This is a genomic window from Maridesulfovibrio ferrireducens, assembly GCF_016342405.1.
GTDB lineage: Bacteria > Desulfobacterota > Desulfovibrionia > Desulfovibrionales > Desulfovibrionaceae > Maridesulfovibrio > Maridesulfovibrio ferrireducens_A.
Genome location: NZ_JAEINN010000015.1, coordinates 57,672 through 115,342, shown reverse-complemented (window position 1 = coordinate 115,342; position 57,671 = coordinate 57,672). Strand labels below are relative to the sequence as shown.

50 protein-coding genes (1 of these 50 only partly in view) are annotated in these 57,671 nt (G+C 44.1%); 20 read left to right on the top strand and 30 right to left on the bottom strand.

Annotation, left to right across the window (positions count from 1 at the left end; translation table 11 throughout):
- The first annotated feature begins 249 nt into the window (after positions 1–249).
- Together JEY82_RS15665 and JEY82_RS15660 are read left to right on the top strand one after the other, a co-directional pair.
- On the top strand, positions 250–684 hold the full coding sequence (locus JEY82_RS15665) for a rhodanese-like domain-containing protein (RefSeq protein WP_304087318.1): 435 nt from the start codon (positions 250–252) through the stop codon (positions 682–684).
- A 104-nt stretch (positions 685–788) separates the two neighbouring features.
- The gene (locus JEY82_RS15660) at positions 789–1,244 is read left to right on the top strand and encodes a DUF1499 domain-containing protein (RefSeq protein ID WP_304087316.1); all 456 of its coding nucleotides are present in this window, start codon (positions 789–791) and stop codon (positions 1,242–1,244) included.
- 246 nt (positions 1,245–1,490) lie between these two features.
- On the opposite strand, the gene folE2 is transcribed toward JEY82_RS15660, so the two are convergent.
- The 3 genes from folE2 to JEY82_RS15645 all read right to left on the bottom strand — a co-directional run bounded on the left by folE2 (position 1,491) and on the right by JEY82_RS15645 (position 3,469).
- Entirely contained in the window at positions 1,491–2,258 is a 768-nt protein-coding gene (folE2, locus tag JEY82_RS15655) for a GTP cyclohydrolase FolE2 (protein ID WP_092161934.1), read from the bottom strand.
- 108 nt (positions 2,259–2,366) lie between these two features.
- Entirely contained in the window at positions 2,367–2,786 is a 420-nt protein-coding gene (gene nikR / locus JEY82_RS15650) for a nickel-responsive transcriptional regulator NikR (RefSeq protein WP_092161932.1), read from the bottom strand.
- Between the two features lie 11 nt (positions 2,787–2,797).
- Positions 2,798–3,469 carry a methyltransferase gene (locus JEY82_RS15645; protein ID WP_304087312.1) on the bottom strand — a complete coding sequence of 224 codons (672 nt, stop codon included), beginning with the start codon at positions 3,467–3,469 and terminating at the stop codon, positions 2,798–2,800.
- Between the two features lie 305 nt (positions 3,470–3,774).
- Here JEY82_RS15645 and gcvH point away from each other — a divergent pair, with 305 nt between their 5' ends.
- The 5 genes from gcvH to JEY82_RS15620 all read left to right on the top strand — a co-directional run bounded on the left by gcvH (position 3,775) and on the right by JEY82_RS15620 (position 9,261).
- Positions 3,775–4,155: a glycine cleavage system protein GcvH gene (gcvH, locus tag JEY82_RS15640; protein WP_092161928.1), complete on the top strand. Its 381-nt coding sequence runs from the start codon at positions 3,775–3,777 to the stop codon at positions 4,153–4,155.
- A gap of 92 nt (positions 4,156–4,247) precedes the next feature.
- Positions 4,248–5,579: an aminomethyl-transferring glycine dehydrogenase subunit GcvPA gene (gene gcvPA / locus JEY82_RS15635; protein ID WP_304087309.1), complete on the top strand. Its 1,332-nt coding sequence runs from the start codon at positions 4,248–4,250 to the stop codon at positions 5,577–5,579.
- Entirely contained in the window at positions 5,579–7,024 is a 1,446-nt protein-coding gene (gcvPB, locus tag JEY82_RS15630) for an aminomethyl-transferring glycine dehydrogenase subunit GcvPB (RefSeq protein ID WP_304087307.1), read from the top strand. Before gcvPA ends, gcvPB begins: the two co-directional genes overlap by 1 nt.
- Positions 7,011–8,402 (top strand): NAD(P)/FAD-dependent oxidoreductase, encoded by a 1,392-nt coding sequence (locus tag JEY82_RS15625; protein WP_304087306.1) that lies wholly within the window; start codon positions 7,011–7,013, stop codon positions 8,400–8,402. The genes gcvPB and JEY82_RS15625 overlap by 14 nt, the downstream gene beginning before the upstream one ends.
- Positions 8,403–8,496: 94 nt before the next feature.
- Positions 8,497–9,261, top strand: coding sequence for an ABC transporter substrate-binding protein (locus JEY82_RS15620; RefSeq protein ID WP_304087304.1), 765 nt, complete (start codon positions 8,497–8,499; stop codon positions 9,259–9,261).
- A gap of 21 nt (positions 9,262–9,282) precedes the next feature.
- On the opposite strand, the gene JEY82_RS15615 is transcribed toward JEY82_RS15620, so the two are convergent.
- Positions 9,283–10,437: an SGNH/GDSL hydrolase family protein gene (locus JEY82_RS15615; protein WP_304087302.1), complete on the bottom strand. Its 1,155-nt coding sequence runs from the start codon at positions 10,435–10,437 to the stop codon at positions 9,283–9,285.
- A gap of 120 nt (positions 10,438–10,557) precedes the next feature.
- Here JEY82_RS15615 and JEY82_RS15610 point away from each other — a divergent pair, with 120 nt between their 5' ends.
- The gene (locus JEY82_RS15610) at positions 10,558–11,181 is read left to right on the top strand and encodes an MBL fold metallo-hydrolase (RefSeq protein WP_304087300.1); all 624 of its coding nucleotides are present in this window, start codon (positions 10,558–10,560) and stop codon (positions 11,179–11,181) included.
- Between the two features lie 42 nt (positions 11,182–11,223).
- Here JEY82_RS15610 and JEY82_RS15605 read toward each other — a convergent pair whose 3' ends face one another.
- Both JEY82_RS15605 and JEY82_RS15600 read right to left on the bottom strand, forming a co-directional pair.
- Entirely contained in the window at positions 11,224–12,291 is a 1,068-nt protein-coding gene (locus JEY82_RS15605; RefSeq protein WP_304087298.1) for a phosphotransacetylase family protein, read from the bottom strand.
- A 26-nt stretch (positions 12,292–12,317) separates the two neighbouring features.
- Entirely contained in the window at positions 12,318–14,426 is a 2,109-nt protein-coding gene (locus JEY82_RS15600) for an acetate--CoA ligase family protein (protein WP_304087296.1), read from the bottom strand.
- A 33-nt stretch (positions 14,427–14,459) separates the two neighbouring features.
- Between JEY82_RS15600 and rnc the strand changes: the two genes are divergently transcribed.
- Positions 14,460–15,164: a ribonuclease III gene (rnc, locus tag JEY82_RS15595; RefSeq protein ID WP_304087294.1), complete on the top strand. Its 705-nt coding sequence runs from the start codon at positions 14,460–14,462 to the stop codon at positions 15,162–15,164.
- A gap of 129 nt (positions 15,165–15,293) precedes the next feature.
- Here the strand turns inward: rnc and JEY82_RS15590 are convergent, their stop codons facing one another.
- The 8 genes from JEY82_RS15590 to JEY82_RS15555 all read right to left on the bottom strand — a co-directional run bounded on the left by JEY82_RS15590 (position 15,294) and on the right by JEY82_RS15555 (position 28,492).
- On the bottom strand, positions 15,294–16,166 hold the full coding sequence (locus JEY82_RS15590; protein WP_304087292.1) for a flagellin: 873 nt from the start codon (positions 16,164–16,166) through the stop codon (positions 15,294–15,296).
- A 481-nt stretch (positions 16,167–16,647) separates the two neighbouring features.
- The gene (locus JEY82_RS15585; RefSeq protein ID WP_304087290.1) at positions 16,648–18,291 is read right to left on the bottom strand and encodes a flagellar hook protein FlgE; all 1,644 of its coding nucleotides are present in this window, start codon (positions 18,289–18,291) and stop codon (positions 16,648–16,650) included.
- 39 nt (positions 18,292–18,330) lie between these two features.
- Positions 18,331–19,047, bottom strand: a complete 717-nt coding sequence (locus JEY82_RS15580; protein ID WP_304087289.1) for a flagellar hook assembly protein FlgD — start codon at positions 19,045–19,047, stop codon at positions 18,331–18,333.
- Between the two features lie 22 nt (positions 19,048–19,069).
- A complete protein-coding gene (locus tag JEY82_RS15575; RefSeq protein ID WP_304087287.1) occupies positions 19,070–20,908 on the bottom strand; it encodes a flagellar hook-length control protein FliK in 1,839 nt (612 codons plus the stop codon).
- Between the two features lie 135 nt (positions 20,909–21,043).
- Entirely contained in the window at positions 21,044–22,417 is a 1,374-nt protein-coding gene (locus JEY82_RS15570; RefSeq protein WP_304087285.1) for a glycosyltransferase family 9 protein, read from the bottom strand.
- Positions 22,418–22,602: 185 nt separating this feature from the next.
- Positions 22,603–25,800, bottom strand: coding sequence for an efflux RND transporter permease subunit (locus JEY82_RS15565; RefSeq protein WP_304087283.1), 3,198 nt, complete (start codon positions 25,798–25,800; stop codon positions 22,603–22,605).
- Positions 25,793–27,013 (bottom strand): efflux RND transporter periplasmic adaptor subunit, encoded by a 1,221-nt coding sequence (locus tag JEY82_RS15560; protein ID WP_304087281.1) that lies wholly within the window; start codon positions 27,011–27,013, stop codon positions 25,793–25,795. Before JEY82_RS15560 ends, JEY82_RS15565 begins: the two co-directional genes overlap by 8 nt.
- Before the next feature lie 12 nt (positions 27,014–27,025).
- Positions 27,026–28,492, bottom strand: a complete 1,467-nt coding sequence (locus tag JEY82_RS15555) for an efflux transporter outer membrane subunit (RefSeq protein WP_304087279.1) — start codon at positions 28,490–28,492, stop codon at positions 27,026–27,028.
- A 148-nt stretch (positions 28,493–28,640) separates the two neighbouring features.
- Between JEY82_RS15555 and JEY82_RS15550 the strand changes: the two genes are divergently transcribed.
- From JEY82_RS15550 to JEY82_RS15535, 4 genes are all read left to right on the top strand, one after another.
- Positions 28,641–29,348, top strand: a complete 708-nt coding sequence (locus JEY82_RS15550) for a response regulator (RefSeq protein WP_304087278.1) — start codon at positions 28,641–28,643, stop codon at positions 29,346–29,348.
- A complete protein-coding gene (locus JEY82_RS15545) occupies positions 29,345–30,742 on the top strand; it encodes a HAMP domain-containing sensor histidine kinase (protein ID WP_304087276.1) in 1,398 nt (465 codons plus the stop codon). Before JEY82_RS15550 ends, JEY82_RS15545 begins: the two co-directional genes overlap by 4 nt.
- A 143-nt stretch (positions 30,743–30,885) precedes the next feature.
- Entirely contained in the window at positions 30,886–32,175 is a 1,290-nt protein-coding gene (locus JEY82_RS15540) for an ATP/GTP-binding protein (RefSeq protein ID WP_369681171.1), read from the top strand.
- Positions 32,175–32,852, top strand: a complete 678-nt coding sequence (locus tag JEY82_RS15535) for an RloB domain-containing protein (protein ID WP_304087274.1) — start codon at positions 32,175–32,177, stop codon at positions 32,850–32,852. The genes JEY82_RS15540 and JEY82_RS15535 overlap by 1 nt, the downstream gene beginning before the upstream one ends.
- 98 nt (positions 32,853–32,950) lie before the next feature.
- On the opposite strand, the gene trpA is transcribed toward JEY82_RS15535, so the two are convergent.
- From trpA to JEY82_RS15475, 12 genes are all read right to left on the bottom strand, one after another.
- Entirely contained in the window at positions 32,951–33,721 is a 771-nt protein-coding gene (gene trpA / locus JEY82_RS15530) for a tryptophan synthase subunit alpha (RefSeq protein ID WP_304087272.1), read from the bottom strand.
- Between the two features lie 13 nt (positions 33,722–33,734).
- Positions 33,735–34,913, bottom strand: coding sequence for a tryptophan synthase subunit beta (trpB, locus tag JEY82_RS15525; protein WP_304087270.1), 1,179 nt, complete (start codon positions 34,911–34,913; stop codon positions 33,735–33,737).
- Positions 34,910–35,548, bottom strand: coding sequence for a phosphoribosylanthranilate isomerase (locus JEY82_RS15520; RefSeq protein ID WP_304087267.1), 639 nt, complete (start codon positions 35,546–35,548; stop codon positions 34,910–34,912). Before JEY82_RS15520 ends, trpB begins: the two co-directional genes overlap by 4 nt.
- Positions 35,545–36,336 (bottom strand): indole-3-glycerol-phosphate synthase, encoded by a 792-nt coding sequence (locus JEY82_RS15515; RefSeq protein ID WP_304087265.1) that lies wholly within the window; start codon positions 36,334–36,336, stop codon positions 35,545–35,547. Before JEY82_RS15515 ends, JEY82_RS15520 begins: the two co-directional genes overlap by 4 nt.
- 3 nt (positions 36,337–36,339) lie before the next feature.
- The gene (gene trpD, locus JEY82_RS15510) at positions 36,340–37,329 is read right to left on the bottom strand and encodes an anthranilate phosphoribosyltransferase (RefSeq protein WP_304087263.1); all 990 of its coding nucleotides are present in this window, start codon (positions 37,327–37,329) and stop codon (positions 36,340–36,342) included.
- Positions 37,330–37,366: 37 nt separating this feature from the next.
- Positions 37,367–37,939 (bottom strand): aminodeoxychorismate/anthranilate synthase component II, encoded by a 573-nt coding sequence (locus JEY82_RS15505; protein ID WP_304087261.1) that lies wholly within the window; start codon positions 37,937–37,939, stop codon positions 37,367–37,369.
- A complete protein-coding gene (locus tag JEY82_RS15500) occupies positions 37,923–39,335 on the bottom strand; it encodes an anthranilate synthase component I family protein (RefSeq protein ID WP_304087259.1) in 1,413 nt (470 codons plus the stop codon). The genes JEY82_RS15505 and JEY82_RS15500 overlap by 17 nt, the downstream gene beginning before the upstream one ends.
- Before the next feature lie 113 nt (positions 39,336–39,448).
- Positions 39,449–40,225 (bottom strand): prephenate dehydrogenase, encoded by a 777-nt coding sequence (locus tag JEY82_RS15495; protein WP_304087257.1) that lies wholly within the window; start codon positions 40,223–40,225, stop codon positions 39,449–39,451.
- A 1-nt stretch (position 40,226) separates the two neighbouring features.
- Complete coding sequence (gene aroA / locus JEY82_RS15490) at positions 40,227–41,561, bottom strand: 3-phosphoshikimate 1-carboxyvinyltransferase (RefSeq protein ID WP_304087255.1); 1,335 nt, start codon at positions 41,559–41,561, stop codon at positions 40,227–40,229.
- 35 nt (positions 41,562–41,596) lie between these two features.
- Positions 41,597–42,700, bottom strand: a complete 1,104-nt coding sequence (pheA, locus tag JEY82_RS15485) for a prephenate dehydratase (protein WP_304087253.1) — start codon at positions 42,698–42,700, stop codon at positions 41,597–41,599.
- A 4-nt stretch (positions 42,701–42,704) separates the two neighbouring features.
- Entirely contained in the window at positions 42,705–43,688 is a 984-nt protein-coding gene (locus JEY82_RS15480) for a 3-dehydroquinate synthase II family protein (protein ID WP_304087251.1), read from the bottom strand.
- Between the two features lie 17 nt (positions 43,689–43,705).
- Positions 43,706–44,503: a 2-amino-3,7-dideoxy-D-threo-hept-6-ulosonate synthase gene (locus tag JEY82_RS15475; RefSeq protein WP_304087249.1), complete on the bottom strand. Its 798-nt coding sequence runs from the start codon at positions 44,501–44,503 to the stop codon at positions 43,706–43,708.
- A 539-nt stretch (positions 44,504–45,042) separates the two neighbouring features.
- Here JEY82_RS15475 and JEY82_RS15470 point away from each other — a divergent pair.
- The 7 genes from JEY82_RS15470 to JEY82_RS15440 all read left to right on the top strand — a co-directional run bounded on the left by JEY82_RS15470 (position 45,043) and on the right by JEY82_RS15440 (position 53,195).
- A complete protein-coding gene (locus tag JEY82_RS15470; RefSeq protein WP_304087247.1) occupies positions 45,043–46,413 on the top strand; it encodes an ammonium transporter in 1,371 nt (456 codons plus the stop codon).
- A 30-nt stretch (positions 46,414–46,443) separates the two neighbouring features.
- Positions 46,444–46,773 carry a P-II family nitrogen regulator gene (locus tag JEY82_RS15465; RefSeq protein ID WP_092161867.1) on the top strand — a complete coding sequence of 110 codons (330 nt, stop codon included), beginning with the start codon at positions 46,444–46,446 and terminating at the stop codon, positions 46,771–46,773.
- A gap of 101 nt (positions 46,774–46,874) precedes the next feature.
- On the top strand, positions 46,875–48,107 hold the full coding sequence (locus JEY82_RS15460) for an EAL domain-containing protein (protein WP_304087244.1): 1,233 nt from the start codon (positions 46,875–46,877) through the stop codon (positions 48,105–48,107).
- Between the two features lie 120 nt (positions 48,108–48,227).
- A complete protein-coding gene (locus JEY82_RS15455; protein WP_304087242.1) occupies positions 48,228–49,262 on the top strand; it encodes a DUF481 domain-containing protein in 1,035 nt (344 codons plus the stop codon).
- Between the two features lie 115 nt (positions 49,263–49,377).
- A complete protein-coding gene (gene rarD / locus JEY82_RS15450) occupies positions 49,378–50,274 on the top strand; it encodes an EamA family transporter RarD (RefSeq protein ID WP_304087240.1) in 897 nt (298 codons plus the stop codon).
- A 190-nt stretch (positions 50,275–50,464) separates the two neighbouring features.
- Positions 50,465–51,883 carry an aspartate ammonia-lyase gene (gene aspA / locus JEY82_RS15445; RefSeq protein WP_304087238.1) on the top strand — a complete coding sequence of 473 codons (1,419 nt, stop codon included), beginning with the start codon at positions 50,465–50,467 and terminating at the stop codon, positions 51,881–51,883.
- An 88-nt stretch (positions 51,884–51,971) separates the two neighbouring features.
- Positions 51,972–53,195, top strand: coding sequence for an aromatic amino acid transport family protein (locus JEY82_RS15440; RefSeq protein WP_304087236.1), 1,224 nt, complete (start codon positions 51,972–51,974; stop codon positions 53,193–53,195).
- A gap of 79 nt (positions 53,196–53,274) precedes the next feature.
- Here JEY82_RS15440 and JEY82_RS15435 read toward each other — a convergent pair whose 3' ends face one another.
- From JEY82_RS15435 to ahcY, 4 genes are all read right to left on the bottom strand, one after another.
- Entirely contained in the window at positions 53,275–54,243 is a 969-nt protein-coding gene (locus JEY82_RS15435; protein ID WP_304087234.1) for a hypothetical protein, read from the bottom strand.
- Positions 54,244–54,388: 145 nt separating this feature from the next.
- The gene (locus tag JEY82_RS15430; protein WP_085101829.1) at positions 54,389–54,652 is read right to left on the bottom strand and encodes an RNA-binding protein; all 264 of its coding nucleotides are present in this window, start codon (positions 54,650–54,652) and stop codon (positions 54,389–54,391) included.
- A gap of 242 nt (positions 54,653–54,894) precedes the next feature.
- Positions 54,895–56,214, bottom strand: coding sequence for a DEAD/DEAH box helicase (locus tag JEY82_RS15425; RefSeq protein ID WP_304087230.1), 1,320 nt, complete (start codon positions 56,212–56,214; stop codon positions 54,895–54,897).
- A 359-nt stretch (positions 56,215–56,573) separates the two neighbouring features.
- Positions 56,574–57,671 carry the 3' portion of an adenosylhomocysteinase gene (gene ahcY / locus JEY82_RS15420; protein WP_304087228.1) on the bottom strand. 321 nt of this gene lie beyond the right edge of the window, so 1,098 of the gene's 1,419 nt are visible here — the last part of the coding sequence; its start codon lies off the right edge, out of view; the stop codon is at positions 56,574–56,576.

The window sequence follows — 57,671 nt, the reverse complement described above, 5'->3', positions numbered from 1 at the left end:
GCCTGCACGGTTGGGACTGCGCTATAACTCTCTTTGCTTTCATTCAGCCAGCTTCTATTTCTATCTAAACAATTCGCATTTGAACTGCCTACACCCGATAAGATTCGAAACTTATTGCTGCCCGCGCTCTGTTATCAGAAAATCAGACACATAAAGCATAAACCAATCAATAATAAATATTAGACCTTTTCAGTCCAGATACTTATACATACGGCCTTAACTCTGTTCATAACCCCAAAGGAGAATATTATGTTCGCTCCCAAAAAAGTTTTAAGCGTATGTTCAGCAATTCTTATGATCCTGATTCTTGCAAGCTCTGCTTTTGCCATGAAAGACCAATATAACTACATGAATGGAGATTCATTGCAGAATGCTCTTGATCAGAGTGCCGCAATCGCAATCGTTGACATTCAGGTTGCAGACCAGTTCAAAGCTCACCACATCAAAGGGGCTATTCAAACTTGCGCCTATCCCGTTAAATCAAGTTCAGACAAAGCTAAACTTGATGCACCCATTCTAGACCTTAAAACAGGAACACAGCCTGTTGTAGTTATCTGTCCGCGCGGTCAAGGCGGAGCTGAGCGCACTGTTGATTACCTTAACGCAAACGGAATCCCTTCCTACCGCCTGTTTATCCTGACGGACGGTCAGGACGGCTGGAAACACGCGGTTGAATCCAAATAAATTATCGATAACATAAAACTGAAAAGGGTCGGCAGGTTTTCCTGCCGACCCTTTTTTTATAGCAAAACTTGCCTGCCTCACACAAAATAAACTACAGTTCTGACATGACATACAAATTAATTATACTTTGTGTCTTAGCTTTGCTGGCAATTGTTTTCATATCAGCCTGCTCCGCCAATAAACCTGAAAATCTCGGCATTAAAAACGGAGAATTTTCAGCATGCCCGTCCAGCCCCAATTGTGTTTCATCACAAGCATCAGATGAAAATCACAAAATAGCCCCACTGAAAGCACATGGCGAACTTGCTACAGTAATGGCAAATCTTCAGGAAAGCATTAAACAAATGGATGGAAGCAAAGTGATAAAGCTGGAAGGAGCTTATCTTCACGCTGAATTTACCAGCAATATTATGCGCTTCGTAGATGATCTGGAATGTTTTTACGATAAAGACAATAATAAAATAGAGGTCCGTTCAGCCTCACGTATCGGATACTCGGATTTATCCGCCAACAAAAAAAGAATTGAAAAGCTGCGAACCATCTTCGAAAAAAAACAATAGTCTCTCAACCATAACACAAACTGCCACCACGTAGGCGGCGCAAAAAAACCTCAAACTCGAAACGTATTCTTAATACGTGATAATTTGAGGTTTTTGCAGCAACGAAGTAATCGGAAGCTTTTCAGTCGTCTACAAAAGTTCGCCGCCATCGCTCGACCTGTATTTCAAGGAAGCAACAGCGGCTGATGTCGGAGACAGGTGGGGACCTTTCCCCTCTGCCTCCTGTACTTATAATATAATCACGATTTATTTTTTTTCAATACTTGCGAAGGCACAATGATTATGAATTGATTCAAAACTTTCTACATCAACCTTATACCATATTACTTTAGGCTGTTTTTCTAAACCCTTAGCAACATTCCTAACAACATCTTCTACAAACGTAGGATTTGCAAAAGAATCTTCAGTCACATATTTTTCGTCTTCTCTTTTAAGAAGTGAGTAAACTTGAGAGGAACCTGAAGCTTCCGCTATTTCTATAAGATCTTCTATCCAGACAAACCCTTTCGAACGCGTTTTAATATGTATGACCGCCCGCTGACTGTGCGCGCCCTCATCACTGATTGCTTTTGAACAGGGACAAACGGTCATTACTGGAACTTTCACACCGAGAGTAAACTCCAGATGCCCGCCGATCAATTCTCCTTCAACGGAACAGTCGTAACTCATGAACCCTTTACGTCCGCTGACAGGAGAAGTCTTTTTCAAACAATAGGGAAAACAAAGTTTTGCATGAGCACTCTTAGCTTCCAGCCTTTTTAAAATATCGTTGAGAAGATTAAAGAAGCTTTTATAGTCCAGTTCTTCGGACCAATCTTCAAGCGCTTCAATAAACCTACTCATATGCGTACCCTTAAAATGGGCCGGCAGATCTACCGAAAGAGTAACTTTAGCCATTGTATGCTGGCTTTTTGATGCACGATCCCGCACGACCAGAGGCAGGGTAAGGTCACGAACTCCGACTCTGTCGATTGACATGGCTACTTGAGAGGGACCGTTTTGAACGTCTTCCATTTTACTCCATCGGCATCACAGCGCTGATGCCTTATTTGATACGTCCGCAAAACTGTCGTACGGGTATCCATGCTGATAATTTTATAAAATATTTAAAGTACTTTAAATTTAAACGAGAGTTTCACCGGTGGTAGTCAGACCAAGCTTGCCGTGCTTGACTCCTTTGGTAGAAATAAGCCTGTGAGCAAGTTCTTTGATCTCCTTGCCGTCACCTTTCAGAACAAGAACTTCCAGACAGTTGTCATGATCTAAATGAACATGCAGCGTGGACAAAATCATGCCATGGCTGTCATGCTGCAACTCGGTGAGTCTCTGAGAAAGACCGCTTTGATGATGATCGTAAACCAGAGAAAGAGTTCCGGCCATTTCACCGTCAGTCTCATCCCATTCTTTTTCAACAAGCATATTACGAATAAGATCTCTGATTGCCTCAGAACGGGTCTGATAACTTTTTTCATCACAAAGCTTATCGAACTTTTCCAGCAAATCTGAATCTAGAGAAACCCCGAAACGTATAGTTTTACCCATTTTAGTCCTCCTTATATATTAGATATGCCGGGAACAACTTCCCGAATATTAACAGTCATTTCAGCATTACAGCAGGCTGCTTTTTCAGTCAGCGGTAAAGAAGTTTTCCAGCCAAGACTCTCAAGCCGCTCCCAGACGGGAGTTGAAACATCTCTCACCGGTTCAGCCATCCATATAGTTCCTTCAGGTTTTAACACCTGCCTGAACAATTTTTCCAGCGGCTCAAAAAATCTTTTCTCATAAAGAATGTCACCGCCCCAGATATAATCAAATGAATTCTCAGCTAAGGCCATCTCCCGCCAGTCCATCTGCAACCAAAGCGGCTGAGTCGTTCCGTTCAGAACGGCATTACCTTTTGCGAAAATAAGGGGAGGATATTCATAATCGAAAGCAACGACTTCTGCCCCGAGCGACACACCTATAATGGCGGTTAAACCAAGGCCGCATCCAAGATCAAGACACTTCTTACCTTTAATTAAAGAACGATTCCGATAAAGCCATTCACCGAGCAAAACACTTGCGGGCCAAAGCTCTGCCCAATACGGTAAACGTTCGTCATCACCGAAATCATCTTCACCGATAGAGTTCCATAAACTCTCAAGATCGGCAGTTCTTTCAATCTTCCAATCACGACCTGCGGTTCTGACTGAAATTATTTCTCTATCACCTGAAACCCAATCCATTAAGGGCTACTCCCAAAAAAATAACTTATTATTTCATGAACATTTCATAAACAACGAAAAGCGACTATATTCCTTTGCGTATGCTTTTCTTCGTCAAAAGACAAGCAAGAGTAACACGGTTATATTGGTTACCAATTAGACAAAATTTATACTTTTTCTTTGTCGGCTAATTTTATAAGGTAATTATCTTGAATTACTCTATCCGTAAGACTTTTATTTCTTAAGCAGGAATGCTATCAGAAGAAAGTCCTTATAAAGGACCACTCAAAATAACTTAAATCAAGAGCACTCATAGAGGAGGCTTTATGATCCCTCAGGAACTTCTTTACGCCAAATCTCACGAATGGCTCAAAGTCGAAGGCGAAAACGGAACCATCGGTATCACTCACTTTGCTCAGGAACAGCTTGGCGATCTCACTTTCATCGAGTTACCGCAGAAAGGAGATACATTTGAAGCTGGAGACGAATTCGGTTCTATCGAATCGGTTAAAGCTGCCAGCGAAGTATATGCACCAGTTGCATGTGAGGTAATCGCTGTAAATGAGAGTCTTGAAGACGCTCCTGAAAAAGTGAATGACGATCCTTATGGAGAAGGCTGGCTGATCAAAGTCAAAATCACCGGACCTACTGAAGATCTTATGGACGCATCAGCCTATCAGGAAGTAACAGAAGAAGATGCCCACTAATCCGGACACATCATACATTATATAATAAACTGAATCTTCCCCGCCAGCCGCTTTAGGCATGCGGGGAAGTAACTTTTTCATCGGAGGACTAAATGCCTTACGTACCCCATTCCCCGGAACAAATACGGGAAATGCTTGAAGTGATCGGCGTAAACTCCGTGGATGACTTGTTTGCTGAAATTCCGGCAGAACTAAGACCTAAAAGCTTTAACCTTCCTAAAGGCAACAGCGAAATGGCCGTTTTGCAAAAAATGGAACAACTGGCTGCAAGAAATACCACAGATCTCACAAGTTTTCTCGGCGCCGGATTTTACGACCACTTCATCCCTACCGCAGTTGATGCACTTGTTTCCCGCAGCGAATTTTACACAGCATATACTCCGTATCAGCCCGAAGCTTCTCAAGGAACTTTGCAGGCCATTTTTGAATACCAGACTGCAATGGCAAGACTTATGGATCTTGATTATGCCAATGCGTCTGTATATGACGGTGGTACAGCTTTATACGAAGCAACCCTCATGGCTGTACGCAAAACAAAACGCCGTAAAATCATCGTGAGTGAAGCACTCAACCCCATCTACAGGGTTATGCTCGACTCATATACAACCAATCTGAACCTTGAACTTGTCACAGTACCGCACAATCACGGCCGTACAAACATCAAGTCATTTACAGCCGCAATCGATAACGATACCGCCGCCGTAATCGTTCAGAATCCCAACTTTTTCGGATCAGTGAATGACTTCACCAACCTTTTTGCAACGGCCCACGAACATAAAGCTATTGCAATCATGTCGACCTATCCAGTATTGCAGGCTGTCTTAAAGACACCCGGCGAGATGGGCGCTGATATTGCTGTTGCGGAAGGACAGAGTGTAGGACAGCCTCTTTCATTCGGTGGACCTTACCTTGGAATCATGACCTGTACCAAAGAGCTTATTCGTCAGATGCCCGGACGCATAGCCGGACGTACTGAAGACAGTGAAGGCAGGACTGGTTATGTTCTGACGCTTCAAGCAAGAGAACAACACATCAGAAGACACAAAGCGACCTCGAACATCTGCTCTAATCAGGCATTATGCGCACTTCGTACTCTGATCCATCTCTGCCTGCTCGGTGAAGAAGGCTTGCATCGTACAGCGCTGCTTTCAATCGAGCGTGCTCATTACGCATCCGAAAGACTCACCGCCATTCCCGGAGTGGAACTTTTCACTAAAGGCCCGTTCGGTAACGAGTTTGCAATAACTCTTCCGGTTAACGCCTTTGAAGTTATCGACAAACTTACAAAACGCGGCATCATCCCCGGCTTCCCGCTGGGACGCTACTACGAAGGACTTGAAAACGAACTGCTCGTAGCATGCACTGAAAAAACCACAGAAGAACAAATCGGCATCTTTGCTGAAATACTGCGGGGGGAACTCTAATGGGAACCGTATTCAAAAAATCCGTACCCGGACGTGAAGGTGTGTGGCCTGAAAAACCCGCAACCAAGGTAGAATACTATATTCCGTCTGAACTGCTGCGCAAAGGCTCAGGCATGCCTTCCCTTTCCGAGCTTGATGTGGTTCGTCATTTCACTAAATTGTCCATGAAAAACTTCGGGGTAGACTCCAATTTCTATCCTCTTGGTTCATGCACAATGAAATACAATCCTAAATTCACAGAGCAGGTTGCCGCCCTACCCGGTTTCGCAAGACTGCATCCGGCAATCTCCCAGCTCAAAGGTGCCGGCCATCTTTGTCAGGGGGCGCTCGAAGTTATTTTCGAGACCGAAAGATTGCTGAGTGAACTCTGCGGTATGGCTGACTTCACCATGCATCCCATGGCGGGAGCACACGGCGAACTGACCGGTGTAATGCTCATAGCCGCTTATCATAGAGATAAAGGCAATAAGAAAACTAAAATTATATGTCCTGACTCAGCTCACGGAACCAATCCCGCATCAGCAACAATTGCCGGATACGAGGTTGTGTCTGTTGAATCACATGACGGAATCATCACCCCCGAAGCACTCGCTGAAGTTCTTGATGATGAAGTCGCAGCGGTTATGATGACTTGCCCTAACACCTTGGGTCTGTTCGAAAAACACCTGCCTGAAATTGTCAAAATGATTCATGATAAAGACGCTCTTCTTTACTATGACGGCGCAAACATGAATGCCGTTATGGGAAAAATGCGCGTAGGTGATGCCGGATTTGATGTTGTTCATCTAAATCTGCATAAAACCCTCGCCACACCTCACGGCGGAGGCGGTCCCGGTTCCGGGCCTGTCGGTGTATGCGAAAAACTGACTCCTTTCCTGCCTATTTCACGAGTGAAAAAACTTGAAGACGGTCAGTATTACCTCTCCTACGATGCTCCAAAGTCAATCGGATACGTAGCTCCTTTCTATGGCAACTTCGGTGTTTACCTAAAAGCTTACGCCTACATGCTCCGCCTAGGCCGCGAAGGTCTTATCAGAGCAACTGAAAATGCTGTTCTCAATGCAAACTACATGCGCAAAAGACTCGAAAAATACTTTGAGATTCCTTACAACCGCATCTGTATGCACGAATTCGTTCTTTCAGCAGTAAATCAAGCCAAAAACGGAGTACGCGCTCTGGATGTGGCAAAAGCTCTTCTCGACAAGGGACATCATGCCCCTACCATCTACTTCCCGCTTATTGTTAAGGAATGTATGATGATTGAGCCGACTGAAACTGAAAGTAAAGAAACTCTCGACCTATTCATTAATGATTTGATTGAAATCGCAAAGCTTTCAAACCAAAATCCTGATTTTATCAAGAACGCCCCTGTTACTCTTCCAGTCAGTAGACTGGATGAAACAAAAGCTGCGCGCGACATGGTGATCACTGATGACATTAAATAATTTACCAACCGGAATCCGCTCCTACGACCTCGTGGTCGTAGGAGCCGGCCCGGGCGGCTTTGACGCAGCAACAGAAGCTGCAACATTCGGAATCAAAGTTGCCTTGGTAGAAAAAGATCTTCTCGGCGGAACATGTGTGAATGTAGGCTGCATCCCCACAAAACTTTATCTTGGCGCAACCTCTCCGGTTGAAGACCTTGCTGCGCAGGTCAAAGCGAGAGTTGCGACAGGTGAAATAAAAATAAATTTTGAAGCTCTTTGCACAAAAAAAGACCGCTTTATCGGTGCAACCCGTAAAGCGATGGCGCAAAAGCTTAAAGCCCTGGGAATTGATTTCTACCCTGCTACCGCAAAAATCATTGAACAAGGTAAAATAGAAGTTTCCCACCCGAACGAAACCGCTATTTTAGAATATAAAAACCTTGTACTGGCGACAGGTTCGCATCCCACTGTTTTCCCAGGACTCGAGCCTGACAATGAGACGGTTTTAGACAACACAGGCTTTCTTGGACTCACTGAAATGCCTGAATCACTTCTCGTCATCGGAGCAGGTTTTATCGGTTTAGAAATGGCTCAAATTGCCCATAGAACCGGAACGAAAATTACAATCGTGGACGCTCTTGACAGAATAGCTGTGTATGAAGATCCCGAAGTCTCCAAAACGTTGCGCTCTGTTTTCAAGCGTCATAAATGGGACATCAGACTGGGCGTGAAAGTAAAATCCGTCACTGCTGAAAACGGCAAAGCTGTTTTGCGCACCGAAGACGGTGATGAAATAATCGCGGATAAAGCCCTGATTGCCATTGGACGACGTCCTAATTCAAAAGAGATCGGTCTCGAGAACTGCGGAGCTTCAACCGTAGGTCCAGGCTTTGTGAAAGTTGATGAAAACCTTGAAGCAGCACCGCATATTTATGCGATCGGAGACTTGAACGGTAAAACTCTTCTTGCTCACGCAGCCAGCCATCAAGCCGGATATGTTGTGCGCAGAATTACCGGAAAAGACAAAGGTCCGTACACTCATGCCCCCATCCCTTCAATTCTCTATGGATCACCCGAAACCATGCGTGTCGGACAGATGGTCACCGACCTTGAAGGAAAAGGTGAGATAAAAGTATCTTCGTTCCAACTGGTAGCCAATCCCATTGCGCAATCATATGCCGCAACTCAAGGCTTTGTGAAAGTGGTATGGCTGGATGATAAAGTTACAGGAATTACCGCTGTCGGACACCATGTGTCCGGCTTCACGACTGCTGCTGCTATGATTGTTCAAGAGGCATGGACTGAAGAAGATCTCCACAAAGTAATTTTTCCACATCCTTCACTTGATGAAGCTTTGCTAGGTGCTTTGAAAGCGGAGAAACAACCCCCTAAATAATTTCAAAGCAGCATTGCGGAAGACTGCTCCAAATGTTATTTTAAATCTCGTTGAAGACTAATCTTCAGCGGGATTTTCTTTTAAGGAGCATCCTTTGCCGAAAATAATATTCGCAATTATGACTCTCTTGTTGTGTTTCTCACCTCTTCCTGCAAATGCGAAAGACAAAATAACTTTCGCCACTCAGGATTTCCCACCTTTTTCATATTTAGAAAATGGTGAAGTCCAAGGCCCCGGTGCGGCAATCATTAAAAAAATATGTATGAAGTTGGAGACCGACTATGAAATAATACTGCGACCTTGGAGAAGGTCGCAGAGCATGGCTAAAAAAGGTGAAGTGCAAGCTATTTTTTTAATAGGAAAAAATAAACAAAGAGAATCATGGATAATATTTTCACCTCCGATTATTAATACAGAGTATGGTTTTTTTGAGTGCACAACCACACCTATCAATTATAAAAACATCTACAGCCTCAGAGGCAAACGCGTAGGGGTATACGGCCCTTCAAACACCTCAAATGAGCTCATAAAAATAAGTAAGCCACTCAGAGGAAGAATCAGTATTGATACAACTCCAGACGACATAGCGCCTTTCAAAAAACTTTCTAAATGCCGTGTTGATGCAGTCTATTCCAATAAAGAGGTAGGCTTTGCAATGATCGAAAAACTAAATCTTGATAACATCCAGTTCGCAGGAGCTAATAAAGATATAAATTACTACATTGGTTTTTCCAAAGAATTCGCTCCTCCTGAATTTGTAAAAAAATTCAACAAGGAACTGGAAAATATGAAAAAGACAGGAGAACTTCAACTGATATTAAATAAATTCGGGATGCAGGCTGCGCACGAAGCGCAGTAACCTTCAAGCAGCCCTAACCGTTTAAATCTCTCCCAAGGCGTATTTTTCTACTTCGTCCAACCGTTGCAAGTAGTCCTCTGTATAAAGCGGCCCGTTTGCGGTAAACGCAATCACATTTTTTCGATGTGCCTGACACCACTGCGAAAGATCAGGATTTCTCCAGATTCGGCCATATGTTTTAATCATATGCAATGTGTTGTGGCATACTGGTGTGTATTCAGCCGTCCTGACTAACAACGTAGTATAATCCTTCTCAAGATTAACAAAAAATTTACCTATTGCGCTAGCGCATAGATAATTTGCTCCTGATGCGAGCATTTTGAGCAGCTCTTCCTCAGAATATTTTTCAGGCTGCCACGGATGATTCCACTCATCCGGTTTCACTTCGTTTGCGGAATAACAGATTTTACCATTCTCGATAAAATCTGTTATCTTAGCTGCTAAAACAGGCCACATTGAACCTACATGTTCAATGTCACGGCTGGCATGAATACCTGTTACCACATTATTTTCTTCCGCTAACTTAAACTTCAAAAAGGGACAGTGAGCTTCAATTTTCTTCTCGGACGAAGCCCATATTCCGGAAAAAACTCTGTCCATATCAACGACATTTAAATCAGAAATATTATTTTCCCAGCGATTAAATATTGCACCGCTGTACTTCCACAGATCGTTCCATCCCTCAAGATACGAATAAGGTTCGGGACCGAACGCCGGGAAATGGGAAAGTCTTGAAACAACCAGAATAGGCACCAAAGGAAATTTTTCGCGAATATTCTTGAGCATTTCCTCGTATCGCTTCATATAGGTAGACGGATTTACCTGAATCATACCGAATCCAGCTTTCATCCACTCCTCAAGATCTGGATGATATGTCCATGCCTTAGGATCAATAAAGAATATATATTTCTGGGTCCTATTAATAAAAAGTGGACTGCTTTCATGGAACAGATTAATTACAATAGCTTCCGGTTCCGGCTCAGCAGAAGAAATCATTTCAAACTGGTTGGAAAGACTGCGGTCATGATAAAAATCTGCAAGTCCAAGATTTACATCTTTATCAAGTAACTCTTGCGGAATAATACCGGGAGAACTGTTATATGTAAAAGGTGAAGCTAACACTTTATACACGCAGTCATACCCCAGTTTGCTAACAGCGCGACTGAGGAAATCCATTTGACAGTTTCCTAAAAAGTAAAGCATCTTTAATCCTGAATAATTGTTGAAAAGTTATTTTTTCCAGAACATTAATTTTAATTCACCTTATTGCCGACACACAGTCAAGAGTTTGTAAAAATGACAAATATTACAGTTGAAACGTTTGTTCTCGGCCCTCTAGAAACAAACTGTTACCTGCTGACCTCCGGCAAAGATGCAATTGTAATAGACTGTGCTCCGGAGCCGCAACCCCTTTTAGAGACGATCAAAGGCAGAAATCTCAATCTTAAATCTATCTACCTGACTCATATGCATTTAGATCATATCGGAGGAGTGAGTGAGCTTCAAAAAATGACCGGAGCGCAGATTTATGGAAACATCGAAGATCACTACCTGAACGACGTGTCTTTCTCATACGGAGGATCAAAAGAATTCCCACATCTTTTAGACTTCGAAGTAACCGACCTGAAACCCGGAAAACAGTTTATATTTGATCAACCAATGATGGTACTCGACACGCCCGGTCATACCATCGGCAGTCTTTCATTTTTTTTCCCGGCACTTAGCTGTGTATTCGTCGGAGATTTAATATTCATGATAGCTGTAGGTCGAACGGACTTTCCCGGCGGAAACAGCGAGACTTTATTGAATTCCATCAGAACCAGAATATTCATTCTTCCGGACGAAACACAAATTTATCCAGGCCACGGCCCTATGACCTCAGTCATTCACGAAAAGAAAAACAATCCGCTTTTTACATAAAAAACAGCCCCGCACGGCATGCCGTGCGGGGCTGAGTAATAACTAGTATTTGAGCCCGAGTTCATTTTTAATAAATGCAAAGTCGATATGCGACTCAACAAGCTCAACTCCGTGCTTGATTTTGGCTGGTTCACGCAGTTTATGACGCGAAAGGATATCTTCCATTTTTTTCGCTACAGAAAAAGTGTCATCCCTCACTACAATGATTGGAGTCCCCAAAACTTCTGAACGAGTTAAAATAATATCATTCGGATAAAGATTTCCGGTCAGCACTAGACAGGGGCATTCTCCCTCAAGTGCAACAAGCTGAACATCTGATCTGTCTCCGCCTACAATCACAGCGGAATTACGATGCTTACGAAAATGAGTCATAAAATTTTCGACTTGCATAGTTCCAATCAAAAAGCTTTCCACAGGCTGATCTTTTTTACTATGAGCCGAAATAATCTTACCACCCAGATGCTCTGCAAGATCACAAACTTTTATGGTTCCCATGAGCGAGTCTTTAGGGATTACGCCCAGCACTTTAACTCCTTTTCTTTCAAGAAAAGGTTTAATGAGTGAGGTTATTTCATCCATAAAAGTAGGAGGAATATCATTCAGAATAACCCCGATCATATTATCACCGAGGGTTTCTTTGAGTACCACCAGATAGTCGTAGTTCAACTCTTTCTGAAATCTATCAATAACAACGCATTTAATTCCCAAAGTTTTAACAAGGTGAACCCCGTCTACCCCGCAATATTTGCCGGAATACATGGAACCTGACCCTGCAACCAGAGTAAGATCTTTGTCCGCGCTTATTTTTTCGTAAGCCTGAACAATAGGCTCAACATGGTCTTCACATCTTCCATTAAAAGCCTGAACCTTAAAATCATGAGTAACTACAACCGGAGTAACTACTTTAGCCGGGTTGGAAACACCTAAAACCTCTTGAAGAAAAAAAGCGTCTTCATCGCCGAGACACCCGTCAACTTCAACTGGAATAGCTCCAACCGGTTTCATGTAACCAAGACTGACGCCTGCTTTCTGAAAATACAGACCAAGTCCCATAACGATCATATTCTTACCGGAATATCCGCTGGTGGAGCCTATATATAAACCGGGCATGAAAGTTACTCCTTAAATTTTAAATTTTAACCGATGGTCATACGCATATTGGCGACAACCGCCCCATCCGGTCCCACAATAACGGGGCTGAATTCTGCTTCCTGAATCTCTGGTAGATCTGATGCCATCTGAGAAACCATGAGCAATATATCTTCCAACGCCCCTAAATCTATTGCGGCTCCGGATCTGGCTCCGCGCAAAATAGGATACGCCGCTATTTCGCGAATCATTTCCTGTGCATCGTTAAGAGCGAGAGGAGCCAGTCTTGATGAAACATCACCAAGCATATCAGCGTGAATGCCACCAAGAGAGAACCGGATAAGCGGTCCGAACTGGGCATCACGCCTGAAAGAAATTATAACTTCATGCGAATCTTTCGGTCCCATGGCTTGAACAAGACAACCCGTAATATAGGCATCTTTACATCTTCTGGCGGCACGGGAAGTTATCTCTAAAAAGGCCCTTCGCAACTCCTGCGGAGTATTGAGATCCGTAACAACCAACCCAAGCTCTTCTTTTCTGGATATCTGCGGCGAAGCAACTTTAAGAACCACAGGGTATCCGATCCGTTTAGCAGCCTTGGCTGCCTGATTAGATGTGCGGGCCAGAACAGTTTCGGGAACCGGGAGCTCATAAGCCGAAGCCAGATGCTGTGCATCAAGCTCGACAAGCTCCATCAGACCGATTCTTCTGGAATTAGCTACGATGCTTTGCGCTTTCGAAATATCCCGCCTGAAACAAACCTCAATGGGCCAATCTTTATTCTGCCATCTGTGACAGCGAGTCATGGCGTCAAGGCTCCTGACTGCGGCTTCCGGAAAATCATAACACGGAATTCCTCCGTCACGGAGTAAATTTCTTGCCCCGGTAACAGAATGCCCCCCCATAAAACAGGCAACAATCGGCTTCGAAGAATCCATCGCTGCAACAAGTATGTCAGCGGCAACTTTTTCCACCTCAGCAACAATATTCGCGGCAGGGGTAAGAATTACCAGCACAGAATCAAAAGCATCATCCTCAATAACGGCTCTAAGAGTCTTCGCATATGTTTCAGATGTCGCATCACCAATCATATCAATAGGATTGTACAGTGCTGCATAAGGCTTTAGAAAGCCTTTCATCTTATCAATAGTGGCATTGGAAGGACGCGAAACTGTAAGGCTGCCCTTTTCGCACATATCAGCAGCAATAATTCCAGGTCCACCTGAATTAGTAACAATTGCAACACTGCCACCCTTTGGAAGAGGCTGACAGGAAAAAGCATGCGCGAGATTGAACATATCTTCGATATCAACAGCTTGTAAAACACCGGCTTGACGGAAAGCAGCATTGTATGCGCTTGTTGTTCCTGTTAAAGCTCCTGAGTGAGCGGATGCCGCCCTTGCACCGGCGGAAGTCCCTCCTGCGCGAAGTAAGATCAAAGGTTTCTTGCAGGTGGCATCATAAGCTACCCGTAAAAAGTCCTGTCCGTCTTCAAGAGTTTCACAATAACCGACGACAACTTTCGTGTCAGGATCATTAGAAAGGTATCTGAGCATTGTGGCTTCGCTGAGAACAGCCTTGTTGCCTAGGCTTATAAACTTAGAAAAACCGACCCCTTCGCTGTTGGCCCAGTCCAATGCTGTATTGCAAAGAGCTCCGGATTGAGAAAAAAATGCAATGTTTCCCTGCTTCGTGTAATCTGCAGACAGACTTGCGTTAAGTGACAAAGTTGGATTCATAAGCCCGAGACAATTCGGTCCTAATATAATCATACCGGTTTTTTTAGCGATTTTGGCAAGACGCTGCTCAAGGATATACCCTTCGCGTCCTGTCTCTCCAAAGCCGGAACTCGTTACTATTGCGGCGCGAACAGGGAGTTCGCAGAGCATTTCTACAGCACCGAGAACTTCCGCAGGAGACAGACAGATAACAGCCAAATCGGTAAAACGGGGAATCTCGGAAATTGAAGAAAAAGCCTTTATTCCAAGAACTTCTTCACCTTCGGCATTGACTGGAAAGATTTTGCCCTTATATCCTGAGGCAAGAAGATTAGACGCAACAATGGTGCCGGGGTCATCCGCATCTGCGGTAGCCCCGATAATGGCGATAGATATCGGCTCAAATAGAGCCTCTAATGAAGAATAAGAATACATTTTTAATTTTACTATAAATTTAAGCAGGTTTTTATGGAAGAAGAGTACTTACGCCTCCAGCAATGTATCCACTATCGATTTTCGCAAGTCAAGCATTTAGCCACGGCATTAACCCACAGTTCATGGGCAAATGAGCAGGTTGAACCGTGTGAAGATAATGAAAGGCTCGAATTCTTAGGAGACGCAGTTCTTGAATTATGCGTAACCGAAGAACTTTTCAAGCGTTTTCAAGAAGCTCATGAAGGACAGTTAACCAAAATTAGATCTAAACTGGTTAAGGAAAAAAGTCTTTCAATAATCGCCCTTGAATTGGGATTAAATTACTTTTTGCGACTTGGCAAAGGAGAGGAGTCTCAAGGCGGCAGGCTGCGAGCTTCTCTGTTGGCGGATACAATGGAGGCTGTTATAGGAGCTGTATTCCTTGATGGCGGATATCCTGAGGCTTGTAGCTTCATCCATAGACTGTTTGAAGATAAATGGCCTGAAACTTTCAAAATTGAAACTTCTAAAGATTTTAAAAGCAAACTTCAGGAAATAACACAGGATATATTTAAAGAACGACCAACATACATGCTTACAGGTACCAAAGGCCCTGAGCATGAAAAAATATTTCAGGTAGTCTTAAATCTTCCGAGTGGAAAAACTTTTGAGGCTGAAGGGACAAGTCTGAAAAAAGCTGAACAGACAGCGGCTGCAACTGCAATTGTTTACTTAAATTCTCAAAAAACTGAAGACTGATTATTCTAGACTGCCTTCAATTCTTCTTCTGATTTCGTCTTGCTTTTATCTGCTTAAAAAAGGTCAAGGACCGGGAGATGGTGATCAGCCATCTCCACAGTCCTTAATCGTCACCCAATATGTCAAGCGTTATCCGCCTATGAGCTGCATTGCCATCTTCGGTAGCGAGTTAGCCTGTGACAGCATTGCCACCGCGGCCTGTGTGAGAATCTGGTTACGAACAAATTCAGTCATTTCGCTTGCTACGTCGACGTCGGAGATACGAGATTCCGATGCCTGAACGTTTTCAGCCTGAATTGAAAGGTTGGTGATAGTATTTTCCAACCTGTTCTGCATAGCACCGAGATTCGCACGAATCTTATCTTTTGAAATAATTGCCTGCTGAATCTTATCCAAAGCCTGCTGAGCCAAAGCCTGAGTCGAAATCGCGGTGTTTACACCGAGAGCAGAGGCTGTGGAAGTGCCGACTGAAATATAATAGTAATCTTCAGAAGAATCGTTGCCTGTTCCGAAGTGAACCTTCATAGGTCCTGTTGCGTGCAACCCATTACCGTTATGAGCAGAAGCCGCTCCGGAAAGGTTACCGTTTAACAGATGAATTCCGTTGAAATCTGTTGCGTTTGCAATACGGGTAATTTCCGATGCCATTGCCTGAAATTCAGAATCAATAATCAGGCGCTGATCGGAGTTATAAGTACCGGTAGATGCCTGAGTTGCAAGTTCTTTCATGCGGATGAGCTTTTCATCGATAACCTGCAATGCTCCGTCTGCGGTCTGAATCATGGAAATCGCGTCATTGGCGTTTCTCATACCCTGATTCAGAGATTTAACATCAGCACGCATAAGTTCGCGAATTGCCAGTCCGGCAGCATCATCAGCTGCGGTTCCGACTCTCAAGCCAGATGAAAGGCGCCGGGTGGAGACGCCGAGATTGCCGTACGCTGTATCGAGATTGCGTTGGGCGGTCATGGCCATAAGGTTGTGGTTAATGACTAAGGACATATCTGAACCTCCTTGTTGTTCACAAAAATCCGTTTTGTTAACCAACATAAAGCAACGGTAATGCCAAAAGCACTTTTACTAACTAATATAAAGACTTATAAGCATAGATAAAGTCTAGACTTCAAAAAAAGAGCAATATCGGTCAATTTTTACTGACAGTACGCGATGGGACATGTCAATTTTTTCCCTACACCAATTCACAACGCAAAAACGATATAAACATCTGATTTTGATGTTTTTATATTAAATAGTAAATATGGATAGTTTAATAAAAAAGACTACGGGTGAGATATGAATCATTTGCAAGAGTCAGTATTCCGGCAGGCTCAAAAAAAAAATAATCCCCGCTTCCGATACGGCACGATCGGGAGCGAGGATTACTGGTACCTGTGCAACCAGGGGAGTCATTCCCGGCTGCGGAGGTTGTAAGAAAGGAGCTTTCTTATATTTTCAGCATCTTATCAGGACACATTAGTGACTATTAGCGCTTGAGCTGGATGAGTTCACCCATCATTGTATCGGTTGTTGTGATAACCTTCGAGTTCGCCTGGAAACCGCGCTGGGTGGTAATCATATTTACAAATTCCACTGCAAGGTCAACGTTTGAAGCCTCAAGGGAGTTTGAAGCAATTGACCCTTTACCACCGCTATTCGGCAAGCCGGTCAACGCGTCACCCGATTCTCTGGTTTCAGAGAAGAGGTTACCACCTTCCCGACGAAGTCCCCATCTATTATTAAAGTCGGCAAGAGTTAAAACATATAATTCAAGTATCTGTCCGTTTGAATATCGCCCTGTCAGAACACCGTCTCTGCTTACAGATACATTCTGCAGGAATCCTGCGGTATATCCATCCTGAGACTGGAATAATGTGGTTGAACCGGTGCTATAACTGGTTGTTGACAGTGCACTTTTCTCAACCTCACCAAAATTAGGTATCCGGCTGACATCGGTAATATCTGTTCCCAGCTGACCGGCATTTGAGATTATAGCTGATCCAGTATTCCACCCTTTGGTAATTCCACTTCCTGACAGATCCTGATTACTCAGACCAAAGTTCATTTCAATCGTAGTCGGACTGACTGAGTCAGTAAAACTGGCGTTTGAAGTTGACAGAAAGTTAGCTGTCAGAACCGGAAGACCATTTTGAGAAAAGTTAGCCAGATTCCACTCTGACAAATCCTTTAGATCAGTTCCGGCTACTCCACTCTTAAGTGTGAAAGCCGAAACTCCAGTAAGATCACCGGCAGCGTTAAAAGTCATGGTTCCGGTCATAAGAAGCCCGGCAGCGGAAGTTGTCGCAAAAGATGAAGTTCCGTCGACAAGACGTCCATCTTCGTTAGGCTGGCTGGTAACAATAAATTCCCAAACCTTTTTACCACCGGCATTACTGAGTGTAACCTGATCAAAATAAGTTGTTACATTATGAGAAGAACCGTTGGCATCATAGACCTTGATAGTCGACTGATACCCGTAAAGAGAATCACCGAGTGGTGGATCTGCGGTGCCATCCCACGCTTCAAATAATGAGAAATATGGATTGGTCGCGCTTGTTGCGTGACTTGCATCCCCGGAATCAAGGTTGGTAATCATATTGACGCGGCTGGTAGCCAGCGGGGCAGACTGAAAATTTTCTAATCTGATGTCAGTTGGAACACCTACAGTTCTTACTGCATTAGATGCGGTCGTTGTATCTCCGGTCGCAATACCGCCGGATGATTTCTGAACCTGCCATCCCTGCAAAACGTATCCATGCGGATCAGTCAGGTAACCGTCTTTATCAAAACGAAAGTTACCCGCTCTGCTGTAATAAGTAGATTCATCTTCCTTAGGCTTTACTATAAAGAATCCGCTTCCGCCGATTGCAAGGTCAGTTGATTCAGAAGTTGTCTCAAATGAACCCTGTGCGAAGTCGGCATAAATTGCCCCTACCTGAACGCCGCGACCAACCTGAGCAATACCGGTCGCAGTGGACATATCCTGACTGATAGCGTCTTCAAAATGCATCTTTGCACTTTTAAAACCGACAGTATTAACGTTTGCAATGTTGTTACCGAGAACAGACATCTTATCGCCGTGTGCCTGTAGTCCTGTGATACCTGAGTACAATGATGCTGATAAACCCATGAGAAACCTCCTTTAAGTCCCGTTGACTCGTGGTTGTTTTTAAGCTGAATCTCCGTCAGGAGTTTCAGGAACAACCGTGGGACTGACAACTTCTCTAATATTGAGAAAGTTGATGTAACGACCGTCTTTAAGGTGCAGAAACTGTTGACCGCCCTCTGAAACGACACCTGTAACTTCTCCACTTACTTCTGTCTTAACCATTACCGGCTTGCCATTGGCATCTTCCGCCGCCATTGCGATGTTGTAGACGCCATCCGATACATCCTTTCCAGACCAGTCCTTTCCGTCCCACTCAAATTCGTAGGTTCCCTCAGCTTTAGAGCCGAGCTGGACTGTCCGGATAAGATTCTTGTCATTGTCGTAAATATTGATAAATGCGTTTGCTACAGGCTCACCAAGTCCGTAAAAGACCTTGCTGATTTTTCCGTCTGAGCGACTCAGGGAATAACCTTCCGCCTTGACTTCTTTACCTATGAAGCCAACGGCTGAAACCATCTGTTCCTGAGCCTGATTGCCGGACATACTTTCCAGATTCTTATTAACCTTAGTAAGCTGTTCAAGACTGGAAAACTGCGCCATCTGCGCCATGTATTCTTTGTCTTCCATAGGATTTGCAGGATCTTGATTCTGCATCTGGGTCAAGAGAAGCTTTAAAAAGTCATCTGTACCCAATGAAGATTTATGTTGCGGCGTATTGCTGGCTGCCATGTCGGCTTCCGCTCTGCCTAATATATTGCTGTATCCTACATATCCCATGACTCTTACCTCTTATTTTTCGTTAAGCGACTATGTGTAGACCGCTTTGGGAAATAGTTGCCGTATGCTCTATATTTTGCATATCCTGGGCCAAAGAGGTTCCGCCGTTTCGTAAAGCCTGCCAACGCTTCTTCATTCCGGCCATCATTTCCTGATAATGGGCACTGTTGTGATCCTGTGCTCCATTCCATGAAGACTGTGTTTCTCTGTCTGCAATACCGGTCTGAACTTCAAGCTTATCGACCTTAAGCCCCTGTTCTTCCAGAGCTAACTTAACGGTTTCAAGCTGTTCTGCAATGACCTTTGCGGTCTCAGGATTCTCTGCCCTGATGGTCGCTTGGACTTCCTTATTCTTAACCTGAATCATAACGTTGACAGTACCAAGATCAAGAGGGTTCAGCGTGAGGGTAATCTGTGATTTTCCCTGTCCTAAGTTCTTAAAAGCCCCTTGCTGGACCTGCTCCAGAATATTTGACCGGGCAGTTTTTTCCCACATTCCAGTGGTTTTTCCTGACTGAGTGGCATGAGCTGCATTCTTAAGAGCGCCCATGGCTCCCCCGCCAAAACCTTCGCCCAAAATTGAAGACTCGCCTTTTGATAACGAAGCATCTGAGAGCTTGCCGAAAAAGTCATTCCAAGTGCTTACATCGTTGGAATCGGAAAGAATATTTTCAAGCCAATGTTTGGCTGTATATTTAGAATCGTTTGCAGCAGAATTGTTTTGAGGATTGTTTTGAGGATTATCTTCAAAACCACCCTTACCCTGATTACCCAATCCGCTGCCGGAATTATTTTCTGAATTCAGCGCACTGTTACCGTTCTGCTTCGTCGTTGAGTTACCGGTCGAGTTTTCATTAGAGTTCTTAGACATAACAGAATCACCGGCCTCACCATGCGTTGCAGGCTTGGAGCTGTCACTGATGTCCTTCCCTATTCCAAGCGAATCGCTGATTACCTTTGCAGAGGCCATACGAACTGTATCAGGTGTTTGATCTGAAGCCTTATCCATTGCACTTTGAAGAGAAAAGCTTACCGTCTTGACCAGCTTGAGATCCTTCGCATCCTGAGCAACACTCTGCTCAGCCAAAGCATCCTTTAAAACAGAAAATCCCTGCTTGATAAGACCTACAGTTGCACCGTCCTTCGTAAGTAACTGGGCAACCTTTGCGCTGTTTTTACCGGAAAGTTTAAAAAGAGAATTCAGAGTATTTGTTTCCTCTTCAGAAAGCTGAAGAGACTGAGAATCGGAAAGAGCTGCAAGCTTAGCCTGCATCTTCTCAAGAACATCACCCATATTTCCCTTGGAAATACTTACAAGCATAGCCTTAGCTTCATCAGGAGCGAAACCGAGCTTTGCAAAAATAGAGTGCATATTCTGCTGCTGAACCGGGTCTAAGTTAAAACCCTTCACAGACTGCATCATACCGGTAAGTTCGCTGACCAGTTCTCCGTAAGTAAGGCCGCCCTTACTCATTACCTTTTCTTCCAGATCAGCAATGTCTTTCTTATCGATACCATATTCAGTCAGCTCTTCCTTGATTTCATTCCAGTCTTCACGACTGACCTGAAGCTCTTGAGGCTGCTCTTCAACGGACTGAACTGAAATTTCGCGAGCTGTTTCATCTATATACTCAGAGGCACTTTGAAGCTCATCATTATACGGCACATCGTCATACGAAGAACGAATGTCAGCTACAGCTTCCTGCACTGGCTGATAGACACTTTCAAGACCTGCCTTATTGCTTGAATAGAGAAAATCATCGAACATTGATGAACGATATGAATCTTCAAGCAGGGGTGTCCTGTCTGTAGTTATTTCTAAGTTCTGAGTACTTTGATCAAGATGTGGAAGTATTTTCATTTTCTAGCTCCTCGTGTCATCTTCTTTCACAAGGCGTGCCAAAACTGAAAACACATTATTTCAGGCATTTACATTAAGATAAAACTAAAAAAGAGGGTACTTTCTTCCCTACGGGGAAAAATAGTTCAGTGTGGATTACTTTTCGCTGACAATAGCTGCCAGTCTTTCATAGAGGGATAAAACTTTAATCCATGACGCCCGGTCATAATCATTATTTTGAAGTAAAAGATGAATATATCCAGCAAATTGACGTAATATTAGCGGACATGAGTTCCAGAATGTTTCAGAAAGAGAAGCGCTATTCGCAAGCCCCTTGCTGAACTCCTTACCGAACCTTGGCAGATGGAAACACATTTTTCGAGCAAGAAGCGGCTGTTGCTCGATCACTTCAGCCCAGATCTTATCTGCGCCGCGACTGTCCCACAACCCGAATGCCATGCCGAAAAATTCCTGCCAAAATTGACCAAGCCTGTCGCCGGCTTCTGCGGAGCGCCCACTTACATGAAGTAAGTTATACACCCCGCTGGCACTTCTGGATGAAGAATAAAGACGCAATCCCGGCAAATTTGTTTTATGCAAAGCCGCCCGGTCATCACGAATCATACTCTTTGCAACCGTTGCGATACGCGAGGGAGTAAAAGGATCATGACAATGCAGTCTGTCCCGCACACAAGTCCAGCAACCAAGAGCACAGCTCATAGTAGACCGCAGCACATAATGATCATTCTGGTAAGGTCCGGTTTCCCAAGGATTAACATTCCCCATGGAAAGATTGAGCACTTTAAGCCCGGACCATGCCGCAAGATGCATCGGTCCTGTGTCAGGAGTAATAAAAAGTTGTAATGACTGCCCGACCGCGGCAAGCTCACCGAGATTAAGCTTACCTGTCATATCGAGCACGGGGCCGCCGAAAGTATGGGCGACATCTGCCCCGAGTCCTTTATCATGAGGTCCGCCGAAAAGAATCGGTTTCATTCCCCGTCCAAGGATTTCGGAACAAAGCTTAGCCCAGAATTCTACGCCGGGACGTTTGGATTCCTCACTTGCGCCCAAAAACAGACCTATACGACCGCTCTCTCCCTGCAAGGTTCGGGGATCGGACCACGAAGTCTTTGAAATACGGCTTAACGGGATACAATCAAGTGCATTAAGATCAGCCCAATGAAAACGGTTATGCCTATTATTCTGCACCACACTTGCACGGTAAAGCTGCCAGTCTCCGAGGATACGAACAGTTCCTTCGGAGTCTATTACGGGGCCGAATTTAGCTTCGGCTTCGAGTTCTCCGGCAAGAAACGCGGCTTGCTCGCGAATGCTTAAATTTATGATCAGCTCGTACTTTTCTTTACGAAGAACCCCTAAACCCGCCCAAGGGAAATAAGTAACCTTTGGGCTTAATGGCATCAGCGGCCGGTAAAAAGTCTCCTCCGCAACAACCCATATAGGATGACCGGGGTACGTTCGTTCAAGCCACAGAAAAAGCGGAAAAGAAAGGATTAAATCCCCCATCCGCTGCATCTGAAGAACAAGTATCGGGCGTTTTGACATGAGAAGAGCTTACAGTATTATTTGAGGAAATTCCACGCTCTAGGTCGCCCTAACAGTTTTTTCTCTCTACTATATTTATGCCCGGAATCATCACAAAAAAACAGCCCGCTCAAATCACTTTGAACGGGCTGTTTTTATATTTTTAATTATTCAGGCTTATGCTCACACTGCGTCACCGGAACATTCTCGATAACTCCGTCCATTGTTCCTACTATCGGAGGAAGCCTGAAAAGCTTCCTGATTCCGCGTCTGATATCCTCAAATATCATATAAAAGGAAGGAACCAGAATCAGTGTGATGCCTGTCGCAAAAAGTATCCCGAATCCCAATGAAATTGCCATCGGGATAAGGAAACGCGCTTGTCTGGATGTTTCAAGAATCATCGGAGCAAGCCCGCCGAATGTCGTTAAGGTCGTCAGCAGAATAGGCCGGAAACGAGCCGTTCCGGCTTCGAGAACGGCATCATACGCACAATGCCCTTTCATGCGCATTTTATTAACATAGTCGATAAAAACTAATGAATCGTTTACTACGACCCCGCTTAACGCAACGATACCGAACAAACTCATGAGGCTCAGGCTGTAGCCCAGCAGGATGTGCCCGATAACGGCTCCGACGATGCCGAACGGGATACAAATCATAATAATTATCGGTTGAAAATAGCTCTTAAAAGGAATCGCCAGCAAAGCATAGATACACATCATTGCCATGAGCAGGCCGGAAATCAGGCTGTCCGTACTTTCCTGCATATCAGCCTGTTTGCCTTCAAGGGAAAAGCCCAGTCCGGGATAATCAGCCTTAAGCTGCGGCAAAAATTCTTTTACGACAGACTGAATAATCTGCGCAGTTTCCTTACGGGGTGTAACATCCGCACTGACAGAAACAACTCTTCGCCCATCTCTACGGTTAATAGAAGTATATGACCTACCGCCTTTGATTTTCACAACTTCCCGCAAAGGAACATCTGTCCCTTTCGGAGTTCGGATTATCATTTCTTCAAGGTTATATTCCGAAACTCTTTCAGATATCGGCAAGCGGACCATGACCTTTACTTCATTTCTTCCGCGTTGCTGTCTAAGGACCTCGGCTCCGTAATAGGCGGCCCGCATCTGTGAAGCAACGCCTTGCGGAGTCAATCCCAAACTTCTACCCTCAGGCAGAAGCTCAAAATCAAGCTGTCTTTTTCCAGGTGAATATCCGTCATCAATATCTTTTACTTTAGGATAAGTACTTAAAGCCGCAGCAAGATCAGACGCGGCTCTCTCAAGCACGCCGATATCAGTATGGCTGAGTTCAATTTCAAGAGATCCGCCAGACCCCGGACCTCCGCGGTCAGATTCAAACAGAACAGATTCCGCACCTGCAATCGGCCCCAGCTCGTTCCGCCATTTTTTAGTATACTGGTCAGTTGAAATGGGGCGGATATCGGCATCCGTCAGGAAAACTTGAATTTTAAGTACATGGCTTCCGCTTGAACTACCTCTGCCCGCGCCGCCTATCTTAGAATAAACACCACGAACAAGTTTATCTCCGCCATTTTCATTCGTAACAATAGCAGCAGCTTTAAGAGCTTTTTTCTGCACTTCCATTGTTACTTCTTTTGCAGTTCCATAAGGCAGATCAACTGTCAGATATGCATAATTTGATTCAATTTTCGGAAACATGGTGAATCCGAGTCTGCCGCTTTTAATATATGCAAATGCAATAAGCAGACACGCAAATCCCAGAGCAACAGTCAGATATTTCCATGCGATAGCTCTATCAAGAAAAGGTCGGTATACCTTCTCGATGAAAACCATAAGTCCCTTGGAAATTTTCTGTTGATTCCTCAGAACAAAAGCCATTATTCTACCCGGTTGCCCCTCTCCACCATGAGCAAGATGAGCAGGGAGTACAAAAAGGCTTTCAACCAATGAAACCGCAAAAACACTACAAACAACCAGCGGAATAATTTTGAAAATCTTTCCCATAATCCCGGGAATAAAGAAGAGCGGCATAAACGCGACAATGTTGGTAAGCACACTGAACGTTACAGGCATAGCAATTCTTTTGGCTCCTTCGTAAGCCGCCTTGTGCCACGTCATACCCTGTTGTCGCATAGTATAAACGTTTTCCCCCACAACAATAGCATCATCAACTACGATACCTAGCGAAATAATAAAGGCAAACATAGAGATCATATTGATACTTGCATCTGCGGGAGAAAGAATCAGCATTGAACCTAGAAATGAAATAGGGATTCCCATGGAAACCCAAAAAGCCAGCCTCGGTTCCAAGAATAAGGCCAGTAAAATAAAAACAAGCGCCAGTCCCATTAATCCATTTTTAAGAAGCAGATCCATGCGCTGCTTAAAAACATCAGAAGAATCATTGCGCACATCAACGTGCACGCTTTTAGGCAGACTGCGGTTAAACGTTTTCAGTTTCGCATGAACGGCTTCAGAAACAGTTATAGGCGTCTGCGTACCGACTCTAAAAACATTTATCCGGACCGCGGGCACTCCATTATATGAAGTAATATTGTCATCATCTTGAAAATCTTCTTTTACATCCGCAATATCTTCCAGACGCACCTGCGTTCCATCGCTACCCGTAACAATCGGTACACGTGCAAATTCGCGAGCAAAATCCTTGCGTTCTTTAAATCTTACAAGAACTTCGCCGGAACCTGTTTTAATGCCGCCTCCGGGTAATTCGACTGAAGCATCATTAAGGGTTTTGGCAACATCGGTAAGCGTCAGATTATATGCGCGCAACTTATCTTGAGGAATTTCTATTGTAACCTGAAGATCGCTCACTTCTGAAAGATCAACCTGAGTGATGCCGGGATCACTGATAAGATCTTCGCGCAAGTTTTCTGCGACTTTGCGTAAAGTTAATGGATTCACGTCCCCATAGACCATCAAAGCAAGAACCTGTCGTTTATGGGACGATTCCTTTACAGACGGATCTTCAGCTTCTTCTGGAAATGAAGTAATACGGTCAACTTCACTTTTTATATCCTGAGTAAGCTGCTGGAGATCATACCCTTCAATCGCTTCGATAGTAACAGACCCGCGTCCTTCAGAAGCTGAACTGGTAACTTCTTTAACCCCGTCCAGACCGATGACAGCTTCTTCAATAGCCAGAACAATACCCTGCTCAACTTCTTCCGGACTGGCTCCATGATAAGAAACTGAAACAGTCACGGTATCCGTGCTGAATTCGGGGAAAACCTCCTGCTTAATGTTGAAGGCCATTACAAGCCCACCAATAAGCAAAATTATCATTAATAAATTTGAGGCAACTGAATTACCCGCCATCCATGAAATCGGCCCGGTCGGTTTTTTACTATTCTCAGCCATTGCTGTTATCCTTTCCTTCCTCAGATACGTTTTCGCGTAGATTCATTCCTTGCAACGGCGCGGAAATATCGGTCACAACCAGCTTTTCCCCATCGGCAAGACCTGAATCAAGATAAATAAAATCCTGATCACGCCAGACAGGCTCAACTTTTCTGATTTCAAGCACGCCGGAATCCTTCATAACCCATAAAGTATTGCCGTCACGGTAGGCGGAACGGGATACAGCAAAAATATTTTCTAAAGTTCCACTGTCGATAAAAACATTTATATAGCTACCGAGAAGCAGAGGGCGAAGATCAGGATCACCCTTCAGATTCAAAGGATCTTTAACTGCAACAATTACACGCGCCATACGTCCCATTGATTCAAGAGAAGGCAAAAGACGCAGTACCTGCCCTTCTCTTTCAAATGAACTTTCTCCGCTGCCGGAAACAATGCGAGCGGCAGAACCTTTAAAACCATTAGTTGCGCTGGGAATAACCAGACGATCTAAACGATCAACCGGAACAGATACCATCACCCAGAACTCATCGGTCCCGACAAGAGTTGCAATAGCTTCCTGCTCTCCGAGATTAGCACCCAGATCTGCATTCTTGCTTTCAACCATCGCCGAAAAAGGAACTCTTACTGTTGTACGGGAAAGATTGACACGTGCCTGCTTAAGCTTTGCCTTGGAAGAATCGAGGTCAGCTTCCGCTTTCTCCAGATGAGGCTTTCTAAGTGCCAAATCAGCCTCCTGCAAAGTTCCACCGGAAGATTTTCTAAGAAGATTCCACTCTCTCCCCGCAACTTTCTGATGTCCACGCTCAAGCTTAAGATTATATTCCGCATTAATAACAACAGACTGTTGCTGCTTAACTGCAAGCTCGTAATCCAGAGGATCAATACGCAAAAGCTCTTGCCCTTGTTTGAAATATCCACCGGGAATAAATGAATCGCTTACGGAAATAACCCTGCCTGCAACTTGCGGCTCAAGAGTAATTTTACGAGCAGCCTCAACTGTCCCCATAACCGGAGTCCAGATTTTAAGATCTTGCGGCTTCATAATTTCTACATTCACCAGAGGAGCAGAAACAACAGGAGCTTTTTTCTTGGCAACAGGTTTACTGGCAATCAACGCCCTCGCTCCGAATCCGGCAATAACAAGGATAAGAATAGGAACAATCCCTTTAAGACCTATATTTTTAACGTAATACATAATTTGCTTGGCCATATCTAAATTTCCTTATTTCGTAGAAACGGTTTTAATCTCAGCACCAGTTTTGACAGATGTTTCGGAAAGCTCATCAGCCGAAGTAAGTGAATCAGTCCAGTTGCCGCCGAGTGCGCGATAAAGCGAAACCCTGTATAATAAAAGATTGGATTCATCCTCAACAATATTGATCTCAAGACTCTGAACACTGAGCAAAGCACTCAAAACCGGAAGATATTCCTCAAGCCCCTGTAAATAACGGGACCCGGCTTCATTTAAGTTGGTTTTTGCGGCATCAAGCTGATTTTTACGTGCCGTAATATATTCCTGCTGCCATGTTTCTTTAATCAACGAATCCTGCACTTCCTTGTACGCGATATAAACTGTGCGTTTATAGTTAAGGAGTCGTTCATCGACAACGGCGCGGGTTCTATCCACTTCCGCCGAGCGATAGCCACCATCAAAAATAGGCCCGGCAATGGAAGCCGCCAGTCCGACCATCCAGCCGCTGAAAATATTTGCGATCTGAGCACTGGTCAGTGCGGCATTACCTGTAAGATTAAAACTCGGAAGTCTGTCAGCCCTTGCCGCCGCAACAGCCCAGTCAGAGGATTGCAGCTTAAGTCCTGCGGAGCGCACATCCGGCCTGTTGGCAAGCAGATCAAACGGAAGTCCTAGTCCGGGGACAGGGGCAAGAGCGGGAAAATCTGTGGTTAAAATCTCAACTGTCCCGGCTGGACGCCCCAACAGAAGCGCAAGTTCGTTTAATAAAATTCTTTCGCGTGATTCAACAGGAGGGATTAAAGCTTTCACACGAGCAACATTCTCCCGCTGCTGATAAACGTCCAAAGCGTTAGCCAGAGAATTTCGGAATCTAAGCTCGACAAGATCCTGATATATCGTATTAGTTTCAAGTTGCTGAAAAAGTATGGCTTTCTTCTGGCGCTGAGTTTGAATTTCAAGCCAGCGGGAGACAACTTCCGATGCAACAGTCATTGCCGCAGAGCTTACGTCTTCGCGGGAAACTAAGAAATCAAGCTCACCTGAATTGGCTTTTGCCTCAATCTTTCCCCATACATCAATTTCGTATGAAGCTGTAAGTCCAAGCTCATGTTTATCAGTGGAGGTGGAACCTTTTGTTCCTTCTGTCCCGTCTGATCCGGTCTTACTACCGGTATATTTACCAGAACCATCAAGGGTAGGATATTTTGCCGCCCCTGATTTTATTGCACTTGCACGAAGCTGACGCAATTTTGCCCAGGCAATCCGCACATCAAAATCAGCTGTAAGCGCTTCTTCCACCATGCTATTCAATTCAGCACTGCCAAAGCTTTCCCACCACTTACCAAACTCCTGCGGTTCAGAAGAATACAAAGTATAAGAAAGTGGAAGCCCCATAGTGACACCATCTCGAGGGGCAGGCCTGAAAGGTGAACATGCGGACAAACCGAAAACAGCAATCAAACTGTAAATTAACAGCTTATATTTATATGAAGGCATAAATTGAGATCTCCATTGCATTCCATTTTTACTTTTTATATCTCAAGGGTAGTAAAAGAGTATTACGCTGATGATAAAAATTGTTAATAAATGTAAAAATGACGTTTTCTTCCTTTCATGAAACGACCTGCGAGGGTATTCGGATAATATGGAAAAACAACTGTCCGTGCTCATCATCGATGATGACAGTAAGCTTAGAGACTTGCTGACCCAATATCTTGAAGGCTACGGCTTTAAGGTGCTCACTCTTCCGTCAGGCGAAAAAACCGTTGAAACGGTAAAAAGTGAAAACCCTTCGCTCGTAATTCTGGATATTATGATGCCCGGAAAAGACGGCCTCGAAGTCTTGAAAGAATTACGTCCGCACTCAAATGTCCCCGTAATTATGCTCACCGCCAAAGGCGAAGATACCGACCGTATTGTCGGCCTCGAACTGGGCGCTGACGATTATATGCCCAAGCCGTTCAACCCCCGCGAACTGCTCGCCCGCATCAAGGCAGTGCTTCGCCGTGCAAAGGATTCCGAACGGAACGGCGAGACTAAAAGCTCAGGTATTATCAAAGTAGCAGGTCTGATTCTGAACATTGCCTACCAACGGCTCGAAATCGGAGACGAACAACTGGAACTGTCCTCCACGGAATTCAAACTTCTGCACGCACTGATGGGCAATCACGGGACTCCGCTTACCCGCGACGACCTTATGACTTCGGTCTGGGGCAAAGATTTTAACGCCTTTGACCGTAGCATTGATGTTCATATCAGCAAGCTGAGAGCACTGCTTAAACCCTACCCGGAACATGAATCACGCATCAAAACAGTTTGGGGAACCGGATATATGTTCGTAGGTGAAAAATGAAAATAAGCAGACTTTACCTGAAAATATTTCTAGCTTTCCTGCTTGTACTCATGGTTTCCGAATTCACAGTAATATGGATTATTCACACTGGATGGGCCGGCAGCCCACGCATGAAAAGAACAGAAGGCCAGTTGATGGCCATGAAAAATCTCACAGAAATGGAAATTGAGTCGAAACATCTTTCACCGGAACAGGAAAAAGAAGCCCTCACACCGATGCTGAAAACACTCAGCAAATCTTTCCACGCCGAAGTGTGGATTACAGGGCCATATTCAGAAATTGTTGCCTCATCGAGTGAAATAATCCCGGACCTGACCCTGCATTTGGAAGATGAACCGACAAAAACCGCTGAAGGCGTATACATATATAAAGAACGTCGTAAAGGAATGAAATCTGTTTACGGAACATATTCTTCTGACATTCCAGAAGGATACCCTTTCACCTACCACTTATTTCACCCATGGAAACAATTTGAAGAAGAAATATGGTTCCTGCGCGGACAGGCTCTTATTACAATACTGGCTGCTCTTTTCCTTCTTCCGGTTGCCCTGCGCATAATCAGACCCATAAAAAAACTGACCATATCTGCTGCTAAACTGGGGCAAGGAGATTTGACACAACGCGTAGAAGTACGCGGAAAAGATGAAGTTGCAGAACTTGCCCGAACTTTTAATCATATGGCTGAAGGTCTTGAAAAAATTATCAAAAGCAACAGAGAACTCACCGCCAACGTGTCACATGAAATGCGAAGTCCGCTGGCCCGTATGGGTATTTCGCTGGAAATGATCCGGGAAAAAATAAATAATAATAAACCAGAACAATGCGAAACTTTTATCAGCGGCATGCAATCCGAAATTGTCCACATGGATACACTCATCGGGAAAATAATAGAATTTTCAAAACTCGATATGCAAAAAGTTCCACCCATGAACGATTCTATTCATCTTGATTTACTGATCACAGAATTGCTGTATCAGTACCAACCAACCGCCGACCATAAAAAGTTAAAAATAGTAAGCGATCTTGGAGACGTAACTATCACCGATTGCGACCAGAACGCCATCAGGGTCATCCTCGATAATATTCTTGGAAATGCTTTTAAATACACCGAACAAAACGGCGTTATTGAAGTAGAACTGCGAGCAAAAAAAAATGAACTATTGATGAATAAAGCCGTAATTCAAATATCCAACACACACTCGCCTGTTCCCGAAGAAGAGCTTGAAGAAATATTCAATCCTTTCCACCGCCTCAAAGGTCATGATACACCGGGTTACGGACTCGGCCTTGCTGCCGCGCAAAAAATTGCAACCATGCATCAAGGCTCTATGCAAGCCACAAATACTGAAAAGGGATTCACAATCACAGTCACTCTACCCATTGCCAAAGGGTAAAGCGACTTAGATAAAATGGGGCTAACGGGTGGCACTTCTCATTATTTGATAAGTTTTCCTTCCATTTTTTGGAAAAAAATCATATCTTCATACACATATTGCACATTAAGTGTCATCAAATCAAACTCTGAGAGAATATCAGCATGTTATTAGAATTCAGTGTCGCTAATTTCCGTTCTATCGGTGAAGAGCAGACTTTATATATGCAGCCCGCTATTAAGAGCAAAAAAGATGATGATCATAATATCATACAGACGGGAATTAACCGCGAGCCGGAAGCGTTGCCTTGTGTTGCTATTTTGGGGGCTAATGCTTCGGGGAAAAGTAATGTTTTGAAGGCTTTCTCTTTTTTGAAAAAAATCATTCAAGAGTCAGTTCTTAGAAAAAAAGAAGATTTATTTGAAGACAACTGTTTCCGATTAAATCCGACCTACGCCAACAAACCTACTTGTTTCAGGATAAAATTTATCGCTTTAAATGGACACATGTATCAATATTGGCTTGAACTTGTTCCAGAAGAAATTATCCGTGAAAAATTGACTGCAATCCCCAACACAAAAGGAGCTAGAGAAGTAACTCTTATTGACAGGGAACAAAACAAGTTAGAACTCCACCGTTCAATCCACCCCAAAAAAGCTTTTTTAAACGTATGGAAAGCGGAGATCAATAACCAACAAACAGCTCTTGCGCTCCTCTCAAACAAAGGCGAAATTTCCATCTTTGATTCAGCTATAAGCTGGTTTAAATCTTTTGGACAATTCACATCAACAAATATTCCAGAATATGTCACAGCTAGTTTTATTCAAAATGAAACAATTAATATAGAACACGTTACTCACCTCCTTAAATCCGCTGACATTAATGTCCATGAAGTCAACATAAATGAAAAGCAGCGAAGCCTAGGCTTATCCCCCTCAGAAGAATATATCTTTAACGATTCAGATGGATTATTTAATCCCAAATTAGAAATCTCTTTTTCCCATTTAGACATTCAAGGCAATCCAATTCCTTTTAACTTTCAAGACGATGAATCTAACGGAACAAAAACTTTTTTTTCGATTTCAGGGATGATTATTCTCAATCTTTACTTAGGAACACCTGTTGCTTTTGACGAACTAGACAGTGCATTGCATCCATATCTCGTCCGTAAAATAATTCAATTATTCACGAACAAAGCTACAAACCCTAAAGGCGCACAACTAATTTTCTCAACACACGACGTTACCGTCATGGACAAAACATTGCTCCGCCCAGACGAAATTTATTTTACTGAAAAAGACAAAGACACATTTGAAACAAGACTTTTCAGTCTATCTGAATTTAAGGGAGTTGGCTCGGTCAGTAAAAATGATCGCGGACAAAAACTTTATAAAGATTACCTTGATGGGCGATTCGGCGCAGTGCCAGAGGTCGACTGGGATGGTGGTTTATAATGGCTCGTCCAAAACAATCCGCCAGAAACACTCGCAATAAAAAAGCCAACATTCTATTAATTTGCGATGGTCAAACAGAGCAGAACTATGCCAAATATGTTTTAAATGAATGTCTAGCATCGCCAGACAAGCCCATTAAAATACATACTCAGATATTTAATTGTATTGATAAAGTTCATACCTATATAGAAAGAGACCCAAAAACTTTTGATGCTGTAATCTTTTTAAAAGACCTCGAAAACGAGCAATTATCTGATAAAGAAATTGACAATATCACAACATTGCAAAGCGAAGTTCAAAAAATTTGCGGACAAAAGAAAAGAAGAGCTTCCGACTCTAAAGCTGCATGGGCTGTATTTTTTAATTACCCGTCAATTGAGTACTGGTATATTTTGCATTTTACTGAGCGTGGAAAAACTTACCCAAATGCAACAGATGTAGTTAAACACCTTAAGGCTGTATTTCCGAATTTCGATAAGCCAATGCCAACAAACAAGAAAGAAGCGGAAATATTTTGCACGAATTTAAAAATAGCAATAGCAAACGCCAAGAAATTAAGCATCACAACAAAGCTACCATATGCGAACAGAATAAGATCCCACGTTCCACTGACAAATCCAATGACAGAAATGCCTAACCTCATAAACATGATTAAAAAGACAAAACCCACAACATAAGAAACACTCCCATTATAAAAAAACCAGAGAGAAAACTTTCATAAAAAAGTTCCCCCTCTGGTCATCAAAAGCTGGTTACTAAAAGCCTATCTTTAATATTATTTCTTCCAGACCTTCATAAATTCAGCGCTGCTTTTACCATCATCGATATGACGGATGAGAGCTGATCCAAAAACAGCCGCGTCGACCAATCCTTCAAGTGGTATCAGCTGTGACGGATGTTTCAGCCCGAAGCCCAGCGCTACGGGAATATCGAATATTTCCTTCGCGTTTTTAAGGCCCACCTTGATTTCTTCCGGCAAAGAATCGCGATCGCCTGTTGTTCCTAATACAGAAACAAAATAGCAGAACCCATTTCCACCATCAGCGTAAAGTTTCATGCGCTCAGGTGTTGTGTTCAGTCCTACCAGTGGAACAAGAGCGACTTCGTTTTCCGCTAATAAATCCCGAAATTCTACACCCTCTTCATACGGTAAATCAGCGATGATCAGCCCATTTACTCCCGCATCATTAGCATCCTTTGCAAACTTCTCAAGCCCATATTGAAGCACAGGATTGTAATATCCCATCAGCACGATTCCTGCGCTGATCTGCGACCGAACTTTTGCGAGCCCTTCAATAATCCATTTTAGATTAACTCCGGCATCAAGACACTTGAGAGATGCGGCTTCGACGACAGGACCATCTGCAACCGGATCGGAAAAAGGCATTCCTATTTCGATTATGTCTGCGCCGTTTGCATCAAGTTCGAGAATTTCTTTCCAGAATATATCTTTATTCGGATATCCACCGGGAAGAAAAGGAATGAGAGCTGTTCGCCCTTCTGCATTGGCTTCATTTATTTTATCAGCAAGTGTTGTAATACTCATTTTATCTGCTCCACTATTTCCCGTGCTGCTTGAGGTAATCTTCTAAAATACCCATATCTTTATCTCCGCGACCGGACAGATTCACAATTACGTTTGCATCTTTAGGAATCGAATCCTTGTTTTCGAGCACCCATGCTACAGCATGTGAACTTTCAAGCGCGGGAAGAATTCCTTCCTTGCGGCAAAGTACGTGAAAAGCATTGATAGCCTGACTGTCATTGACCATGCCATACTGCGCCCTGCCGCAATCGTGAAGATGGACATGTTCCGGCCCTACACCGGGATAATCAAGTCCGGCGGCGATAGAATGTGATGGAAGTATCTGTCCTTCATCTGTCTGTAATAACAAAGTATTCATTCCGTGAAGCACTCCGGGTGTACCCAGATTAATAGGTGCGGAATTAGTGCATCCCGGTTTGCCTGTTCCAGCAGCTTCTACGCCTACAATCTTCACTGATTTTTCATTAACAAATTCGTGGAACATACCGATTGCATTGGAACCGCCGCCTACACAGGCAACAACCATATAAGGCATCTCACCAGTACGTTCTTTAAACTGCTGCTTTGCTTCACGACCGATTACGGACTGGAATTCTCTTACAAGAAGAGGGAACGGATGTGGTCCGGCTGCGGTTCCGAAGCAGTAATGGGTAGTGCGCTGATTAGCTATCCACTGACGAAGCGCAGCATTTATCGCATCTTTCAAAGTCTGCGTGCCGGATTCGACAGGAATGCACTTTGCGCCGAGAAGTTCCATGCGGCGAACGTTATGAGACTGACGTTTTACATCGACAGCTCCCATATAAATCTCACACTCAAGATCAAGAAGAGCAGCGGCTGTTGCAGTTGCAACCCCGTGTTGACCGGCTCCGGTTTCCGCCAGAAGACAAGGTTTACCCATCATCTTAGTTAACAAAGCCTGACCGACAGTGTTGTTAACTTTATGAGCTCCGGTATGAGCTAAATCTTCACGTTTCAACCAGAGGTTGAAACCGAGCTCGCGTGAAAGATTTGCGCAATGAGTAAGCGCTGTAGGGCGACCCACAAAATCTTTGAGCAAACGTGTGAATTCCTGCTGAAATTCAGCTGATTTTAGAATTCTCCCCATTGCTTCTTCAAGCTCCAGAAGTGGAGGCATGAGCAATTCAGGTACAAACTGTCCACCGAAATCTCCATAATATCCTCTTTTCATGACGTTTTCCTCTTATTTGCTAAGTGCACTGAAACAAAAGCTGCACTCAATTTATTTATATCTTTAATGCCGGGGCTAACTTCCACACCGGAATTCAGATCAACACCGTCTGGTTTTGCACTACTTATGGCTTCCAATAAATTTTCTGATGAAAGACCACCTGCAAGTAGCCACGGTATCTGAATTTTCACTTCTGAAAAAACTGAAAAATCGAGAGTTTTGCCATGCCCGCCGCCGGAACTTCCGGCATCAAAGAGCATATAACTGCAATAAGCTGTAAAGCGGTCAATATCATCCTGAAACTCTTTCACCGAATCATAACGCTGGGGCCAAAGCACTTTAATCACGCGCTCTTTACCGATAGCTTTGCAGAATTCTTCATTCTGCCCGCCATGAAGCTGAGCGAAATCTAGTTTTGCATTCTTCATAATCTCGAGTATTTCCGCAGCACTTTGCTTAACAAATACGCCGACTTTTTTAGCTTTTTTAACCACAACCGAGCGCACAAAATCCGCATCCACACACCTGGGGCTTGAGGGATGAAAAATAAATCCCAGAAAATCAGCGCCCAGCTCTTCACAATTAGCAACATCTTCAACGCGAGTCATACCGCATACTTTAATGAGTTGATTCATCGCCCGCCTCCAGACGCAGATCCGGCAACCAGAGCGGCAAGTTTATCCTGCGGGTTTGCGCTCGACATTATGGATGTCCCGACCAGCACACTATCATAACCGAGTTCTGCCATTTTTATGCAATCATCCGGTTCATTAATACCACTGGCACAAATCCAGATTTCGCTGTCATCACGCTCTTTAATAAACTCTACTGCTCTGTTCATGTCGATTCCGAGGTTATCAAGATCGCGATTATTAATCTGTATTATCCGCGCCCCCGCTTTTTTGGCCCGCATAAGATCTTGCAAATCAAAAGCCTCAACCACCGCATCAAGTCCGGCTTCATAAGTTTTATCAATCATTTCCTTAAGCAGACCGTCATCAGCAAACATGCGTACTATAACTAATAGGGCCGAAGCAGGAGTCGCCGCAGTCTGAACAATCTGAAGCGGATCAACCAGAAAATCTTTGCGAAGCATCGGCAATCCGCAAGATTTAATTTCATCAAGATAACTGAGACTTCCTTTAAAATAGTGCTCTTCCGTTAAAACTGAAATGGCAGAAGCACCGCCACCGGCATACATATCCGCCACCTCGGCAGGACTTAAACCGAGATTTATATCACCCTTGGAAGGTGATGCCCGCTTATATTCAGCAATAACTTTCATACCCGATTCATCACGCCTTATCGCGTCGGCAAATGAAGGACGAACTCCAGTATATGGAGCGGGAAGCCCACCTTCCGCCTCGACCTTATGGAGCATATCCACTTCACTTTGTTTGGCTATGCGAAACTTCTCAAGCATCTTCTAATACTCCCTGCTCACGCCCACCGCGATTTTTGCTTTTGCTTTTTCAATGCCATCAGCAAGGCTGGTTCCATCTAGCAACGAAAGGGCGGCTCCAAGATTAAGTGCCACCATATCAAGCATAGGCTGCGGAGCTTTTCCGGCTAAAACTTTACGGATAGTTTCGCGGGCATTCTTACGATCCGTAACTGCTACATCCGAAGGAGAAGAAAGAGCAAAACCATAATCAGCCGGATCAATTTCAAGCTCGGTCAGCATTCCATCATCCACAAGAATTGCCTTGTTAATACCGAAAGGTGTCAACTCGTCAAAACGTCCGGCTCCGTGAACAACATAAGCTTTGCCGACATCTGTCAAAGCAAGAACTTCTGCCATAAGACGCATTATTTCCGGTCTGCCGACACCCAGAATCTGATGAGTCGGACGAGCGGGATTTAAAAGCGGTCCCATGAGATTAAAAAGAGTCGGAATACCAAGTTCTTTTCTAATCGGAGCTACTTTCCCGAAAGCCGGGTGATAATTAGGAGCAAAAAGAAATACAAAATTATCACGCTCAAGAACTTCGGCGACATTTTCGGCTGTGGTTGTTATTGAAATCTCCAGCTCTTCAAGGATGTCAGCGCTTCCGCAGGAAGACGAAACCGCCCTGTTTCCGTGCTTAACCACCTTATAGCCCATATCTGCCAGATAAAGAGCCACAGCTGTTGAACAGTTAAAACTGTTGCTTCCATCACCACCTGTTCCGCATGTGTCGATCAACTGTCCGGTCAGCCCTTTAACAAGCTTAGCTTCTTTAAGCGCGGCGTTTACGCCGGATGCAACTTCCGAAGCCGTTTCTCCCTTTGCACGAAGCCCCATGAGCAATGCTCCGGCCTGTACCGGAGACACTTCCCCTGAAAAAAGAGATTCAAAAACACAATCAGCCAGTTCCGTTGAAAGGTCTCGCCCGAAGGTCAGTTCTGTCAAAGCCGTGGTTACACATTCCGCCATTTTACTATCCTTATATCCTTAAATTAATGAAAATTGATTAAATATTTCCCTCAAGAAAGTTCTTCAAAAGCTTCGGTCCGTCCGGAGTCAAAATAGACTCGGGATGAAACTGCACTCCCGCCCACGGACGATCTTTGTACCGAAGTCCCATGACTTCCTGCTGATCTGTCCATGCTGTGCGCTCTAGAATTTCAGGAGCTTCATCAACATTCACCACTAAAGAATGATAACGGCAGACTTCAAAAGGATCGTCCAAACCACTGAACAGCCCATCATTATTATGATAAACCATTGAAGTTTTACCGTGCATAATGCGCCCCGCCCGGACAACTGAGGCTCCGGCAAAATGTCCAAGAGTCTGATGTCCTAAGCAAACTCCCATAACCGGAACTTCCTTAGGAAGGCGGGATAGAAATTCAAGACTGAGACCGGCATTCTGAGGAGTGCTCGGTCCGGGAGAAAGACAGACCCGCTCAAGTTTTCCGGATTCAGCAAGTTCCAGAATTTCCTCACGGTCATTTCTAAGGACAAGAGGCTCGGCACCCAGCTGCTGAAAAGCCTGAACCAGATTGAATGTGAACGAATCAAAATTATCAACGAGCAAAAACATCGCCGCCCTCCGATTGCAAAATTTCTCTTAAAACTCTTGCCTTGTTGTTACATTCTTTCCATTCCATTTCAGGATCGGAATCATAAACAATTCCGGCCCCGGCCTGCCAGTGACACTTGCCATCTCTGATCCACATTGAACGGATGGTTATGCCTGTATCAAGATTGATCGAGTCTTTATCGAGTCCGATAAAACCGATTGCCCCGCCATAAGGTCCGCGCGGAACTTCTTCAATTTCAGCAATAATTTCCATCGCTCTTATTTTCGGAGCACCGGAAAGGGTTCCTGCCGGAAAAGTTGCCTGCAACACATCAATTGCATCATAATCGTCACGAAGATCAGCTTCCACATATGAAGTCAGGTGCATAACGTGGCTGAAATATTCAACCTGCATAAACTTCTCAACGGTAACAGTACCGGGTTTGGCGATGCGGCCCAGATCATTACGACCAAGATCAACCAGCATAATATGCTCCGCGCGTTCTTTAGGATCGGCAAGAAGCTCTTCGGAGAACTTGCGGTCTCCGGCGGCATCCTTGCCCCGTGGACGAGTTCCGGCAATGGGACGGACTTCAAGCCTGCCCTTTTCACAACGGGCCATCATTTCAGGAGACGATCCAAGCAGAATTTCTTCACGGCTGAACTTCATGTAAAACATGAAGGGTGACGGATTGGCCTGCCTGAGTCTGCGATAAAGATCAAAAGCATTACCGCTGAAAGGTGCTGAGAAACGAGTGGAGAGGACCACCTGAATACACTCACCTTCTGCGATAAGTTCCCGAACTTTTTCAACGCCTTCAATATATTTTTCACGCCCCGGGACAGCCACAGGTTCACCTACCTTGGTAGATTCACACTTGCTATTGAAGTCCTGCGGGGTAAATTCCGGTTTGGCACCTTCATCAAGAGAAAGAAAACAGCAACGGTGCTTCAAGTGGTCAAACAGAACAGCACGCCCCGGCAGAGCAAGGCGAACCTCAACATCCTTGGCTGGAATTTTGTCCGCAAGCTTAGGTTCAAGCATTCCGGCAAGGCCGTAACCTAATGTTCCGTATAGCCCTCTGGTCAAAGCGGGTAGAATCCCAACTTCTTTCTGAGTGTTCACATGCAAAGCTTTCATCACCGCCCGAAGACCATCCAGAAATTCCATTCCTGAATACTGCGCCAGTCCGGCAAGGCGTGAATCCGCACATTCAACAGCCAGCTTGCCGCGAACAGGAGATAAGACCAGCCTGAAATCCCAGGCGATAAGACTGTATCGTCCCAACCGTCCATCAACCTCGGCACTCTCAAGTAGTATTCCCGGTGCATCTCCAACCAGCCCGAGATAAAGGCTGATGGGCGTTTGCACGTCAGCCGGCAACCATTTGCCATACTGAGTCAATTCGATTTTCATATCTCCTGCTCCCTTTTGATTTTTATGATTAAGCACTCACTCAATTCTCTACATATAAAAAAAGCCGCATCCTCTGGGAGAATGCGGCTTTGCTTTTTCAGATATTATTCTCCCTAGGTATGGTTGTCACGCCACCACCAAGAAGCACGTTCGGAAAGAAGATCCATATCTCCGGACGCAGCAAGACTGAGGAAAGAACGGAAAAGGCGGATAGCTTCTAGACTATACTGGTTTGCGTCAGAAATTGTTACAAAAAGATCACTATCCTGTGTCACCATCTTTTGCGCGGACTCAAGTCTGCGTTTAAATGACGGAGTCACATACTTTTCAATATTGGGAAGCTCTCTTGCACACGCTAAGAAAGCTATGGTTGAACTGAAATTAAGACTTTGAATCATTGCCATTGCACGGTCATGCTCTTCTTCAGTTGAGGCAAATGCGCCGAACCCGAGCCGTTCATAAAAATCCTTAACGGATTCAAGCGCGCCCGCATCTTCTTCACGACCGGCAACAAGAGCTACCGTCGGGTCAAAATCCACAGGAATGGTCGATCCAAACAAAGGATGAGTTCCGACAACAGGACCGTCATAAGCTCTGATCATCTGTTGTAGCGGACGCCCTTTAACCGAGCCTACATCTGACAAAATAGATCCCTTTTTCATATGAGGAACAACTTTAGTAAGCACCTCATCCATAACATTTACCGGAATGCACAAAAGTACAAAATCGGTCCCGGGAAGAAGGCGTGCCATCTCTTTCTCGTCAAGGGGTTGGTCAAAACGATGGACGAGAATCCCCGCCCGCTCGGCTTTAAGAGCAAGGAATCCACCCATCTGCCCTCTTGAACCGATTACGGCTATGCTGTGAATTCTGCTAAAATCAGATTCCATGTTAGCAACCATTACCCTTTTTAATTTTATCCCATTCTTTCCAAAAATCAGGGAAAGATTTTGCGACACATTCCGGCTCTTCAGCTACAGCTTCAATTCCGGCTAAGCTGAAAATTGCGGTGCTCATTGCCAGCCTGTGATCGTCATATGTTGAAAAAATAATCTTCTCATCTTTTTTAAGCGGAGCAGGAATAATCTTAATGAAATCATCCCCTACCTCGGCTTTGCCACCTGCCCTCATTACTTCAGTAGCACTGGCATCCAAACGATCACATTCTTTGATCCGCAAGTGAGCTACATTAGTAATAGTCGTGGGACTGTCTGCAAAAGCGGCAGCAACAGCTACTGTCGGCACTAAATCGGGGCAAAGCCCCATATCAACTTCAATACCGTGTAACTTCGAAGGATAAACTGTTACTCCTGAGGAATCACTTTCTATCTTCGCGCCCATGGCTTTCAATATATCAACAATGGCCCGGTCACCTTGCAAAGAATCAATAGCAAGTCCTTCAACCCGAACGGGCTTAGTCCCCACAGCTCCGGCGGCTAAAAAATATGATCCGTTACTCCAGTCACCCTCAACGCTGTAACTGTCTCTCTGATAATCAGAAGGATTCACGCGGAATCTTATTTCACCGGGGACAACTTTGGAAACTGTTCTCCAATCTGTCTTTTCCCATTGTCCGTCTTTAAGTTTCTCGACCGAAAACGAAATTTTAAAATCTTCCATAACCTTAAGAGTCAAAGCAACATAAGGCCATGAAACGGCTTTTTTACCGACAACTTTAATAACAGTCGTCTCGTGCGCAAACGGTGCGGCCAGCAGTAAACCGGAAAGATACTGACTGCTTTCCTCAAGGGATATTTCAATCTCTCCCCCGATAAAACCGTTCGACTCAAGAGTTACCGGCGGGTATCCTTGTTTGTCTGCAAAAGTGACTTTAACGCCCTGAGATTCGAGAGCATTAGTCAATTCGCCGATAGGACGGTCATGCATGCGGGGCGTTCCCTGAACACGAAAAACACCTTTCCCGGCTCCGGCAATTGCAGTGAGAAGTCTGCAAGTTGTACCGGAATCCCTCATTTCAAGAACAGCCGGTTCTTTTGCGCCGCCTTTAGGCCCGCCCTGCATACCTATAGCAACAGTAGAGTTCTGCTCAACGCTGAACTCCGCGCCCATTGTCGAAAGACAATCCATAGTCCGATTAATATCGTTGCTGTCCAAAGGATCAATCACCACAGTCGATCCGTCTGAAAAAGCACCTGCGATAAGCGCTCTGTGAGACATCGATTTAGATGAAGGTGCTTTAATTTTTATAAAATTGTCGGAAGTCATCCGTTTATCCCCTTTTTTAAAAGAAGTTATGAGAACTAAAACTTACTTCCGTGCTGTGAACCACCGGGGTAACTTCCCAGAATTTTGAAAGTAAGACAGCGATCCTTAAGTTCATCAATAATGCTTTCATATTCCTCAGTGCCGAGATCACCTTGAAGGTCCACAAAAAACATATACTTCCATTTTTCCCCTAGAAAAGGGCGGGATTCAAGCTTGGTCATGTTAATGTTTTTACCGGAAAGAACACTTAACACGCTGACCAATGCACCCGGACGGTCGGGAGTAGTAAAGAGAATTGTAGTCTTATCCCTTTTTCCTTCCTGCCCCGGTTTAGGCCCTATTATCAAAAATCTGGTCCAATTATCCGGTAAATCTTCTATAGCTTCCGCCACGACATTAAGACCGAAAATATTAGCCAGCTTGATATTACCAAGAGCGGCGCACGGTTCATCACTTGCAGCAACAATCTCCGCAGCTTTAGCTGTGGAATCCACAGGCTGGAGCAATGCTCCGGGCAGATTGACTCGCAACCACCCGGCGCACTGTTCCAATGCCTTGGAGTGTGAATAGACAGTTTTGATCTGATCCAGTCCCGCGCCCTTGCTTATGAGGCCGTGACTGATGCGGCTATACACTTCATCCTGAATGAAGACAGGATAGCGCATGAACAAATCAACATTCTGCCCCACTGTACCCTTGAGTGAATTTTCAAGGGGAATGATGCCTAAGTCGGCTTCACCTTTGGATACAGCGACAAAAATATCTTCAAAATTGTTTTTCGGCACAAGATCTGCCTGACGCCCCATATGTTCCAATCCCGCAAAATATGAAAAAGTTCCTTCAGGTCCAAGATAGACGACTCTTTCAGGGCGCTGCAATCTGCGCGAAGAAGAAATAATCTCGCGATAAATACCTTCTAGATGCTCACTTGGAAGGGGCCCGGGATTACGCTCTGTCAAACCTCTAAGAACTTCCTGCTCCCTGAAAGGTTTAAATATCTGATCAGCCGACCCTGCTTTAAGCTTGCCTACAGAAAGGGATGCTGCCGCGCGTTTGTTGAGAAGTTCAAGTATCTCGCCATCAAGCGAGTCGATTTCTTCCCTGAGATGATCTAAGTTATTATTGCTGGATTCTGACATTCTATTATTCCTCGACAATCTCTTCAGTGATACGCATTCCAAAATGGCGGCCCGCATCATCAAGACGGCACAAAATTTCATCGCCCGGTTTGATTGCCACTACACTTACCGGCTCACCTTCAGCGCTTACAACTCTTATTGTTTCCGCATTTTGCAAGAAGACCTTACCCACAACCGGTCCCTGCGGAGTTGGAACTTCGGCAGTTATGAGCAGCATGGGTCTGACTTCAACTTTACACCGTCCGACCGTTGCAATGGAAGTTTTTCCACTTGCATCAACGATAAGAACTTCAGTTCCGGCAGTAAGTTCTTCCAGATAAGTTGTCCGGTCTCCGGGCATCTGCGCATAAGCATGAACTGCTCCTGCATTCACTCTGAAAGGACGGGCCGCAACGTAAGGGTTGGACTCAGTTTCACCATGAACCAGAAAAGTAAACGCGCTTGAATTACCGACCAGCATTCCCTGCCCTTTTTTAAGCATGGAGATTGTATCTACACAGACGCGGTGCCCGAGCCCTGCGGATTCAATTTTGGTAATTTTAGCTTTCTGTAATTCCATGTGGCCCTGACTGAGTTTAAGTTCTGCAACAATTGCCTTAAGATCGTGTGCCGCTTCCGGCAAAACAACGATTGTGTCTGCACCACGCTCAAGAACTCCGGCGGCAAGTCTTGCGCGATCCAGAGATTCAGCTTCGAGAGCTAATATCTTAACCTGTGCAAGAATATTTTCAACCGGAATAATCTCCCAGCCCTTTGCAAGACAAACTTCGCGTCCTTCCACAGCAAGACCTATAGCTATTTCTTCGTCGCTTTTCTCATTAATTGCGACAAGCGGCATATCTTCAGGTGTAATGACAGTAACTCTGCCGAGTTCAGTTATCGCTTTTACATGTTCCGGTTCAGCGAGAACGGCATCTACGCCGGACTCAAGAGCTAAGGTCAGAAGATTCTTATCAAAAGGAATTGCTTTAAAAATTATCTTTTTCATCATGGTTTCCAATTATATTATTCGCCGAGGTATTCGAGAGCATCTTCGACTGTTACGTCTTCGTGAACGACTTTACTGAGAGCTTCTACCAATTTGACACGATTTTTATGCTGGAAAACATTTCGTCCGACAGAAAGACCGGAACCGCCTGCGCTGATTGAATCAGAAACCATCTGCAAGAAAGCTCTTGTGGTATCAAGCTTAGGTCCACCGGCTATAACTACGGGGATACAGCAGCCATCAACAACCCGGCCGAAAGATTCAGGATCTCCAGTGTAAGCTACTTTTACAATATCAGCACCAAGTTCTTCTCCGACACGTGCGCAATGTGCAACCATGTCCGCGTCAAATTCATTTTTAACTTTAGGACCGCGAGCGTAAACCATGGCAAGAACAGGAATCCCCCATCCAGTTGCGCGGGAAGTCACTTCACCGAGATCATGAAGCATCTGAATTTCAGTTTCATCACCGAGATTAACGTGGACACTGACTGCGTCTGCCCCGAGGCGTAAAGCGTCTTCAACAGAAGCGACCAGAGATTTGGCGTTTGGAGTAGGCGAAAGAGATGTACTTGCAGAAAGGTGAACAATAAGACCTACATCGCGACCTTCCATACGGTGCCCGCAGCGAACAAGACCCTTGTGCATAAGCACTCCGTTTGCTCCGCCCTTTACCATATCGCCGACAGCTTCACGCATGTTCCGCAGTCCTTCGATAGGGCCGACACTGATACCGTGATCCATAGGAACAATTATTGTTCGTTCTGTATTGCGGTTGAAAATTCTTTCAAGTCTGATTTTTTTTCCGATATCCATTTTCTTTATCCTGCTGGTTTGCCTCATAATCGGTCCGCTGCATCTGGCGACCTCAAAATAAAAAAAAAGGGCCGCCGGCGAATTATCGCCTGCGGCCCTTTTGTAGAGGTCGTTTGCTAAGAACTTTCTATTTTCTCACGAGCAAACCTCCACACGACCACAAGCGGGTGTGCACCAAAAATAGAAGTAATAAAAATAAGATTGGCTAGCGCCTATGGAGTTGAAAGTTTGCATAGGAAACAGGTAATCACTCTCACCCAAAAGAGTCAACAACTTTCTTTATTTTTTTCTTATCATATATAATACTCGTTTTTTGTTAATTACATTCAATTTTAAAATCATAATTATTTATTAAATTACTTTTTTGTAAATTTATACAGTTATAATTTACAAATAAAAGCATATTAATACAATTTTGTAACAGACCACTTTAAGCTCAAACAAACAAATTCAATAATATCAAAATGTTACCTCTTTGGCACGGTAGATGCTTAGAAAAAAACATTCTTAAAGCCATTTACACCCCGAAGGAGGGCTTCATGTTTTTCAAATTTTCATCAATAGGCCGAAAAGTTTCGACCATTGCAACAGTACTTACTCTTGCTGCTCCGTCTGCAGCTTTTGCTGGAGAAGAATTTCTTACCCAGACCCACGCGAACATTTTATGGACACTTCTTGCTGCAATACTGGTTATGTTTATGCAGGCAGGATTTGCATGTGTAGAGGCTGGATTCACTCGCGCAAAGAGTGCCGGTAATATCCTTATGAAGAACTTTCTCGATTTTGCGGCAGGTTCTATAATCTTTTTCCTTTTCGGATTCGGACTCATGTTCGGCCTCGATGCTGGCGGATTTATCGGAACTTCAGGATTCGGTCTGGCAGGAGTCGGCCTTACCACCCCTGACGGACAGTGGACGCTGACTTTCTGGTTCTTCCAGTCTGTATTTGCTGCAACAGCGGCAACAATTGTTTCCGGCGGCATAGCCGAACGCACAAAGTTCAGCAGCTACATTCTGGTAACTATGATTGTAACAGGGCTCATCTATCCCGTTTCAGGTCACTGGGCATGGGGCAGCCTATGGCTCGGAGACGCCGGAACAGGCTGGCTTGAAGGACTCGGGTTCATGGACTTCGCAGGATCAACAGTTGTTCACTCTGTAGGCGGCTGGATTGCTCTGGCAGGTGCCATCATAGTTGGACCGCGTATTGGAAAGTATACTGCTGACGGCAAAGCTAAGGCTATCCCCGGTCATAATATTCCCATGGCCTCACTTGGTGTATTCATTCTCTGGTTCGGCTGGTTCGGATTCAACCCGGGTTCAACAACAACTGCTGACGGTTCAATCGGACTTATCGCAGTAGTAACAAGCCTTTCCGCTTGTGGCGGCGTACTCGGAGCAATGTTCACATCTTGGATCAGATACGGGAAACCGGACATATCTATGACTTGTAACGGTGCATTAGCAGGTCTGGTCGGCATCACCGCTGCATGTGCAACAGTATCCCCGGCAGCTTCAATTATCATCGGAATGATTGCAGGAGTTCTCGTAGTACTCTCAATCGAATTTATTGATAAAATTCTTAGAATTGATGACCCGGTAGGTGCTGTTTCCGTTCACGGAGTCTGCGGAGCATGGGGAACGCTCGCTTGCGGCCTGTTCACAACTCCTGAACTCAATGACGGAATAGGCGGACTGTTCTACGGTGGAGGATTCGCGCTTGTAACTCCTCAGCTCATCGGTATCGGAGTATGTTTCGTCTGGGCATTCGGTGCAGGACTCATTGCATTTGCTGTCGCCAAGGCCACTGTCGGAATCAGAGTAACCAAAGAAGAAGAAATGAAAGGCCTCGATATATCCGAACACGGCATGGAATCCTACAACGGATTCCAGATCTTCTCCAACGAGTAGCCACATAATAAAAAGAAAGGAATTAAACAAATGAAACTTATTATTGCATACATTCGTCCCGAATATCTGACCCCGATTAAACAGGCTCTCTACGCTAAAGGAATCTACACTATGTCTGTAACCAACATCCTTGGTTCAGGCAGACAGGCAGGATTCACTGAGACTTACCGCGGTGTAATAATGGAAGTTAACCTTCTTAAAAAAGTACGCATTGAATTGGGATTGGCGGCCGAAAAAGTAGAAGACGCTATAAATGCCATCAAAACAGCTGCTCAGACCGGTAAAGAAGGCGACGGGGTTATCTTCGTACAGGATCTGCCCAGAACCATCAGAATCAGAACCGGCGAAGAAACTCTCTAATATACAATAAAATTACCCGATGCCTCCACTCGCATTGGGGCCACCCTGCCGGTCGAAAGGTATTCCACACCCCCTTTCGACCGGCTTTTAAGATTAAAGCCATGCACAAAACACCCTCAATATCAATTCACGAAATTATCGAAAGAGAATGCTTGGCAACGATGTTTCAGCCGATCATATCTATGAGCAGAAAATCAGTGCTGGGATATGAAGCTTTAACGAGAGGTATCAATCCTTACACTGGAGAAATAATCTCCCCTGTAGAGCTGTTTTCAATGTGTAAGGATCTATGGACACTGACAAAACTTGATAGAGCTTGCAGAAGAAAAGCCTTTAAAACTTTTGCCCCGATTTCTCAGCACAACCGCTCTCTTTTGCTCTCCGTAAATATTGACGCTGCGGTGCTCGGAAAAAATACGCAGGATTTAGGCACCACCGGGAAAATGATCAAAGAATTTGAAATTCCTGCGAACAATATCGTCATAGAAATAATTGAATCAAAAGCCGGAAATGAAGAAGTTCTCTACAAATTTACTGAAAATTGCCGCAAACTCGGCTTTCTTATAGCTTTGGACGATATCGGTACAGGACACTCGAACCTTGACCGGATACCTGCCCTCAAACCGGACATAATTAAAATTGACCGTTCGCTGATTACGGATATCGACACTAAATTTCACAACCTTGAAGTTACACGGTCTCTCATACACCTTGCTGAGAGAACCGGAACTCTTCCGCTTGCGGAAGGAATTGAAACGACGCAGGAAGCTCTGACCCTGATGCGCATGGGAATTGATGTTTTTCAAGGATATTATTTCGGAAAACCCATGTGTGCTGAAAACGTAAAAAATGACCACACCACGCCCATAAAATCATTATCTTCGAGATTTAAAGTTCATATGATGGAAAGACTTGCCATGGAAAAAAGGCTGGAAAATTCTTATAAAAAACTGGCAAAAGAACTGAAGAATCTCCTTACTCTAAGCCCGGAACATAATTCAGATGCTGTTTTATCCTCGTTTATAGATGAAAACAGTACCATCGAATGCGCTTATATTTTAAACGAAAATGGCAAACAGCTCTCACAGACAATTTGCAATCCTTTTAGATTAAAAGTGAATCGCCGACTTATTTATCAGCCTGCCCCCAAAGGGGCCGACCACTCCCTTAAAGAATACTTTCTGACCATTAAATCCGGTAAAGCCTGGCATACAACTTCTCCGTATATATCCCTTGCTTCGGGAAATACCTGTATAACCGTTTCTACAAAACTGAATTGCAGCAAAAACAGCCCGGTACTTTGCATTGATATCAGCACCAGATTAAACGTATAATCGAACTACTGCACTCACTCCAAACTGGTCCATCCACAACAATTAGTATATTGACTGCTAGATAATTTAAAAATAACTTTCCCTTCAGCTCAATAATCCCTACCTTTTTTAGGAGATTAAATGTTTTTAAGAATAAAAATGATTTTATTTATTTTTGTCATAACCATCATGACAGTACAGCTTGCTCAAGCTGATACAGTTAATCTCTTAAACGGGGACAAATTAACAGGAAAAGTCAGCGTGATGGAGAGCGGCAAACTGAAGCTCACGACCACTTATGCTGGAGAAATAACAATAGACTGGGGGCAGGTGCTATCTCTTGATTCCGATCAAAAAATGCAAGTTTTTGTCAAACCTGATCACAAAGTTGACGAAGAAGAACTCTCCTCCTTAGTAAAAGCTGAACAAACCAAGCAGGTTGGAACTGAAAAAAGTATAAAAACCAGTAAAGTAGCCTCAATAAATTCCCGTCCCAAAGACTACAAATTAAAGGGGGGGATACGCGCAGGGTGGAACAAAGCATCAGGTAATACCCGCAAAGAAAACATCGGCGCTTCATTTGATATTTCATATGCGACAGGAAAAAATCGCTGGAAGACAAAGGGTGATCATTATTGGGCAACATCAAAAGGACAGCGTTCCGATTATAACTGGCTTTTATCTGCTGACTACAACCGTTTTTTAGATAAAAAAATATTTCTCACAGGTTCTGGACAGATTCAACAGGATCAATTCCAAGATCTTACGTTACGATCAATAATAGGAACAGGACTTGGTTACCAATTCTTCGACAGTGATAGACTGACTTTGTCTCTTGAAACCGGCCCTGCATATGTATGGGAAGATTACACTTCCCGCGACAGCAGAGAATTTGTAGCGGCTAAATGGGGTATCAACTTCGATTGGTGGATCTTCCCCGACCGGCTGAATTTATTTCACAATCAGATGGGGCTGATCAGCATGAAAAACTCTGACAACTGGCTCTGGCAATCACGTTCAGGGATAATGTTTCCAATTGTGGACCGCTTCTTCGGATCATTTCAATATAATTATGACTGGACCAACGACCCCGTCCCGGGAAAACTACAGGATGACTCACGCATAATGTTTAATATGGGTTATTCTTTTTCGGATTTCCCTCAGCTTTTTGATTGATTATCAATCAAGTAACTTACCATTAAGTATAAAACACACCTGAATTAAACTTATAAGTGTACCTTTACCTACTGAATCTGCATCTTAAAATATTTTTTACTACGGAATTTAAATAATGATCAATCGAACCCGTGAAGGGCTTATCTTCGCGGTCTCTGCATTTATTATGTGGGGACTGCTGCCTATCTACTGGAAAACTTTAAAAGAAGTCCCGCCTCTTGAACTGCTTTGTCACCGTGTTGTGTGGTCCTTTTTCTTTCTGGCTGTAGTCCTATCCTTCAAAAAGCGGTGGGCGGAAGTTATTACGGCTTTGCAGGACCGAAAAGTTAAAATTCTTCTTGCTGTCAGCAGTTCTTTAATCGGAGTTAACTGGTTTGTTTTTATATGGTCGATTAACAATGACCATGTTGTCGAAGCCAGCCTAGGGTACTACATAAACCCGCTTGTAAATATTCTGCTCGGCTTCATATTCATGAAAGACAAACTGAACAGCATGCAGGGTGCCGCAATTTGCTGTGCATTCGCCGGTGTTCTCTACTCTGTAATAGATCTTGGTAAATTCCCTTATATTGCACTTACTTTAGCTGTAAGTTTTGCCCTTTACGGTCTCGTTCGCAAAGTTATGAGAGTAGAATCTCTGCCGGGATTATTTATTGAAACGACAGTGTTGATCCCCCTGGCCGGAGGATATTTAATATGGCTGGCAACCGAGGGAAATCTAAGTCTTGGTAGAATCGGTGGCGAAGCGGACGCGCTCCTTCTCGGAGCGGGGGTGGTAACATCAATACCTCTTCTCTGCTTTGCCAACGGGGCTAGACGCTTAAAGTTGATGACACTTGGAATGCTTCAATACATTTCCCCGACATTAATGCTATTACTAGGAATATTTATATATAATGAACCCTTCGATAATGCTCGACTGGTAACTTTCTGCTTCATCTGGACAGGAATTGCCATCTACCTTTTCGACAGCATACATAGACAGATGAAACGGCCCAAAGGTATCGCTTAAACAATATTAAAACTGTTTATTTTACAAAAAAAGCAAATATTTTTTGATTAACCTCAAAAACATAAATATTAAAAAGCTGTATTGACCCCTTATGTCATTATGATAAAAGGAGTTAAGGAAAGAATACTAATCTTCCTCAACTTAATGTATTTACGTATATATTCTTATTTGCAATTTTCAGGAGAAAATAATGAACTCACGCACAGAACATGACTGCATAGGATCAATGGAAGTACCTGAAGAGGCTCTCTACGGAGTACAGACTCAACGGGCCGCTGAAAACTTTAAGATCACCGGCATTCCAATTTCTCATTACCCCCATATTATTAATGCTCTCGCCTACATCAAAAAAGCCGCAGCCATAACCAACAATGAGTTGGGAAAAATGGATGATGACAAAACAAAAGCAATAGTCTTCGCTTGTGACGAATTGCTAAACGGAAAATATCACGACCAGTTCATTGTTGACGTCATTCAGGGAGGCGCCGGAACCTCAACAAACATGAACGCTAACGAAGTTATTGCGAACGTCGGTTTGGAATTCTTAGGATATAAAAGAGGAGAATATGAAAACCTCCACCCGAATATCCACGTCAACATGGCTCAGTCCACGAATGACGTTTACCCGACCTGCCTGCGCATAGCATTACTTGGTAAAATGGAACTTCTAATGGAAGCCATGGAGTACTTGAGAAAAAGTTTTGCCGCCAAAGGTAAAGAGTTTTCACATGTTTTGAAGATGGGCAGAACTCAGTTACAAGATGCAGTGCCTATGACGCTCGGACAGGAATTTAACTCTTACGCAATTATGATTGGCGAAGATATTGAAAGAGTTCGCGAAGCACTGTCCTTAATCTGCGAAATTAATATGGGCGGCACCGCAATAGGAACAGGCCTCAACGCACCGCCAAAATACGCTCAAAAAGTTACTGACAAGCTTAAGGATCTGACCGGATTTGAACTGACACTGGCTCCGGATCTTATTGAAGCGACTCAAGACACTGGTGCATATGTCCAGCTTTCAGGGGTTCTAAAACGCGTTGCGGTTAAAATATCCAAGATATGTAATGACCTGCGTCTCCTTTCTTCCGGACCAAGATGCGGACTGAATGAAATAAACCTTCCTCGCATGGCTCCGGGATCATCCATCATGCCCGGCAAAGTTAATCCGATCATTCCTGAAGTTATTAACCAGATCGCTTTCACTGTAATCGGCGGAGATATTACCGTCACTATGGCGGCTGAAGCTGGACAACTTGAGCTTAACGTAATGGAACCTGTCATTACCGCCAGCCTGCTCAACTCTTTGACCATTATGAGACGCGGATTCAAAACACTTGCTGATCGTTGTGTATCCGGCATTACAGCAAATGAAGATGTATGCCGCGGATATGTTGAAAACAGCATAGGGCTTGTTACGGCACTGAATCCCTATATCGGCTACGAAAAATCAACTGAAGTCGCTAGCGAAGCTCTTAAAACAAAACGTTCAGTTTACGATATTGTTATTGAAAAAGGGTACATGTCAAAAGAAGAACTTGATAAAGCTCTTTCACCGGAAAGCATGATCCACACGCATCCACTGACTCTAGTTCCATCCTGCAGCTAATTATTAATAAGGGTTGCAAGGGGTCAAATCTTGCAATCCTTACCTATTTTCCCGTTTACGAATGAACCGCCCCCTAAAGGAGTTCTGAATGACCCAAGATAAACCAGTATCTGCAATGGCTATGATGTTCGTAGTTGTTGGTAACATGCTCGGGGCGGGAATTCTTGCCCTGCCTGTAAATTTATGCGCGGCCGGGTTACTGCCGTCAATTGCCGCAACTATAGTGATGTGGCTGCTGATGACCTATACCGCTCTCATTTATTCCGAGCAGAAAAGCCTGACCACCAATGAGCACGCTGACCTGCCCACTTTTTTTAAAGAGGAACTAGGTTCGATAGGTAAATGGGTTACTATCGTAGCAAACATGATCCTTCTATACGGCATACTTGTAGCTTATCTTGCCGGAATATCATCCATCATAATGAGTTTACAATCTTCAGTCTCACAACCCGTTGTCATGACCCTTTATTTTTTAGTGGTAACAGGCATGACTGCTTTCGGAATGATGATGATGAAAAAGTGTACTCCATACATGGTTACCGCTATGTGGATTACTTTCGGCATGCTCGTTTTTATGGTCGTCCCGGATGTTTCGTCTGTAAATCTTGCTAAATTTGATTGGACCTACGTACCGGCAGGACTTCCCGTTCTGTTGATGGCCTTTCATTTCCACAACATAATTCCAAGTATCTGCCGAACTCTTAATCATGACCGGAAAAAAATTCGTACCGCAATCATCGGCGGAACAACCATCGGCATGGTTATGAACCTGACTTGGTTGCTTGTCGTTCTCGGAGCACTCCCACTGTCATCTCCCGATGGAATTGACCTGATCACCGCCTTCGGTAAAAACCAGCCGGCAACAATTCCCCTTGAGATGCTGCTCAAAACTCCGGCATTTACTTATGTAGCCCTCGCTTTTGCTCTAATAGCTATGTCCACAGCATTTATGGCTAACGGAACAGCCCTCATGAGTTTCATGAGAGATCTTACTGTCACATACGCGGGAACTAAAAATAAAACTTTAGTCTGGTGTTTATCATTCATACCTCCGCTTCTGGTAGCTCTGATCTACCCTGATATATTCCTCGTTGCCATCAACCTTGTCGGCGGAGTTGGAGAATGTATCATCTTCGGAATTCTCCCGGGTTTCATTGTTTGGAAATATTCAAAAGAGGGAAGCTTTCGCAAAATGACAGGAATAATCCTGATCCTCTGCTTCAGCGCGATATTCTTAATTGAAGTTGGACAGGAATTAGGTTTGTTACACATCAGTCCGGACGTAGAATACTGGACACATCACACGCATTAATAATCAAGTTCTAAAAAATTCAACAAAAAAAGCCCTCCGCAGGTAATCCTGCGGAGGGCTTTTTTTGTTGAATTTTTATCTAGTACTCAAATTTGCTTTTAACCTTCCACTCGCCATATTCTTTTTTAAGAATATAAAGCGAATTTTCGGTAACTTTATTATCTTTAAGATCAAAGATCACAGTATAATAACCTTTAACCCACAGTTCAACTTCGTTAGCAGTTTTAGTTCGAATGTTAAACCGGAGACCGGAAGTGGAAACCACGGCTTCCTGATATTTTTTAAGCACGCCGCGTTTTTTAAGCATTGACCTGAAACTTTCAAAATACGAACTTTCACGTAAAAATTCTGCTTCCACAAACATGTGTGGATAATCTTCATTTATAGTTACAAACGCCGAGTAAAATTTATCAAAGAAAGTTTTCATTTCTCCAAGTAAAATACGCTCTTTCTCGAGCTTTACCATTTTTGCGACAAGAAATTCTTTTTGCTTAGCGGATAACTGAGTTTTTTTTTCGATCTCTTTTTTACTGACCACCAAGACGGCTTTTTCTTCTGCAGTAGGAATATGATATTCAACTAATACTTCCGAGAACCCTGCTTTACCACTTTCACCATCAGAATATATCGAACCAATCGTGAGTTCGAGACTGTCAGTTATGCACTTAACAGCTTCGATCTTTTGCTTTTGAAAAATATTTTTTAGTGTCAAAGACTGCCTGTGAACCCCTCCAAAGGAGACCTCTACACCTTTGACCCTGTTAACCTGATTAAATTTTGAATCTAAATATATTCCATTACGGAAAAAAATCGAATCAACAACTACTGCCTGCGGGAAAGAAAACTGTAACCACTGCCCTGTCCCCTTGTTTCCTGCGTTGACGATCCATCCAGTAGCGGCATCGTCATCCGAAAGAACGCTTGCGTTAAAAAAATTCCCGTCTGCTTGAGAAACAAAAGACGAGACCTTTAAAGTAGCTGTTTCAGCACTGCATAATGTAGGAAAAACAAAAACAACTATAATGATAAAAAATAATTTGCGAAACATTTTAAGCTCCAGAAGATTACAGACTAAGCTATTACCCGTTCAGGTTTAATCATACCGGACATAAAACGGCAAGGTCAAAAAAAACGCCCGCTTCCCTATAGGGGAGCGGGCGAAAAGAGCATAAGTACTGCCTATATACTGGATACTACCAGCGTGGGCGTTCTGCGCGAGGCTTAGCTTCGTTAACCTTAAGGTTACGACCGTCAAAATCTTTACCGTCAAGATTATCGATCGCTTCGAGAGCACCGGCATCGTCCATTTCGACGAAACCGAAACCGCGTGGGCGGCCTGTTTCTCTATCTTCAATAAGTTTAACAGAAATGACTTCACCGAAAGCTTCAAAAGCTGCGCGGACGTCGTCTTCACTAGCTGACCAGGGCAAGTTGCCTACATAGATGTTCTTAGACATTCAATATTCTCCATAAAAAGTGATGATGCATGGCACCCATGTGCCATTTGATATAAAAAAGGACAGCACTCAAGATGCTACGCTGCTCCTTGATATATCTGTCTTCTTTACCGATGCCTTCATAGAGGTCACCGATGCAATAAAGAAGACCATGTGCTAACAATCGAGAGAAGTCAAGACAAATTATTACCAAAGTAAAAGAAACTTTAAATAATTTTTCACAACTCACTCTACTGCCACTACTACCGTTTTACACGGCCAGTAGGTTTTCCTGACGCTCTACCAGCGGGTTTACCGGAAGGTTTACCAGATGGCTTGCCTGAACGCCTGCGACTATCGGACGGAGTACGTTTTTTATCAGATCCGTAAGAACGCTTACCCGCTCCGGCAGGAGCAGGACGACGTCTATCGAGAGCCGGCTGACTTTTACAAGGCTGATCATAATCAAACTCAGCAACCTTGCGACGGTCGATAGATTTACCGACAATTTTTTCAATTTCACGCATCAAGCGTTCATCATCACTTGTCACCAGACTCAAAGCCATTCCGCTACGACCGGCACGGCCGGTACGGCCAATACGGTGAGTATAAGTTTCGGCTGTGTCAGGCACATCAAAGTTGATAACATGTGTGATGCGGTCACAATCAATTCCACGGGCAGCAATATCAGTTGCGACCATGACTTTAAAAGTACCGTCTTTGAATCCGTCAAGAGCGCGCTGACGCTGATTCTGACTCATGTTGCCCTGCAAGAATGTTGCTTCATGCCCTCGAAAACTGAGCTTTCTAGCTAAGTTCTTAGCCCGATGCTTAGTACGCGTAAAAATAAGAACACTATCGTAACGGGTTACATCAAGAAGAGTTTCCAGAAAAGCAGCTTTCAACCCCGGATGCACAGGATAAAATTCATGTCCTACGTTTACAGCAGGAGCAGTATTGGACACCTGAACAGTTGCAGGATTCACAAGAATCTTACCTGCGAGGTCACGAATATCATGAGGCATAGTAGCCGAGAACAACAAGTTCTGACGAGTTACAGGCAGACGGGCAATAATTTTTTTGATATCAGGCATAAAACCCATATCAAGCATGCGGTCCGCTTCATCAAGCACCAGAACATCAACTTTATCAAGTTTGAGCACGCCCTGATTAAGAAGATCGATAAGTCGACCCGGGCATGCAACTATAATAGTCGCTTTGTTGGCTGCTTTAATCTGAGGATTGATACCGACGCCTCCGAACACAGCTGCGCTACGGATGCCGGACTGTTTTCCCAAAGCAATAAAATTTTCATGAATCTGCAAAGCGAGTTCACGTGTAGGTGCAAGCACCAAAGCGCGGACAGGCCCCTGATTAGGAGCTTTGCTATCCAGCAAACGTTGAAGGATAGGCAGAGCAAAGGCAGCGGTTTTCCCGGTTCCTGTCTGAGCCAGTCCCATAACATCCCGACCTTTAAGGACTTCGGGGATTGCACGGACTTGAATAGGAGTTGGCGTAGTATAGCCGCAAGAGTTGATTCCGGTGACTAAACGCCGGTCAAAAGAAAATGAATCAAAATTCACAAGTATTCCTGATGTGAAAGGACAATATATAACGACGGCGCGTGACGGCGGTCGTATTCCGATTATTTCGGAGGGTATTTATCTGAGGCTCTGGAACATGAATTTAATCTTAATCCGGCTTGGTGCGGAGTAGATTTGCCAAAGAATGGCAAAGAGGATTTCCGTGAGTCCAGTCACGCTGAGGTGAGGTCTATCTACTCATTCTGTATCAAAAGTCAAGGTTAATTTTTATAAAAAACAATGATCCACCCGATCAAGAGCTTTTTTATCTGAAACAACAAGCTCTTAGAACGGATGGACCATATAAATTATTATTAAAAAAAGTGGACTTCAAAGTAGCATGAAATCCGCTATCTTAATTAGTAGCGATAGTGATTCGGTTTGTAAGGACCTTCAACATCAACGCTGATGTAGTCTGCCTGTTCTTTTGAAAGAACTTCAAGCTCAACTCCGAGACGCTCAAGATGCAGACGCGCAACTTCTTCATCAAGCTTCTTAGAAAGAATCATAACGCATGGCTCATAGGTATTCTGAGCAAGGTCGATCTGTGCAAGAACCTGATTAGTGAAGCTGTTACTCATTACAAAGCTGGGGTGACCGGTAGCGCAACCGAGGTTGACCAGACGTCCTTCAGCAAGAACAATTACAGATTTACCGGATTCAAGAACCCATTTATCAACCTGAGGTTTAATTTCAATCTTCTTAGATTTAGGATTGTCCTCAAGATAAGCCATTTCGATTTCATTATCGAAGTGACCGATATTGCAAATAATTGCTTCATCTTTCATCTGAGCAATGTGTTCACCCGTGATAACGTGGTAGTTACCTGTGCAGGTAACAAAAACATCTCCGCGTTCAACAGCTTTCGCCATTGGGGTGACTTCATAACCTTCCATTGCAGCCTGAAGAGCACAAATCGGGTCAACTTCTGTAATAATGACACGAGCACCAAAGCCGCGCATAGACTGAGCACACCCTTTACCAACATCACCGTAACCGATGACAACAACGATTTTACCGGCAATCATGATATCAGTTGCACGTTTGATTCCGTCAGCCAGAGACTCGCGGCAACCGTAAAGGTTATCAAACTTGGACTTGGTCACAGAATCGTTAACATTGATTGCAGGGAAAAGAAGTTCGCCTGCTGCCTGCATCTGATACAGACGATGTACACCTGTGGTTGTTTCTTCAGAAACACCCTGAATTTTTTTAGCTATATCAGTCCATTTAGATGGATTTTCAGCAACAGAAGCTTTCAAACGATTGATAACAAGCTGAAATTCTTTGTTGTCGTATTTCTTTTCAAGCATGGAAGGATCTTTCTCAGCCTGAACACCTTTATGAACCATAAGAGTTGCGTCGCCGCCGTCATCTACGATGAGGTCAGGACCGGAACCGTCGGGCCATGTCAAAGCCTGTTCAGTACACCACCAGAATTCTTCAAGACTTTCACC

What these genes read in the sequence shown, in the direction of transcription:
- JEY82_RS15665 (WP_304087318.1), top strand. Translation starts at nt 250, where the DNA reads ATGTTCGCTCCCAAAAAAGTTTTAAGCGTATGTTCAGCAATTCTTATG.
- JEY82_RS15660 (WP_304087316.1), top strand. Translation starts at nt 789, where the DNA reads ATGACATACAAATTAATTATACTTTGTGTCTTAGCTTTGCTGGCAATT.
- folE2 (WP_092161934.1), bottom strand. Translation starts at nt 2,258, where the DNA reads ATGGAAGACGTTCAAAACGGTCCCTCTCAAGTAGCCATGTCAATCGAC.
- nikR (WP_092161932.1), bottom strand. Translation starts at nt 2,786, where the DNA reads ATGGGTAAAACTATACGTTTCGGGGTTTCTCTAGATTCAGATTTGCTG.
- JEY82_RS15645 (WP_304087312.1), bottom strand. Translation starts at nt 3,469, where the DNA reads ATGGATTGGGTTTCAGGTGATAGAGAAATAATTTCAGTCAGAACCGCA.
- gcvH (WP_092161928.1), top strand. Translation starts at nt 3,775, where the DNA reads ATGATCCCTCAGGAACTTCTTTACGCCAAATCTCACGAATGGCTCAAA.
- gcvPA (WP_304087309.1), top strand. Translation starts at nt 4,248, where the DNA reads ATGCCTTACGTACCCCATTCCCCGGAACAAATACGGGAAATGCTTGAA.
- gcvPB (WP_304087307.1), top strand. Translation starts at nt 5,579, where the DNA reads ATGGGAACCGTATTCAAAAAATCCGTACCCGGACGTGAAGGTGTGTGG.
- JEY82_RS15625 (WP_304087306.1), top strand. Translation starts at nt 7,011, where the DNA reads ATGACATTAAATAATTTACCAACCGGAATCCGCTCCTACGACCTCGTG.
- JEY82_RS15615 (WP_304087302.1), bottom strand. Translation starts at nt 10,437, where the DNA reads ATGGATTTCCTCAGTCGCGCTGTTAGCAAACTGGGGTATGACTGCGTG.
- JEY82_RS15610 (WP_304087300.1), top strand. Translation starts at nt 10,558, where the DNA reads ATGACAAATATTACAGTTGAAACGTTTGTTCTCGGCCCTCTAGAAACA.
- JEY82_RS15605 (WP_304087298.1), bottom strand. Translation starts at nt 12,291, where the DNA reads ATGCCCGGTTTATATATAGGCTCCACCAGCGGATATTCCGGTAAGAAT.
- JEY82_RS15600 (WP_304087296.1), bottom strand. Translation starts at nt 14,426, where the DNA reads ATGTATTCTTATTCTTCATTAGAGGCTCTATTTGAGCCGATATCTATC.
- rnc (WP_304087294.1), top strand. Translation starts at nt 14,460, where the DNA reads ATGGAAGAAGAGTACTTACGCCTCCAGCAATGTATCCACTATCGATTT.
- JEY82_RS15590 (WP_304087292.1), bottom strand. Translation starts at nt 16,166, where the DNA reads ATGTCCTTAGTCATTAACCACAACCTTATGGCCATGACCGCCCAACGC.
- JEY82_RS15585 (WP_304087290.1), bottom strand. Translation starts at nt 18,291, where the DNA reads ATGGGTTTATCAGCATCATTGTACTCAGGTATCACAGGACTACAGGCA.
- JEY82_RS15580 (WP_304087289.1), bottom strand. Translation starts at nt 19,047, where the DNA reads ATGGGATATGTAGGATACAGCAATATATTAGGCAGAGCGGAAGCCGAC.
- JEY82_RS15575 (WP_304087287.1), bottom strand. Translation starts at nt 20,908, where the DNA reads ATGAAAATACTTCCACATCTTGATCAAAGTACTCAGAACTTAGAAATA.
- JEY82_RS15570 (WP_304087285.1), bottom strand. Translation starts at nt 22,417, where the DNA reads ATGGGGGATTTAATCCTTTCTTTTCCGCTTTTTCTGTGGCTTGAACGA.
- JEY82_RS15565 (WP_304087283.1), bottom strand. Translation starts at nt 25,800, where the DNA reads ATGGCTGAGAATAGTAAAAAACCGACCGGGCCGATTTCATGGATGGCG.
- JEY82_RS15560 (WP_304087281.1), bottom strand. Translation starts at nt 27,013, where the DNA reads ATGGCCAAGCAAATTATGTATTACGTTAAAAATATAGGTCTTAAAGGG.
- JEY82_RS15555 (WP_304087279.1), bottom strand. Translation starts at nt 28,492, where the DNA reads ATGCCTTCATATAAATATAAGCTGTTAATTTACAGTTTGATTGCTGTT.
- JEY82_RS15550 (WP_304087278.1), top strand. Translation starts at nt 28,641, where the DNA reads ATGGAAAAACAACTGTCCGTGCTCATCATCGATGATGACAGTAAGCTT.
- JEY82_RS15545 (WP_304087276.1), top strand. Translation starts at nt 29,345, where the DNA reads ATGAAAATAAGCAGACTTTACCTGAAAATATTTCTAGCTTTCCTGCTT.
- JEY82_RS15540 (WP_369681171.1), top strand. Translation starts at nt 30,886, where the DNA reads ATGTTATTAGAATTCAGTGTCGCTAATTTCCGTTCTATCGGTGAAGAG.
- JEY82_RS15535 (WP_304087274.1), top strand. Translation starts at nt 32,175, where the DNA reads ATGGCTCGTCCAAAACAATCCGCCAGAAACACTCGCAATAAAAAAGCC.
- trpA (WP_304087272.1), bottom strand. Translation starts at nt 33,721, where the DNA reads ATGAGTATTACAACACTTGCTGATAAAATAAATGAAGCCAATGCAGAA.
- trpB (WP_304087270.1), bottom strand. Translation starts at nt 34,913, where the DNA reads ATGAAAAGAGGATATTATGGAGATTTCGGTGGACAGTTTGTACCTGAA.
- JEY82_RS15520 (WP_304087267.1), bottom strand. Translation starts at nt 35,548, where the DNA reads ATGAATCAACTCATTAAAGTATGCGGTATGACTCGCGTTGAAGATGTT.
- JEY82_RS15515 (WP_304087265.1), bottom strand. Translation starts at nt 36,336, where the DNA reads ATGCTTGAGAAGTTTCGCATAGCCAAACAAAGTGAAGTGGATATGCTC.
- trpD (WP_304087263.1), bottom strand. Translation starts at nt 37,329, where the DNA reads ATGGCGGAATGTGTAACCACGGCTTTGACAGAACTGACCTTCGGGCGA.
- JEY82_RS15505 (WP_304087261.1), bottom strand. Translation starts at nt 37,939, where the DNA reads ATGTTTTTGCTCGTTGATAATTTTGATTCGTTCACATTCAATCTGGTT.
- JEY82_RS15500 (WP_304087259.1), bottom strand. Translation starts at nt 39,335, where the DNA reads ATGAAAATCGAATTGACTCAGTATGGCAAATGGTTGCCGGCTGACGTG.
- JEY82_RS15495 (WP_304087257.1), bottom strand. Translation starts at nt 40,225, where the DNA reads ATGGAATCTGATTTTAGCAGAATTCACAGCATAGCCGTAATCGGTTCA.
- aroA (WP_304087255.1), bottom strand. Translation starts at nt 41,561, where the DNA reads ATGACTTCCGACAATTTTATAAAAATTAAAGCACCTTCATCTAAATCG.
- pheA (WP_304087253.1), bottom strand. Translation starts at nt 42,700, where the DNA reads ATGTCAGAATCCAGCAATAATAACTTAGATCATCTCAGGGAAGAAATC.
- JEY82_RS15480 (WP_304087251.1), bottom strand. Translation starts at nt 43,688, where the DNA reads ATGAAAAAGATAATTTTTAAAGCAATTCCTTTTGATAAGAATCTTCTG.
- JEY82_RS15475 (WP_304087249.1), bottom strand. Translation starts at nt 44,503, where the DNA reads ATGGATATCGGAAAAAAAATCAGACTTGAAAGAATTTTCAACCGCAAT.
- JEY82_RS15470 (WP_304087247.1), top strand. Translation starts at nt 45,043, where the DNA reads ATGTTTTTCAAATTTTCATCAATAGGCCGAAAAGTTTCGACCATTGCA.
- JEY82_RS15465 (WP_092161867.1), top strand. Translation starts at nt 46,444, where the DNA reads ATGAAACTTATTATTGCATACATTCGTCCCGAATATCTGACCCCGATT.
- JEY82_RS15460 (WP_304087244.1), top strand. Translation starts at nt 46,875, where the DNA reads ATGCACAAAACACCCTCAATATCAATTCACGAAATTATCGAAAGAGAA.
- JEY82_RS15455 (WP_304087242.1), top strand. Translation starts at nt 48,228, where the DNA reads ATGTTTTTAAGAATAAAAATGATTTTATTTATTTTTGTCATAACCATC.
- rarD (WP_304087240.1), top strand. Translation starts at nt 49,378, where the DNA reads ATGATCAATCGAACCCGTGAAGGGCTTATCTTCGCGGTCTCTGCATTT.
- aspA (WP_304087238.1), top strand. Translation starts at nt 50,465, where the DNA reads ATGAACTCACGCACAGAACATGACTGCATAGGATCAATGGAAGTACCT.
- JEY82_RS15440 (WP_304087236.1), top strand. Translation starts at nt 51,972, where the DNA reads ATGACCCAAGATAAACCAGTATCTGCAATGGCTATGATGTTCGTAGTT.
- JEY82_RS15435 (WP_304087234.1), bottom strand. Translation starts at nt 54,243, where the DNA reads ATGTTTCGCAAATTATTTTTTATCATTATAGTTGTTTTTGTTTTTCCT.
- JEY82_RS15430 (WP_085101829.1), bottom strand. Translation starts at nt 54,652, where the DNA reads ATGTCTAAGAACATCTATGTAGGCAACTTGCCCTGGTCAGCTAGTGAA.